Raw genomic sequence first — 55,494 nt, 5'->3', positions numbered from 1 at the left:
CTGCGGTCAACTTAGCTTCCGCGACGAGAGGGACTTTGGCGAGGCTTCGCTGCCGTCGAAGGGGAGCCTGTCTGCATTGGGTCAAAAGCAGCGGTCGCCCAATCGGTCAGGCGGTGCCCGACTGTACGGTCTATTCTCAGCGGCCGCAGAAGCAGCACCGACGTTAACCCTGTCGGCAAATGATTCGCCGTAGGTCGGCAATCGCCGACAAGTTGCCTTATTGGCGCGGAGAATTTTCAGCGGCACTAACTTAGGTTAGAGGCGCTTTATGCTGAAAATGGCGTTGTTGGGCCTCCTCATCCTGTTGAGCGCAGGCGTGCTGTCGGCAATGGAGCTGAGCGCTCCACCGCGTCGCGCCGTCGCGATCGCCCCGCCGCTTGCCGAGCAGAGCGCTAGCGTCTCTGCGTCACATGACGCGTTGCCCAAGGCCGATCGCCTCGAGGTTGCCGCTGTGAGCAGCGCGATGCCGACACAGGACGCTCCGGTCGAGAACCCCGTTGCTCCGCGAGACATCCAAGTCGGTTCGACCGCACCGGAACCAATCGTCCGTCATCGGCGCGATACGAAGAAGATCGCGACCGCTGAACGTCCCAGGCCGAAACCAAAGGCAATTGTTGCCAAGCGAACTGCCAATGCGCAGCGTGCAAAGGCCGCCAGCGAGACCGAGCCCTGTCGACTCAAGGCGTTCGGCGGCCTGCTCAAGGCATTGAATTTGACCGGTTGCGAAATCTGAGGCCGCTTCCGGGCACGGCGGATCAAAATCGAACGACCTGACGTCGTGGTGCGAACCCGGGCCTGCTTCCTCCTGGAGGCACTTACGGGCACACGCCCTGCCGCCACTTTTCCCTCGGCCAACGTCTCGCAAATTCTTCCGGTCATGCATACCTAGCCCTCATGAAAAAGATCGGCTTCCTCTCCTTCGGACACTGGACCCCCTCACCGCAATCGCAGACCCGCTCGGCCGCAGACACGCTGTTGCAATCGATCGAGCTTGCGGTCGCGGCCGAGCAGTTAGGGGCCGACGGCGCCTATTTCCGCGTGCATCATTTCGCGCGCCAGCTCGCCTCGCCGTTTCCGCTGCTCGCGGCGGTCGGCGCTAGAACCAGCACAATCGAGATCGGCACGGCCGTGATCGACATGCGCTACGAGAACCCCCTCTACATGGTGGAGGACGCCGGAAGCGCCGATCTCATCGCCGGCGGCCGGCTGCAGCTCGGCATCAGCCGCGGCTCGCCCGAGCAGGTGATCGACGGCTGGCGCTATTTTGGTTATCGCCCGGCCGAGGGCCAGAGCGATGCGGACATGGGCCGGCGCCATGCGGAGGTGTTTCTCGACCTGCTCCGGGGCGAAGGCTTTGCCGAGCCCAATCCGCAGCCGATGTTTCCCAATCCGCCGGGCCTCTTGCGCATCGAGCCGCACGCGCAAGGCCTGCGCGAGCGGATCTGGTGGGGCGCCGGCTCCAACGCCACCGCGGTGTGGGCGGCAAAGCTCGGCATGAATCTGCAGAGCTCGACGCTGAAGAACGACGAGACCGGCGAAGCCTTCCACGTGCAGCAGGCCGCGCAGATCCGTAGCTTTCGCGCCGCCTGGAAGGAGGCCGGCCACGCCCGTGCCCCCCGCGTCTCCGTCAGCCGCAGCATCTTTGCGCTGATGGACGATCGCGACCGCGCCTATTTCGGCCGGGAGCGCGAAGGCGAGGACCAGATCGGCTTAATCGACCCGCAGACCCGGGCGATCTTCGGCCGGAGTTATGCCGCCGAGCCGGATGTGCTGATCGAGCAGCTGCGCCGGGACGAGGCGATTGCGGAGGCTGATACACTGCTGCTGACGATCCCGAACCAGTTAGGGGTCGATTACTGCGCGCATGCGATCGAGGCGATCCTGAAGCACGTCGCGCCGGCGCTGGGGTGGCGGTGAGCGAGTGGTCCACCTTGGCGCCACATTGACCTGGATTCCGAGCGCTAAAGCGCGACGCCATCAGGATGAAGCGTCACCGCGCTTTAGGTCGTTGTTTAAGCATGATTTTTTCGGAAAGCCGCTGCGCACTTTCCCGGATCATGCTTTAGGCAAATAGCTCCCGGTCTCTCCTGCTGATCGGATCGTCCCAATCCTTCTGCCACCACGGCTTCTCTGAAGCCTTTTTGGGCGGCAACTGAAGCTCGAGCACCTTTTTGCTCTTGCCCTTTGCGTCCTCGCGGGCGGAGCGGAAACGATAGTGATCGTAGATGCGCAATGCTTCAATCATGTAGCTGGTCGCGACCGTGCGATCCTTGATCAGCAACAGGTTCTCGCCATTGTCAGTATCGGCGGGCTCAGAGAAATTGTATGAGCCCAGATAAACGCGTGCATCGTCGGTATCGAAATCGAGCACGACGAATTTGTGATGCATCCGAGTACCCCGGTGCTGACCGTCGCTGCCGGCAAGTCCTGACGGTTCCGTACTGAACGGAGCCGGCACATTGCCGGTCAGCGCAGACGAACGAACGACGCGCTTCTTGTTGTCGGCCGTCAATACGGTGACGCCCAAATTCCCTTCCTTCACGCGCGCATCGGCGATGCCAAGCGCGAACACCGTCTTGCTCTTGATGGCGCGACCCAGGGCAGGACCGATCGGTCCATTTTTCATCTGACCCAGGAACGCCAAAGAAAAAAGAACACTGGATTTCGCCTTGGCTATGTCCTTGCCCACCACGGCCAGGAGCCCGTTCTCTTCGGTATGCGGCGAAAAAGCGACCTTTCCGCCGAGTCCGCTCACTCCCAGATCGCGCCAACCCGTCGCCACCTCGGAGTCGCGAAAATCGCCGGCGGCTTCCGCCGAAAAATAGCTATCGAAAACCTTGAAGTAATCGTCGACGGCATTCTTGCTGTTGACAATGACCGCATTGTTCGACTGCACGTAGAACCCGCGCCAGCTCATGTTCGTGGAGCCGTACACGACCTTATGCACACCCTTGCCGGAAACCGCGATGGATTTATGGTGCTGCAGGTTCGCCATATGTTGGCGCTTGACGTTGTCAGCCCCGGCCGATTTGCGTAAGCGCTTCTCAGCGACGCTCTCGGGCGAATCCTTGGCTTTGTGCCCGCCGCCCTTGGCCGTCGAATCGTCGATGATGACCTTCAGCCTTTTTCCGAGCTTTTCGAGACGGGTCAGGATTTCGGGCATGTTGAAGTCATAAGCGATGACGCGAACATTGGCCTTGGCGGCGATCGCCTCATCCAGCACGTCGAGGATCGACGCACGCGCTTCGAAGCCCATCCATTTGTAGGCGTCCTCGGCCTTCTTGTTCGTGGGCTTGAAGGTCAAACCATCCTTCGCATCATCTGGAATGAGGCTGCCGAGCTTGCGGTCGGGCGCGAACTTCTCAACAAAGGATTGCGAGGACACATAACCGCGCGTGAAAGCAACATTCAGCTTGCCCGGTAATGTCTCGCGCATCAGGGCGATCGAGGCTTCCTGCGGTTCGCCTCGACTGAGCGTTCCCAGCTTGTCCATGAACATGGGTGTCACGCGATAGAGAAATTGTCCGTCCTTGTCGGCGTGCCAGGGGAAATGCACCCAGCGGAATTTTTGAATCGGCGCAATCGTACTCGGGAGCATCGGGTCGCTCGGCTTCTTGCGCTGACCCGGAAAGCCGATGCGGTTGGGCACCGGCCAAAACCGATCTTGCTTCGGCTCCTTGTACTCGATTGCAAAGCCGACAATATCGCGCGGTGGCTTGCCCTGCCGCCAATTCATCGCGAGCAGCAACATCCCGTCGCCGCGATGAATCTTCAGGGTGAATGGCGCGTTCGCATTGGTGCCCGTAACCTGATAGGAATTCTTCATTCTGCCCCCCGCCCTGAAGTTTGGGGCAAATCCTATCAACACAATTTTTGATTGCAAGCGCGTGATGCTTGGCGCATGAGGGCTGCACCGGCCGGGCCAATGCGATGCTACCCTTGTCTTCCTGACAGCGAGCTTCCCGCCATCCACCAGGTTGCGTGATGAATCAGCATCTGTCCCTCGTCGGTCTCGTGGTCGCTGACTATGATGAAGCGATTGCCTTCTTCACGCGCGCTCTGAATTTCGAGCTTTGCGAGGACACGCCGCTCGGTGGCGGCAAGCGCTGGGTGGTGGTGCGGCCGCGGGGCAATTTTGGCTCCGGCTTGCTCCTGGCGCGGGCGGACGGTCCGGCGCAGATGGAACGCATCGGCGACCAGACCGGCGGGCGCGTCTTCCTGTTCCTGGAGACGGATGATTTCGAGCGCGATCATGCGCGCATGATCGCCGCCGGCGTGCGCTTCGTCGAGGCGCCACGGCATGAGGCCTATGGCGTGGTGGCGGTTTTCGAGGATCTCTATGGCAACCGCTGGGACCTGATCCAATCAGCCAAGCGCAGCTGACACACGAGCGACCGCGCCCCGCCTGGCCTTACCCCGTCTTCGTCCCCGTGATCACCGCCAGTGCCTCGACGAGGCGATCGAGATCGGCCTCGTCGGTAAAGAGCGCCGGCGTCACGCGAATGCACTGGCCCCTGGCGACGCCGGCCCGGCGCACCGTCATGACCTTGTGGCTGTCCCGCAGCTTTACCACGATGGCCTCGTTGTCGGCCTTGCTGGTCTTGCCGGCGAGACGGAAGGACGTGATCGCGCCGTACGAGCCGATCTCGTCCGGCGTCAGGATCTCGATGTCCTTGAATCCGCGGGCGCGGCTCACCCAATAGTCGCGCAAATGGCGCAAGCGGGCCTGCTTTGCCGCGGCGCCGATCTGCTGATGCAACGCCACGGCCGTCGGCACCGTCAGCACCGTGGCGAAATTGACCGTGCCGGTGTGAACCCGCGAGCGGATATCGGCCTCGGCAAAATCCTCATCCCCCATGTCACGGTCGATGGCGGCGAGGCGGTCCTTCCTGATGTAGAGAAAGCCCACGCCGAGCGGCGCGCCGATCCATTTGTGCAGATTGAAGCCGACGAAATCGGCCTCGAGCTCACCGACCCGGAAGTCGATCTGCCCCCAGGAATGCGCGGCGTCGACGATGGTGTCGATGCCCTTGGCCTTGGCCATGCGGGCAATCTCGGCGATCGGCATGACGAAGCCGGTGCGGTGGCTGACATGGGTCAGGAGCAGAAGTCGCGTCTTCGGGTTCGCCTCGATGGCGCGGGCATAGGCGTCGAGCACCGCCTGGCGGGTGGCGGGCTCCGGCACGTCGAACTTGACCACGTCGACGCCGCGACGCCCCTTCAGCGCGTTCATCGCATACTGCATCGAATCATAATCGAGATCGGCATAGAGCACGGCATCGCCGGGCTTCAGCCGGTTGTAGCCGCCGATGAGGAGCTGCAGCGCTTCGGTCGCACCGCGGGTGAGCGCGATCTCCTCGGTCGCCGCGCCGACCGCCTCCGCCACCTTGGCGCGCACCGCCTCGAAATCCGCACCCGCGCGCTGCCGCGCGTAGTAGGTGTTCTGAAAGTTGATCATGTCGGACTGGCGGATGAACTCGCGCCGCACAGGCTCGGCCATGATGCCCCAATAGCCGTTCTCGAAATTGACGACATCGGGCGTCACGGCGTAGAGCCCCTTCACCGCCGCCCAATAGGCCTTGTCGGCGGCGATCGCGGCGGCCGAACCGGCCGGCTGAGCCGGCAGGCCCTCGGCCGCCATCGCCGGCGCAGCCATCGGCGCCATGGCTACGGCGGCGAGGCCCTTCAGGATCGACCGGCGGTCGGACGAAATGGTCTTGATCAGATGCATATATCAGCCTCCACGATGCGCGGCGAAAGGAGCAGCGATCAGTAGAGCGCGAATGACAAGGCGATGACAGTTCGATGATGCCGGCCCCTGCTTCGCTGCGGCGAGCGGGCTAAGCGCGTGGCTGGTGCCGTTTGCGAAGGGACGGTCGGCGTGCCGCCGGGCTACGTCACCGGCTGATAGTGCTTGAGAGACTCGACTGCCGTGTCCTCGCGGGCGACGGCCTGCATTCTCACATGGCTGCCGATGACGAGGCCCGTGAGCGAGAGCATGAGCCCGAGCGCGAGTGGCGCGAACAAGGCCTCTTCCTGGAACAATCCGTTGAGCAGCACGACCATGACGCCGAAGCCGGCGAGACCCTGCGTCAGATAGCCCGATGAGGCGTAGAGGCGCCATGCCTTAAGCGCCATCGCGAAATAGAAGGCCAGCAGCACGAAGGCGCCAACGCCCATCTGGTACAAGAGCACGCCGATCGCGCTCTCGACGGCGCCATCGATCGTTCCGGCCGCCTGTGCGGCACTCCAGTCGATGGAGAAATAGCTCTCCGACAAATTGCCACCAATGCCGAGGCCCCGGCCGAAAGGTCTCTGCACGAAGCCGTCCAGACCACCCATCAGTCCGATGACGTGATAGTCGCCGATCTGCAGCCCGAGGCGGATCGCCAGAACCGCGAAGGCGGCCATGCCGAGGAAGCCGAGCAACAACGTCACCACGGCGCCGATCAGACGGGTCGCGATCCAGGCCGCGACCACGAAGATCACCACGATGAGCGCGCCCTTCACGCTGCAAAAGATCAGCAGCGGCAATGCTGCGAGGGCCAGCAGCGGTCGTCCCACCGAGAACAGGAACAGGGCGAGAAACCCGACGCCGTAAGCGAAGCTGATCGGGTGCATGTTCGGACCGTTGATGCGCAGCATCTTCGACAGGCCGAACCCTTCGAGCAGCGGTGTATTCAGGAAGTCGAAGCTGAAGCGGTCCTTGAGGTCGACGGGCACGTTGCCGGTGGCCCGCATCTGGGCTTCCCAGACACCCGAATGGGTCGCCTTGAGCTCGTCGAACCCCCAGAACGTATAGCTGTTGGTGATGGCCAGCCAGAGATCGCGGAAGACGAGCTCGACATAGCCGCACAGCAGAAGGATGACCGCGAGCATCACCAGGAACGGCGTGATGCGCACCTCATAGGTCGCGGCCGTCAGAAGCGAGAGCTGGAACAGGAACAGCGGCAGCACGATATTGCGCAGATAGACCGCCGCCGGCTGTCCGTCCTGGATGAAGCCGATCGCGAAATACAGCGACACCACGGCGAGGGTGACGACACCCCAGCGCATGATCTGGTTCACCTCGGCCGATTGATTCCTCTGGCCCAGCACGTAAAGGCCGAACGTCGCCAGCCACATCACGGAGCAGACGAGGAAATTGTAGCCCTTGATGAAGTCGAGATCGGACGGCAGCGGGACCAGCGGCGACAGGATCGAGACGAACAGGTTCTGGAAGAACAGGACGAAGATCGCGATGGCCGGCGCATAGGTCGGGACCGCCAGCACGATGGCGATGCCGATGAGGACCTCGACCACGATGGCCAGGGCCGGATAGGCCAAATGCAGGACCGGAGCAAAGCCGATCGCTGCCACGGCGATGCAGAGGGTCGGAACCAGCTCGCGCCAGGCCGGCGGCGATGGCTCGGCCGGCACGGTCTGAACCTGGGTCAAGTCCCCGGCACCCATCAATCGTCCTTTGGCAGCGCGCGTCGAGCACGATAGCGAGGCGATGTGTAAGGATTCGTTAATGATAGCGAACCCGTGCGATGTCAGCGCCGGGCGGGCCGGGGCGCGCCGCCGAGCAGCGCCCGCATCACGTCGGGATCAGGCCTGCCGGTGGTGCGGTCGACGAGGCCAAAGCCTTGCGCCAGCTCCCAATGCGTCCAGCCCCAGCAATGCTCCCTGGCATAAGCGGTGACGTCCGCCAGCCAGCGCAACCGGCTTTGCCTGGGCGCGCCGGCTTTCAGCACGCCGAATTCGTTGACGATGATCGGCCGCTTGAACTGCTGCTGCCATGCGAGCGCCGGCGCGAGCCAGCGATCGGCCGCCGGCTTGTCCTTGGCGGCGGCGATTGCAGTGTCGAGCATGCCGAGCGCCTTGGTCGCGCCCCTCGCCTGCAGATCCTGGCGCAGCCCCTGCACTTTGGGATCGCCGGCGTTGATCGGATAAGGCAGATCGATGATGTCGTGCAGCGGATCCTGCGCATCCCAGTGACCCTGATGGGTGAACACCATGGGATCATAGAAGTGGATGGCATAGACGATGTCGGGATCATCCATCGGACGAAACCGCGGCAACGAGTCCGCGCGCTGCCAGTTGACGGGGCCGACAATGAGGGTCGTGGCGGGAAGCAATTTGCGGACGAAGCCGGCGAGCGTCTCGACCTGCCTTTGCCATGTGTCGGCATCGATATCGGGCTCGTTGAGCAGCTCGGCGAAGACGCGATCGGCCGAATAGGAGCGAATGACTCCCGCGAGGCTGCCCCAGGCGTCCTGCATCTCACGCAGCGCCGCGTCCTGATCTTCCTTGTGCAGGCGATTGAAGCGCTCGCCAGGATGAAGATCGACGGAGATGGAATAGCCGAGCGCGGTGAGCTGCTTCAGCGCCTTGTCGAGCACACGCAGCGTCTCGTCGCGCTCGGCCTTTGCAGCGAAACGAGGCATCACGCGCTCGGCCGGCACCGGCAGCCGGACGTGAGTCATTCCAGCGCGGCGCAGTTGCTGCAGCAACTCGCGGCTTGGCACCTCGCCGTTGATCCAGCCGTCGGCATTGAAGCCACGCGACAGTGCGGCGAGCCTCGCCGGCGCCACGGTCTGCGGCACGGGCACGCAAGTGTCGGCGAAGGCCGGCGCTCCGAACGAGATCGACAGCAGCATCGCAGCAGTCAGCCAACGACGGCGCGCCGCTTTCATCGTCAAACCGCAAGGCCCAATGCGCCGCCCTCGGGGTGCGGCGCCGTCGAGCCCGCAGGCGCGTGATTGATGACCAGCCCCGTCGGCACGGTCTCATACCTCGACAGCGCGGCGGTCACCCGGCGCATCGCCGCCGAACCGAGCTCGCCGGCGCGCGTCACCAGGACGATCAGGTCCGCATGCGCCGCCAGCGCGATGGCGTCGGGCTGCAGGGCGAGATTGCCGGCATGGACGATGATCAGATCGAACTCCGAACGAATATCGTCCTCGGGCCTCGCATCGGCCTTTCGGCCGGCACTGAGGAGCTCGTCGATCGACTGGAGTCCTGCCGTGGTCGAGCCGTCGTTCCATTCGGTCACCGGCGGCTGGTGACCTGCGAATTCGCCCTGCAGCCGGATCAAGACGCTCATCATGCCCCGGTTCACGGCGGCGCGATTGAGCGAGCGCGCAACGGTGTTGCCGCCGGCGCTCTTGCCGACCGACAGCACGAGGGCGACCTTGCAACCACGCACCGGCACGCGATCGATCCGCTCGAGCAGAGGCCGCAGATAGGCGCCGAGATCGAGCTCCACTGAGGCAGCGATCGGTCTTTGCCAGACGGTGTTGGTGTTGGTCCCGGCTCCGGACGAAAGATCGGGGATGCGGGCCCAGACAGGAAGGCGCGGAATCGCCTCGGGCCGGGGCGCGGCGGCGGCGGGCTGCTGGACTTGCGGCTGGAGCGGCTGCTGGACTTGCCCGCCTTGCGTATCCTGCGCCGCCGCGCGCACGGCAGCCTCGGCAGGCGCAGGCCCGCCCGACATGCTTGTCATCGCCGCAGTGGCGGCGGTCGATGTCAGCAGCGAGCCGATCGCCAGCGCCGCCAGCAGCAAAGCGAGCGGCGGACGGGTCGAGCGCAGCGGCGGAATGGCGGGCGAAGCGATCTTGGTCTGGGAGTTTTGCAGCTGACGCTGCTCGTTGGTCGTCTTGAACCGCGACAGGAACTGCTCGTAAATGTTCCTGTTGGCATCGGCGTCCCGTTGCAGCTCCTGCAGCTTCACCAGCGCCTGGCCGTCGACCAGCATCTGCGTCTCGACCGCCTTGAGCTGCTTCTCCAGCGCGTTCTGCTGCTCCAGCTGAGCCTCATATTCGGACTTTGCCGTGTCGATGTTCTTTTTCCGCTCGACCTCGATCTGCCGGTTGATATCGGCCAGCTGGCTGTAGGAGATCGCGAGGTCGGGATGGCGGTCGCCGTACACCGCCTTCTTCTGCGCAATCTGGTCGTTCAGGGTCGAGCGCTGCGCACGCAGCATGCTCAACAGGTCCTGCTTCACGGGACCTTCGACGTTGGCCTTGAGATCGCGTTGCACCTGCTCGTAGCGCGCCTTGGCTTCCTCGGTGCGAAGACGAGCGGCGGAGACCTGCTGATTGAGATCGGTCACCCGCAATTGCTGCGTGGTCGAATCCTTGCCGGCATTGAGGATCTTGTGCTCGAGCCTGAAGGCGGCGACGGCGTCTTCCGATGCGCGCAGCCGCTCGTTCAACGTGTTCAGCCGGTTCTTGAGCCAGTCGGCCGCCTCGTCCGTGGCCTCGGTGCGGACGCGGCCCTGGCTGGCAACGAACGCCTCGGCGATGGCGTTGGCGTAGTAAGCGGCCCGCTCGGGGCGGTTCGAGGTGAAGGAAATCGCAATGACGTAGGTGAGCCCGCGCCGCGTGATCTCGAGGCGGTTGCGGAATTTCTCGAGCAGGCGCGTCATGTCGGTATGACCGCCCGCGATATCATCGTCATCGGCGATCTTGAGCTGCTCGATCAGGGGGCGGAGAAAGCCGTCCGATTTGGCGATCTCGATCTGGCTCTGAAGCGCCGCGGCGTCCTGGCCGATGCCCGGCAGCACCTCCTGATCCGAGGTCACGCGCAGCTCCCGGGGATCGAGCACGACCAGGGCGGTCGCGGCGTACCGGACCGGCAGAATCATCAGAACGACGACGCCGAGGGCGAACAGCGCCAGGGCCAGCGTCAGAATGCGCCGGCCGTTCTCGCGCAGGAAAGACAGCACTCCGGTGACGGTCAGCGATCCCTTGATCAGCGCCGGCGCGGCGCCGTCAGGTTTCATCCGCGCAGCCCGCGGCGCTTCCCACGAAGCCGCAGGCTCCGTCGGGGCGATGCTTCGCGGAGTTGCGCGGCTACCGAACGCCATGGGCTCGACTCGAAATCAACTGACAGTCACAGTTCAGAGGCTTTCGACACCGTAAATATCCATGGTTAACCGCCGGTTACGGCCGGCGCGCGAAGCCGGTCATGGCAAAACCTGAGAACAGGCCCGTTCAGGCGGAAAAGAACGGCTTGGATGGTCTGCGTCCCGGACCTGCCGCACTGGCGGCCAGCGGCGCCCTCGGCGTGGCCGGCCGCGCGCGCTCGACATCGCCAAGCAGGCAGGACCGCAAGGTTTCGATCTCCGGACAATCGGCAGTGCCCAGCGGCCCGATCAGGAAGCCGCTCTCCAGGGGCTCGCATTTGTAGCCGGGACAGCGTTGCACCCTGTCCGCGATCACGACGTCGACCTTGCCTTCGAGCAGCTCGTGCAGCCCTGCCGGCTGACTGATGCGAATGGCGAGCTGGGGCTGGGCCCGACGGAACTGCGCCAGGCGCGCCCGCAGCGCATCGACGGCAAAACTGGCGTGGAGCCCGATATGCAGCAGGCTCGTGACGCCCTCGGGCTTGAGCTCGGCGGTGGCCTCGGCAAGGCAACGAAAGGCGTCACGGACCCGCGCCAGATAGGTTTCGCCGGCAGAGGTCAGAATGATCTGCCGTGTCCGTCGCTCGAACAGCTGCACCCCCAGCCGTTCCTCCAGCAGGCGGACTTGCTGGCTGACCGCACCGGCCGTGACGTGCAGCTCGTGAGCGGCCTGCTTGAAGCTGAGATGGCGGGCGGCGGCCTCGAAGGCGCGCAGGGCATTGAGTGGCGGCAGCAGATACGTCATGGCCGGCTCCGGGCGATGCGGGAAGGCCGGGAGGATGCATGAGTTTCGCTCGCTCGACAAAAGAGAAATCCTGCTTTGTCGCCGCTGACGGCGAGCGATACCCCAGGGCCGATCTCCATGCAGCCCCAGGAAACCCGCCGCAGTGCCCGACATGCCGTCGATCGAAAATTCGTATTCCTGGATTCGCCTCACCTCGCCCTCAGCGCATTGGGCTGCGTTGGCATGTGGTCGCTGATCGTGGCATTGCCGGCGTTGCAGGCCGATTTCAATGCGCCTCGCGCGGAGGCGACCCTGCCCTACACGCTCGCCATCATCGGCTTCATGATCGGTGGCATCATCGTCGGCCGCTTGGCGGATCGCTTCGGCATCCTGCCGCCACTGGCCGGCGGCACAATCCTGATGAGCCTCGGCTATGTCCTGACCGCCTTTGCCCCTAACCTGTCCGTGTTCGCGACGATCTCAGGCGTCACGATCGGGCTCGGCGGCGCGGCGAGCTTCGCGCCCCTGGTGGCCGACGCATCGCTGTGGTTCGACAGGCACCGGGGCCTTGCGATTTCCCTGGCCACGGCCGGCGGCTCTCTTGCCGGCGTGATCTGGCCACCCATCGTCCAGCATGCCATCGCCGCGCATGGTTGGCGGCAGACCCATATCGGCATCGGCCTGTTCTGCCTCGCAACGATGCTGCCGCTTTGTCTCGTTCTGCGGCGGCGACCGGTATTCCACAAGGTTGCGCACCAAGCGGCGAGCTGCGGCAACACGATGCAGGCCATCGGCCTGTCTCCGGGCGTCACCCAGGGCCTGCTGGCCCTGGCCGGCATGTGCTGCTGCGTTGCCATGTCGATGCCGCAGGTCCATTTGGTCGCCTATTGCGGCGACCTCGGCTACGGCTCCGCGCGCGGCGCCGAAATGCTGGCGGTGATGCTCGGCTTTGGTGTGGCGAGCCGTCTGATCTTCGGCTGGGTGTTGAACCTCATCGGCGGCCTGCCGACCTTGCTGCTGGGCTCGGCGATGCAGGCCATGGCACTCGCGCTCTATCTGCCGTTCAACGGGCTGGTCTCGCTCTACGTCGTGTCCGCCATTTTCGGCCTGGCGCAGGGCGGCATCGTGCCGAGTTATGCGGTGATCATCCGTGAGCTGTTCCCGGCAAGGGAGGCCGGCTTTCGCGTCAGCCTCGCCATCTCGGTCACGCTCGCCGGCATGGCGCTGGGGGCCTGGATGGCCGGCGCGATCTACGACTGGACCGGCTCCTACGCTTCGGCGCTGGTCAATGGCATCGCCTGGAATATCGTGAACATGGCGATCACAGCCTGGCTGCTGCAGCGCCAGCGTCGATGTGCTGTCGGCGCCTTCGCCGCGGCCTAGCTGATGTTCAGCAGGATCCGCCCCGATGTGCCGCTGCGCATCAAATCCAGTGCGTCGTTGACGTCGTCGAGCGCGAACTCGTGGGTCACGATCCCGCGGTAGCTCACCTTGCCGGCGTCGCTCAGGCGAACGAGACGCGGGATATCGCGCGCCGGCTGGCATTGCCCGCCTTCCGAGCCCTTCAGCACCTTCTCGAAGTGCAGCGGCAGCGTGTAGATCTCGGCCTTCTCGCGGGGAACGCCGACGAGGATGCAACGGCCTTTCTTCGCCGTGATCTCGTAGGCGAGCTCGATCAGATTCTTGACGCCGGTGGTCTCGACGACCTTGTCGGGTCCCTCAGTGCCGGTGATGGAGCGAACCTCGGCAGCGACATCCTTGACCGCTTCGGAATTGATGGTGTGGGTGGCGCCGAAATCCTTCGCCATCGCCAGCTTGTTGTCGAGGCGGTCGATCGCAATGACAGGATAGGCGCCGACCATCGCGGCGAATTGCACGATGTTCAACCCGACGCCGCCGACGCCGAACACGACGACGGCCTCGCCGATGGCGATTTGCGCATCGTTGTTGACGACGCCGAGCGCGGTCGTCACCGCGCAGCCGAGCAGCGGCGCGCTGGTGCGGTCGATCGAGGCTGGAACGGGCGTGACACGATTCTCCGACACCACGGCATATTCATTGAAGGTGGTGACCCAGCCGGCATTGAGGCGCTTGCCGCGCCAGGAATAGGCCGGCGTGTTGGCCTGGATGCCCTTGCCGGGCCGCCAATGCATGACGACAGTGTCGCCCTGCTTGCAGGAGACGACGCCGGGTCCGGTTTCGATGATCGTTGCCAGCGCTTCGTGCCCCAGAAGATGCGGCAGGAACTTGTCGACGCCCTTGACGGCGTCGATCTCGTTGATCTGCGCACCACAGATGCTGGACGTATGCACATGCGCGAGCACCTGGCCGTGTTCGAGCCTATCAGGCAAGGTGAACTCGTCGACGATCAGCGGCTTGCCGGATTCGACGAGAATGGCCGCCTTGGCAGTCTTGATATCCATGAGGCGCGCCCGATCACTCGAAATAGATGAATTCGTAATCGCCGGTGTAACCGAGCTTGCCGTAGAGCCAGATCCATTCTGACGTGTGCAGGATGGACTCCGCCGTCAGCGCCCAGCATTCGAGATTGTGCAACTCGGCGACGTTCCGGTAGCCCTCGACCATGACGTATTTGTTCTTGCCGACCCGCTCGACCTCCTTGAGCGCCGCTTCGAGCTCATAGAGCCGGAGATTGTGCAGCGTGCCGAGCGAGATGACGAGATCGAAACTGTCGCCGCCATAGGGATAGATGTCCTGGGCACGGTAATTGAAGAGGTACGGCTTCACCTGCTCGTGCGCGTTGTCGAGGCCGTGCTTGGAAATATCGAAGCCGACGACCTTCAGGCCCGGCAGGATCTTTTGCATCTCGTACAGCAGGAACCCTTTGCCGCAGCCGACGTCGAGCACGCTGGAGCCGTCCTTCAGGCCATAGGTCTCGATCAGCGCCTTGGCGACCGGCGCCCAGCGCCCCTCGATGAAGCGATAGCCGCCATAGCCGAAGCGGCGGTCGCCATCCCAATAGTCGGCCTCGTATTCCCGCGCTTTCAGCGAGCAGCCGATCTTGTCGTCGTTCATGCGGCCCATGTAGTCGCGCTTGGTCGCCGTATGCAGCGGCGTCACGATATTCAGTAGTCGTCCCATTGAGCCCTCAGATTCCAGCACGCGCTGCGATTGTCACGACCGGCTGGAAGCCCTGAGTCGCAACTTGCGAGTCGTTCTAGCATTGGTCGTCGGGATCATCATTGCTTCAGATCAATGATGGGGAATTCCGAGACGGGAGCGTCAGCAGCCGGCACAGGTTCCGCCGCCGGCAGCGACAGGGAGGCGCATGGAACGGGACTGCGAAGCACGGCGTTTCGCCCGGAAGGAGTCCTCCATGCCGACCAAGCCGACCATCGCTCGCATCTGGCGCGGTCGCACCCGCCGCGATCTCGCCAATGCCTACCAAGCCTATCTGCAGTCCGAGGGCATTCCGCCGCTGCTCAAGACCGCGCTCGGTGTGCAGCAATTGCGCGAGGACCGCGACGAGGAGACGTGGTTCACGACCATTTCCTATTGGGCGGACATCAAGGCCATGACGGCCTTCACCAAGGGTGAGCCGACCAAGGTCCATCATCTCGCGCGCGACGCGGAATTCCTGATCGAGCTGCCGGAGCGCATCGAGATCCACCGCATCCTGATCGACGAACAGGGGCTGCGGTGAAAGCCTGATCTGTCAAAACTGAAGCTCATATCACCGTCGAATTATGGCCGTTGCAGCGATTCGATCGCTCGCGACTGTGCGGTTTAGCCGCAATGTTGCTGGCGAAATGAATCACTATAGTCAGAACGTCATGGCATATGTCGTCGACATAGATGCGCGCACCGCGCGCTTCGGTCTTCACGCCGGCCGCCTCCAAGCAGGCGGTTAGCCGGACGGTGCTTGCACCGTCCGGGCTCTTTTCCAGCTTTCGTGACCTCGCCCTGAGAGGTCGTCCTGAAGCAGAAGGAGTGTGCCGTGCTGCCTCTTCCAAAAATCGCGCTCGCCGCATCGGACTATCCGCGACTTGAACAGCTTGCCCGCCTTGCCGCCCAAAAAGGCGATTTGGACGGGATATTTCTCATCAGTGAGATCAACCGCGCTGACATCGTACCGAACGATTGGGACGATCTCCGTTCGCGGGTGACCGTTGGATCATGGGTCACCTATTGCACGAATTGGGGCGTTCCGCGTCGCGTCGTGCAATTGGTCTGGCCCGAGGAGTGTGGGTCGGATCCCGCCCGCATTTCGGTTCTGACACCTTTGGGGGCAGCCTTGATCGGCCTGCAGGTCGGCGACCAAATGCCATACATCCTCGCCGGCTGCCTGAACGTCGTCAGGGTTCAGAACGTGACCCAATCAAGCCCCAACGTCGTCCCGCTCTTCCGGGCTCATCGGCGCAAGCCGCTCGATGACGATCCCGGACCAACCGCAGCATAGGAGACATCAAATGCACAACTTCGAAACCGAGATTCGGCGAGACCAGCCGGCGTTGCCGCCGATCAAGATCACTGAAGACGAATCGCGGCGTCTCAGCTCGTTGGCGAATTCGACCATGGATCTGTTCCCTCGTGTCGCCCAGTTTCTGGCGCGCGAACTGGAGCGCGCGTCGGTCGCCGCAGAGAACGATTTGCGCGGCGTGGTCAGGATGGGCTCCAAAGTAACCTATCGCGATGACGGGACAGGTGCGAGCCGGGAGATCGTGCTGGTCTATCCGCACGAGGCGAACATCGAACTCAACCGGGTCTCGATCCTGACGCCCGTTGGAGCGGCCCTGATTGGCCTCTCGGTGGGACAGCGGATCGAGTTCGAGACGCCGGACAAGCGCACCAGGGGGCTGACCGTTCTCGTCGTCTCCGAATGAGGGCTGTCATCCGACCGAGCAGAACACTCTAGCGAGGACAGATAGCGGAGCGTGCTTGCGCAATGTTCCGGCAATGCGCAGGCGCCCTCCTGCTGTCCTATTGCACCTCGATGTTGGCGTCCTTGACCAGCTTGCGCCAGCGTTCCTCCTCCTGCCCGACATAGCGATCGAGCTGTTCCGGAGCGCCGCCGACCATGATGAGGCCTTCGTTGGCCTCCAGCTTCTTGAATGCGCCGGACTGAACCGCCTTTGCGATTGCCTGATTGAGACGCGCAATCACCGGCGCGGGCGTCTTGGCCGGAGCGTACAATCCGTACCAGGATTCGGCGGCATAGCCGGGCACCCCGGCCTCGGCGACAGCAGGCAATTGCGGAAATGCCGCCGAACGTTCGGCGGACGTGACAGCCAGCGCCCGGAGCTGGCCTGCAGCCACCAGCGAGGCCGCGCTTGCCACGGTGGTGAACATCACGTCGATCTGGCCGCCCAAGAGATCGCTGATCGCGGGTGCCGCACCCTTGTAGGGCACCGCCGTCATCTTGACCTTGGCCATCGCACTGAACAGCTCGCCGGCGAGATGGGCCGAGGTGCCGGTGCCGAATGTCCCGAAATTGAGCTTGCCCGGATTGGCCTTGGCTTCTGCGATCAAATCGGAGATCGAGTTGATCTTGGAGGCCGGGTTGACGACGACGATATTGAAGGATCGCGCGATCAGCGAGACCGCCGCGAAATCCTTGTGCGGATCGAACGGCAGCTTTTTGTACAGGCTCGGATTGACCGCGTGCGCGAAGGTCGCCATCAGGAGCGAATAGCCGTCGGGCTCGCTGGTCGCCACCGTCTGGGTCCCGATGATGGTCCCGGCGCCCGGCTTGTTCTCGATGATGACGGACTTGCCGAGATCCGTCTGGATCTCCTGCGCCGTCGTTCGCGCCATGATGTCGGTCCCGCCGCCGGCTGCGAAGGGCACAACGATCTTGATGATCTTGTCGGGATATTCGGCGCGCGCCGGCGTCAGTCCGAGCCCCGAGACGACAGCACAGGCGAGAATGGCAAGACCTCGCCAGCGCCGCACGGCGAAATCTTTCCTGCGCGCGCCGTCGTGATTGATGATTCCGCCACTGGCCATCTGGAGCTCCATCCGATTTTGTTCAGACATTGAGAACAACCAATCCGTCTGCCGCCTTCACGCCCCGGCCCGCCGGCAGCACGAAGACCGGATTGATTTCGGCCTCGACGAGGCGATCACCGAGCTGCGCAACCATGCGCGAGAAAGCGACGACCGCTTCTGTGAGCGCTTCGACATCGCATTTCGGCCGGCCCCGAAAACCGTCCAGCAACGGCCAGGTGACGAGATCACGCACCATCGCGAGGGCCTCGGCCTGGCCGAGGCTGCCGTCCGGTGGCAGCAGGCGCATCGTCGTGTCCTTGAACAGTTCGGCCGCGACGCCGCCCATTCCGAGGAGGATAGCCGTTCCCAAGGGATCGCGATGCATTCCGAGAATGATCTCGACGCCATCGGAAACCATCTCCTGAACCAGGAATTGGTCGGGCCGCGTCCCGACCCTGGTCTCGACCTCGTCTGCCATCGCCGTCAGGCGGCCACTGATCGTCTCGGCAGTCAGGTTGACCGCGACGCCGCCGACATCGCTCTTGTGCGCGATCTCGCGAGAGAGAATTTTGAGCACGACCCGGCCGCCGAAGTCTCGTGCGGCCTGTTCCGCTTCGCTCGCCGTTGCGACCACTTTCTCTGCCACGACCGGAACACCAAAGCGGGCGAACAACGCCTTGGCTTGAGCCTCATCCAGCGATCCCGCCGGGAAGTCGCTGACATCGGCCGCCGTCAGGGGCAAGGTGGGTCTCTGGACCTGCTCCGGCTTTACGGCGCGCAAGAGCCCATCGAGCGCAGCGGCGCAGCTTTCGGCGGACGTGTAGGCCGGGACGCCTCGGCGGGTGAGGACGGAAACCACCTCGGGCGCGTAGGGGCTCACATAGGCAATAACGGGCTTGTCGCTCAGCGGCAGGCAGTCGTGGATGGCATCGGCCATCAGGCTCGGCGATCCCACGGCCGACGAGCCGGCAATGACGACCAGCGCATCGTAGGAGGGACTTGCGAGCAGGATGCGGATGGCGGCGCGCAGCAGATCCGGCTGCAGGCCGGCGAGGGTCACATCGATCGGGTTGCGATCGAGGTTGGCTTGCGGTCCCGACTGCAGCGCGCGCAATTGCCCGGCCGTCTCAGCATCGGGGGCGGGTGTCACAAAGCCGGCGACGCCGAGACTGTCTGATACGATCGTGCCGGCGCCGCCGGTCGAGGTGAGAATCGCAACACGCCGGCCGGACAGCTTCCGTCCCGCACCAAGGGCTGCGGGAATATCGAGCAGGTCTTCGAACGTTTTGGCGCGGATCACGCCGACTTGCCTGAACAAGGCGTCATACATGCGATCGGAGCCGGCCAGCGCGCCGGTGTGCGAGACCGCCGCCTGTGCGCCCGCTTCCGATCGACCGATCTTGAAGGCGACAATGGGTTTGCCGGCGCGGCGCGCTTTCAAAACCGACTCGCGAAAGCGAGCCGGATTGCGGATCGCCTCGACATAGAGCGCGATGACCTTGGTTGCGCTGTCGTCGGCGAGAAAATCGATGAAATCGGCGAGGTCGAGATCGGCCTCGTTGCTGGTCGACACCAGCTTGGACAGACCGACCCCGCGCGCCGCGGCGCGCGACAGCAAGGCGCCGAGAATGCCCCCGCTTTGCGAGATCAATCCGATGGACCCCGCCGGGAAGTCATCCATCGCCAGCGCGCCCGACGCCGACAGCACGATATTGTCGGTGAGATTGACGAGGCCGATCGTGTTCGGCCCGAGGATCCGCATGGAGCCGGCGGCCTGCATGAGCTGCTTCTGCCGCTCGGCGCCTTCCGCCCCTGTTTCAGTGAAGCCACTGGCAAGGACGATCGCCGCGGCGGCGCCCCGCTCGGACAATTCGCGCACCGCGACGTGCGCGCGCTCGGCACCGAGCAGGACAAGGCCGACGTCAGGCACATCGGGCAGCGAGGCGATGTCGGGGTAGCAAGTCAGACCGCCGATGCTCGCGACTTTCGGATTGACGGGATAGATCGCGCCCGCAAAGCCATGCTTCCGGAGATAGGACACCGGCCGCCCCGACGTCTTGCTCGGGTCCGCTGAAGCGCCGATGATGGCGACGCTGCGGGGCCGGATCAGGCGTTCGATCGCATCCATGGCTCAATCCTTCGACGCGGATTGCGCAAGGAATGCGGTCACCGCATCCCGATGCTCCGCGCTGGTGTAGCAGATGGCCTGCGCCTGGCTGCCGAGACTGAAGATGTCGTTGGCGGAATGCTCGAACGTCTCGTTCAGGATCTTCTTGCCCAACGCCAGCGCGGTGGGAGAGCCTTGAGCCAGTTCGGCCGCCCAGACCTGCGCGGCCGGCAGGAGCTCGCTCGAGGCCACCTTGCGATCGACGATGCCGAGCGCGAGCGCTTCGTCGGCCTCGACGACGCGTCCGGTGAAGATCAGCTCCTTGGCCGTGGGAAGCCCGACCCGGCGCGGCAGGAAATACAGGCCGCCGCCGTCGGGGATCAAACCGCGCTTGATGTAGGACCAGGTGAATTTCGATCGCTCCGTTGCCATGACGAAGTCGCAGGCCAGCGCGGTGTCCGCGCCGAGACCCGCCGCGGCGCCGTTGACGGCGGCGATCGTCGGTTTCGGCAGGCCCAGCAGCAGCGACTGCACGTGATGCACGCCCTGCTGACGGCTCCATCCGTTGAATGCGACTTCGCCCTGCGGCGCCTCGAGCCGGCGCTTCATTCCGCTGATGTCGCCGCCGGCACAAAACGCACTGCCGCGCCCCGTCAGCACCAGAGCCTTGATCGCTTTGTCCCGAGCCACGGTTTCGAGCGCAGCAACGAACTCCGAGCGCATGTCGTCGCTCATGGCGTTGCGCCGGTCCGGCCGGTTGAATGCAATCGTCGCGACACCCGCCGCGACCGAAAATTCGATGAGCTGATAGGACATGACAAGCTCCTTGGTTCGAGTCGGATCGATCACCGCGACGCATTGCGGATGTCGGTTGCCGATTTCGGCGGTGCCGTTTCCTCGTTGAGCCCCAGCACGGCCGGGCATTCTTCTTCCCGGTGCTGATAGCGGCTTGCGCCTGCCGGAACATCCCCCTAATTCCACTTAGTGGAAACGCTGGACGGAGGCTGGATGTGGCGCAGGCGCGCAGATATGCGGGCGGGGTGGACGGCAACCGCTCACTCGAACGGGGCATCGAGATCCTCCGGTCATTCCGGCCCGGCGTCGACACGCTTGGCAATGGCGAGATTGCGGAGCGAACAGGACTGCCGCGATCGACGGTCAGCCGGCTGACGCGAACGCTGGTCAATTCCGGGATGCTCGACGAAGTCCGCGCGATGCGGACCTACCGGCTTGCCGCGTCCGTCATCAGCATCGGTCACGCGATGCGGACGGGATCACCGGTGCTCAACGCGATCGGACCGATGATGCGGGCCGAATCGGCCAAGCGCCGGCTCAACGTGGGCCTCGCGACGGCGGATCGAGCCATGATGGTTTACCTGGAGTCGATCCGCTACAGCCCCCGAGCGGCACTGCGGAACGTCGTCGCGGGTCAGCAGGTCCCGATGGAGTTGACGTCGCTCGGGCGCGCTTATCTGGCCGGCGTTGCCGAGGCCGAGCGCGAGCGATTGCTGAAGCAGTTCAAGCGGCGCAGCGCGGCGGCCACGAAGGCGCTGCTTGCGGACGTCAGGACATCGATACGCGCGGTCGAACGCAACGGTTATTGCGCAGTGTCGTGGCAACCCGGCGTTCTCGCCGTTGCCACGCCCATCGTGCTGGCCGGGCTTCCGGTCTACGCCCTCAACATGAGCCTGCAAAATGTCGAGCGGTCCGTTGCGCTGGCCAGCGAACTCGGCGCGTACCTCAACGCGTTTGCGGCAAAGTGCAAGGAGGTGCTGGGTTGAGGAGATCACACGCCCATGGCATAATATGCCATAGGTTGCCTGGCTTTGAGCAACAGGGAAATGCCGATGCCCACCCGAAACGTCGTGCTGACTGAGCGTCAGGAAGAGCTCCTTGAGACCCTCGTCAAGTCTGGCCGCGACCAGAATGCCAGTGAGGTGCTGCGCGACGGGTTGCGGCTCGTGGAGCAACGCGAGGCGGAGGATGCAGGCAAGCTGAAAGCCCTGCGGGCCGCGGCGCGCGCCGGTGTCGGGGCATTGGACCAGGGAGACTTCAAGGAATTCGGAAGTATCGAGGACCTGCAAACCTATTTGAACGATCTCTCGGAGAAGATCATCTCCCGAACCGCCGAATAGAGCCGTCATGGCCGGGCGGAGATGGCGCGTTCGTCTCGGTGCAGCCGCAGAGGTCGATTTCGCCAACATCCTCAGGTGGACCACAGAGAATTTTGGCGCGCGACAATCTCGAAGCTATCGCGACACCCTTGTTCAGGCGATGGGCGAGCTTGCCGACGTCCCAATGTTGCGGGCTCCAGGCCGCGGGACGAGATCATGGCAGACCTTCGCACGCTTCACGTGGCGCGGCACGGCCGTCGCGGAAGCCATTTCCTGATGTATCGGGCCGCGGCGGACAGCACGATCGAAATCGTGCGCATCCTTCACGACAGAATGGACTTTCGGCGCCACGTTCCACCCGCCAGCGACGAAGGCACAGAGTAGGCTCGCGGCATTTCAGAGAGCGCTCTCGAGGCCTCTGGATACGCCAGCATGCTCTGGCGTGGAATTGCGCCGCTACAATTTCCCATAGACCCGCCCGGCGACCGCCTTCAAGCGCTCGACCGAGCCGGATTCCGGATGCGGCTTGACCGGGGCAAACACGATCGAAGCCTGCCTGCCGTTCTTCCAGACATAGATGGTGACGGCGTTGCCGTTGCCCTTGGTGCAGGAATGCTCACCGAACGCCTCGCTGCCAAGCTCGGGGATCGCCGCGTGCTTGCAGGGACCTGCGCGCTTCATCATGCCGATGGCGGTGTCGCGCGAGGTCGCGATCACCGCGACGATCATGGTGTTGGCGTCGCGATCGAACATCATGCAGCTGCCCGCGCCGGTGCGCTGGACCGTCAGCGTGCTCTTGTCGAGAAAGCCGTCGGCATCCGCGGCCGTGAGCCACTCGCAATTGCCGAACCGCTCGCTGCTCTTGCTCACGCTGGCGATGGCCACGCGCGCGGCTTCGGTGACCGGCCCGAGCAGCGCGTCGTCGGCACGCCGGCCGACCGGATAGACGGTGATCTGCAGAATGTAATCGCCGGACAAGGCGACGACCGAGGCCTCCTGGCGCTCTGCGCCGGCCGCGCTCGTTCCGCCCTGGCCTTCGTCGCCGATCCCCGCGACTGCGTTAAGCGGCATGCGCTCGCCAAGCGTCTTGACGAAGGTCGCGTACAATTCCCTGGCGCGGTCCTTGTCCGGGTTGCGGAACACGGAGAGCATCATCGTGTCGCCGCGCCCGGCCTGGTAGATGCAGCCACGGCCGTCCTGATTTGAAATCAGCGACCATTTGAGCGCCGGCATCGCGGCGGCGAGATCCTTGGCGCTGATGAACGGGCAGGTTTCGGCCGCGCGCGCGGGAAGCGCGGGGACGGCTGCGATTGCAAGGAACAGAACGAGGCAGGAGCACAGGCGATCGATGGTACGCATGGGACGTACTTACTATCGAAAGGGCGCGTCCGGAACAATTCGAACGTCCGCCCCTCAGATCCGTCGTTTGATGCTCTATCCAGCCGAGCCAAGGACGGCCCGCGCGGGATCAGCGCAGGGCCATCGCTACTGCCCGTTATATTCGGCCCAGCAGTCCGCCGTTTCATAGACACGGACCGCCGACAGCTGTCGAAGGCTCGGCTTCAACCGGTCCCAGATCCAGATCGCGATATTCTCGGCGGTCGGGTTCTCGAGGCCTTTGACCTCGTTCAGGCAGTGGTGATCCAGCGCGCCCAGGATGTCGGCGAAGCTTTTTTCGATGTCGAAGAAATCCGCGACGAAGCCGGTATGCGGGTCGACCGGCCCGTCCAACTGGACCTCGACCCGATAGGAATGACCATGCAACCGGCGGCATCGATGGGTCTCGGGCACGTTCGGCAGCCGATGCGCCGCCTCGAACTTGAACGCCTGCGATATCTTCATTCCGCTCCTCACACGGCGTCGCCATCCGGTCTCGGGCCCGTCTGGCGACCAGATGCTGCTAGGTCCTGACCTTTCGGCGAAGAATGGCGCGCCCGGAACGAGGTGGCACATTCACGAAGAACGCCTTGTAATCACGGTGGTTTTAGCCGTCCTGCCGAACTCTTTGATACCACTTAGGCGTACCAGCGCCAAGGCGTTTTGCAGTTCCTAACTCGCTTTGGATAACGCGATGGCAAACGCGGCCATTGCTGCGCCTGAGCATAGGACCGCAATCAACGCCCTCAAGTATCGCAGCCTGTATTGCTGGCCGGAGGCAGAAAGCTCATCAGGGAAAAGAATGGCATTCAACCGCCAGACCTTTACAATCCATCGGCGCGGACCATCAGGAGCGACGTTCAGGGCCGCACGGATGCCGAAATAGCTTCCGGCGGCGGCGGAGGCGATGGTCGCGAAGAATGCAATGACTGTGCCGATGGCAAGTAGGTTGCGAACCATGGCGCTTTAGGCTCGGTGAGACAGGTTTACAACTTCATCGAATACCATCTGTGAGTTCGTCATGGGTACCAACGAGGCCTCAGTTGCCCGGCGCACCGGGACCCAAACGGGCCGAAAGATGGACATAGACCGCGCTGCGCAATTTTTCTTTCCCTTTTTCTTTGTGTTGACCACCGTGCTCGCGGTTCTCTGCGCCTTCGTTTGGTTTCTTTCACCGCTGGGGTTTGGTTTCGCGGAGCGACCTACCAATCCGCTGACTTGGAAAGTTGCCTCGACCATCTATTCCGTGTCGTATTTTGGGGGAATACCGGCACTACTGATCGGGCAGGCGGTTTCCGCAATCTTGGCCGTCTTCGGACGAACACGCGCCGCCTACCTTGTACCGCTGCTGTCCATTGCTTCGTTCCTGCTGGGTGCAGGTATCGTATCATACTTGCTCAAAACGCCGTAGCGACGGACCACATGTAGCTCATCACGGAGAACGAGCGCTTGGGGTTGGAAATGACACTGCGTCTGATGGTCACTCTGAGATTTGTCGGGGCATGGGCGGCTGCTTTGCTGCTGCTTCTTCTGCTTGGGAGCATCTTTGGACGTCTTGACGAAGCCCTATGGCTAACAAAGATGCTGGCAGTGTTTTCCCTGCCGCTGGTTGGATTGGCATCAGCGGTGTGCTTCTTGTTTCCCCGGTGGGTTGCAGGTCGGCCCTATCTCGCGACGCTTGTTGCGCTCATCGTGACCCCGGCCTTCGGGCTTATGATCGCTGGACGAGGGGGGCTTCTATTATCTCTGCTGGTATCAATCCCGGCAGCAGCAGTTTTCCTCGCTTCCTTGTATGGACGGCCTTTCGGCCTATCCGCGCACGCCGCGACCCTTCGTAAGCAGCACGAAGCCCTGAGCCTGACGAGGAGACGTTGAGGGCGGCGCTGGGTTCGACCAGCTTCGGGCTCTCAATGGGCTCACCACGGTGTCGCGCTTGAACCGCCTCCAATGCGCGGACCTCCGCCCTCATGACCGCGAGTGCCAGCTTGCGAAAGTCGGGACAATGGGGGTCGAGGTTGATGCGGAAGACCTGAAGCAGCTCGTTCACCTCATAGCGGATGAAATCGACCTTGCCGCGTGCCAAGGCTTCTTTGAGGGCGGGAAGCACGGTCGAGGTGTCCTCCTCGATTTTGTGCATCATCCGGTCGGAGAGACCGGAAGTCGTCTGCGGGACCTCAAATGGAGTAGCGAACTCAACACCGGCTTCGGTGAGCTGACGGTGAACGTCCGCAAACACCTCATCGGACCCGATGCCCTCCTCGCGCAGCTCTTCGTCTACGCCCAGCTCGTGGGCATAGAAATAGTCGCTAATGGTCTTGATTTCGGCTTCGGTCAGGAAGGTGCGAACGGGCTGTTCGACAAGCAGAGCCTCGGCCTGCGCAAGGATGCGGTCGAACTCCATCATGACCGGCTTCGCGAGCACCTTGGCGCGCTTCTCGTCCTTCGTCCGCAATGAACGCTTGAGCCACGGCTGGCGCGCTTTGGTGGAGCCCTGAACTCTCGCGACCGCTTCTTCCAAGCGCTTCGGCACCTTCTGGCGCACGCACCAAACACTGTGCTCGTTCTTTATCAGACCCATTCCCACAACACGCGCCATGATCCCACCGCTTGATACCAGTGCGGCAGGACGAAGCTGTTGATTTGGCTAAATCTTCTCGGAAAACAAGTGCTTCGCGAGATGGTGGCGCGCCACGGCCGATGAAGATGGGCACTATTGCTTCGCTATTCCCCTATGATGCCGCAATCCGCCACGCGCTCCAATCGGCAAAACAGCGACGGCCTGCGATCCTGCGCTACGCCTCGCGGGCGCTATTCCCCGATTTCGCCGGGTGTCCGGTCATCCCTTGACAGCGGCCGTTTCGATCAATGCCCCGATCGACGTGATATGCGAGAAGCAGATATCGAGGATTTGGCTTTAGACCACGGTTGCAATTTTCGGGAAAAGGCGATTGAGCGCATCTTTGTCAACGCCATCTGCGCCTTGCCACCAGATGACTGGATAGTTCCAGTCATTGGTGTGATCGGGAGGCCGGTCTCTAAGCTCATTTGACGTAAATGCTTGCAAAAAACCGCAGCGGCCTGCCGGTTTGAGAACACCGCAATACCCAAGAATTTCGATGAGCACGCGCCGCTCCGAGCCGTTAGACTTGATCACCTTGCTGATGCGCTTCTCTAGCTCATTCGGCTTCGCCTTCGGAGGCAGGCCAGACACTATTTCGACGATTCGGGCGAGGATCGAATAGTCCTCCTGTGTCGGTGCAGCCAAACTGGCTTTCTCGAATTGCGTTAGGTCGAACCAGCAATACAGTGGATCTAGATGACGAACGCCGCCCCATTTCCATCTCTCGAAACTCAGGACGTTGAGGTCTTCCTGCTCTGCGGCGGAATGGCCGTAACGGCCACAGAGGCGACAATGCAGCCGGCCGCTCGGCATTTGACCGCGGGCCTGTTCGACAAGTCGATGATCCGGGAAGTGTGCGGCGAAGGAGTAGCTGCCGAGCGCTGAGCGCAACTCAAGCCGACGTGTGCTGAGGCTGGCCAGAAAGGCGTCTGTTACCTGTTCTAGGCTTACGCGGTTACGAATAGTGAGCAGCCGTGCGACGATGTCGTCGTGGGTTACCGCAACGGGATCGAACATGTAACCAGCCTGCCGAGCGCACTCGAAATCGGCGGGTTCGATCGCTTTGTCTCGCTTCCAACCCTTTGGCGACCAATGGGTGTCAAGAAGTATTTGAAGGGCCTTCTTATCACGCGACATGAGCCGCCTCCTACGCCTCCAGAACACAATTGCCCTATCCGTAATGGCACTGCTGGGCAATGACTACGTTCACCGCGTTGCGGAGACAAAAGATGAAACTCCGTTGGCCCGCTCAAGGGCATTCGCGTGACATTTCCACGTCCGCCTTCTCGTCCGCCGTCGACGATGCCCGACATTACCAACCGGGTGCCGCGCGCCTGTCTTGACGGGACGCAGAGCGCGACCGATTAGGACGGCTAGATAAAAGCGACGGTGTCGCTCCGGGCCGTGGGGGGTCGTAAGTGTTTGTCTGCACATTGTTTTGGATGGCACTGCAGCGGCACCATATGAGACGGCCTGGTGCCGCTCGACCCGAGAAAGCAATCAAAATCAACATTCCGAGCGCCATCGTTCGCAGCATAGCGTCTAGTCGCGCATGCTCGGCATGGATGTCCGCCATGATCGCATGGGAGACTGCTGCCGGACCAACGGAACGCCGTCAAGGCCCGCGCCTCGCGCGACCGGCTCCGCCGGCTTGCGGCCTTGACTGCGCCCCGCTGGCCCGGCTCTTTGCTGCCATCCGATCAAGGCTTGCTGTGTGCGATTACGCTCACGCGGCAGACGGAGCGCAAGGTCGGAGCACCACAGCGTGATGTGGCGCGCACTTCGGTTGTTCAGTGGATCGACCAGGCTTGCCACAATCGCGCCATGGCTCGCTCTCAAGAATCGCAGCGGCGCGTGTCGACCAACGCGCAATGCGACGATCTCTACGACTATGCAGTGGCGCCCGCTCGTCCTAGCCCGCGACGAGCGAAGCGCACTTCTGTGACATGGACGGTGACGGATGACTGGCCGGAAGACGTGCCGGTTACTGAAGCCGAGATCGCCGTCTTCGAGGCTTGGTTCGGCGAACTGTTCGACGAGCTACTTGGAGACTGCTGAAGGGGACATCACCATGGCTGTAACAGTTCGGGCGGCGCTCTACTTGCGGGTCTCAACGGGACGGCAGGCCGACAGCGATCTCTCCATTCCGGACCAGCGTCGTCAGGCGAAGGGTTATTGCGCGTCGCGCGGCTGGGAGATCGTCGCCGACTATGTCGAGCCAGGTGCGTCCGCGACCGACGATCGGCGGCCGGAGTTCCAGCGCATGATCGACGCCGCGACGGTCAAGCCGCCGGCGTTCGACGTGATCCTGGTGCACAGCTTCAGTCGCTTCTTCCGCGATCAGTTCCAGCTTGAGTTTTATGTCCGTCGGCTTGCCAAGAACGGCGTGCGGCTGGTGTCGATCACGCAGGAGCTCGGCGACGATCCGATGAGCAACATGATCCGCCAGATCATGGCGCTGTTCGACGAATATCAGTCGAAGGAGAACGCCAAGCACACGTTGCGAGCCATGAAGGAGAACGCACGGCAAGGCTTCTGGAATGGCGCGCTGCCGCCGATCGGATACCGCGTTGTGGAAGCCGCCGAGCAGCGCGGCCACCGCACCAAAAAGACGCTGGAGATCGATCCCATCCAGGCCGAGACCGTGCGGCTGATCTATCGCCTGGCGCGCGAGGGAAACGGCTCTTCGGGGTCAATGGGCGTCAAATCGATTGCTAAACACCTGAACGAATCCGGCATCCGAACCCGCGACGGCGGACGCTGGGGCGTTGATGCCGTGCACAAGGTACTGACGCGAACGACATTCATCGGCCGCCATCGCTTCAACACCAAATATTGGAAAACGCGCGAGCGAAAGCCAGAGGCCGAGGTGGTCGAGATGGCTGTACCGCCGATCATCGACGCTGCCGAGTTCGAGGCCGTCCAGGCGTTGCTCAAAACGCGCAGCCCCGCACTGACCGCGCCGCGCGTCGTCAGCGGCCCGACACTCCTTACCGGCATCTGCTTTTGCGCCGCCTGCGGTGGGGCGATGACACTGAGGACCGGGAAGAGTGGAAGGTACAGGTACTACACTTGCTGCACCAAGGCCCGGCAGGGTGAGACGGGCTGCAAAGGTCGCACCATCCCGATGGAAAAGCTCGACAGCGTGGTGGCCGAGCACATCGAGCAGCGCCTTTTGCAGCCCAAACGTCTCGAGGAAGTTCTATCGGCTATCCTTAATCGCCGGAAAGCTCGCGCCGAGCGCCGAACGACGCATATTGCCGAATTGCGAAAGCGTGCGGCCGAGGCGGAAGCCAAGCTCAAGCGGCTGTACGACGCGATCGAAAACGGGATCGCTGACGTCTCCGATCCGCTGCTCAAGGAGCGCGTGACCGAGCTGAAGGGCATCCGGGATCAGGCCCGTGCTGACGCAGAGCGGGCCGAGGGCGCGCTTGATCGGGCTGGGCCAAGCATCACACCCCAAGCACTCAAGACCTTCGCCAGCCAGGCCCGCAGGCGGATGCGAACTGAGGCGGGCGGTTACCGCCGCGACCATCTGCGCGCCCTGGCCCAGCGGGTCGACGTGGACGCGAAAGAGGTTCGCATCATGGGATCGAAAAGCGTACTCCTGCGCACCCTTGTCGCTGCTTCGAGCGCAAAATCGGCAGGTTTTGGAGTGCCCAGTCTTGTACCGAAATGGCGCGCCCGGAACGATTCGAACGTCCGACCCTCAGATTCGTAGTCTGATGCTCTATCCAGCTGAGCTACGGGCGCGTTTTTCGCAAACAGCGCGGGCTTGGCCCGCAGGCAGCCCCCGGCAAAGCCGGAGGGGGTGCGAAAGAGCGCTCTGACTAACCGCTCTTGCCCCGATTGGCAAGGTCCGGGATGGGGAGATTTTGCAGGGAAATGACGGTTTGGATGTCATTCCGGGGCGATGCGCAGCGTCGAACCCGAAATCTTGCGCCAAAGCTCGGGAGGGTTCTCGCTACGCGAGCCCCGGAATGACGGGAGATTATAGGCCTCTGGCCGACTAGGCCCTCTGCCGCTCGTTGCGGATGGAGAGGAGCTCGACGGGGCGGTCGGGAATGACGATGCGGAAAGTGGCGCCGATGGTGCCTTCGACCAGGTGGATATCGCCGCCATGGGCGCGGACCAGCTCGGCGGCGATGGCGAGGCCAAGGCCGCTGCCGCCGGGGCGGCCGGAGGTCTGGAACGCCTCGAACAGGTGCTCCCGGGTCTTCGGGGGGACACCGGGGCCGGTATCGGAAACCTCGAGAATTGCGACCGCGCCCTCGCGTTTTCCCGTGATCCGGATCTGCTGCACCCCGCCCTCGCCGGAGGCGTGACTTTCCAGCGCCTGGGCGGCGTTGCGGACGAGGTTGAGCAGCACCCGGAACAGCTGATCGGGATCGGCATCGACCGCAAGCCCGCGATCGATCGCGGCGACCCAGGCGATCGAGGCGTCGGAGGCGAGGCCCGCGGTCTCGCGCACCTCCAGCACGACAGGCTCGATCAGGATCATGCGCCGGTCCGGTGCGGCCTCCTGGGCGCGGCCGTAGGACAGCGTCGACTGGCAGAAGGCGATGGCGCGCTCAAGCGAGCGCACCAGCTTTGGCGCAAAGCGCTGCACCCGCGGATCCGGCACGCTGGCGAGCTGGTCCGACAGCAGCTGGGCCGAGGCCAGAAGATTGCGCAGATCGTGGTTGATCTTGGACACGGCGAGGCCAAGGGCGGCGAGCCGGCTCTTCTGATGCAGCATCGACATCAAATCGCGCTGCATGTCCGACAATTCGCGCTCGGCGACCCCGATCTCGTCGCTGCGCTGGCTCGGCACGATGATCCCCGCTGAGCTTTCGGGGTTCTCGTGGAAGCCGACGAGGCTCGCGGTCAGCCGCCGCATCGGGCGCACGAAGAGATAATGAAGCGCGAGATAGACGAGGCCCGCGGTCAGCGCCGCGATGATCAGCGCGACCACCACGACGTTGCGGGAGAACCGGTACATCTGCTGCCGCAGCGGCAGCTCGTCGGTGACGATCTCGATGAACTGGGCATTGCCGACGCCGGGCCCGACGATGCGGATGGCCTGATTGCCGGTCTCCAGCATCATCCGGAACGAGCCGGTGATCGCCTCCCATGCCGTCATATCGCGCAGGTCGATGTCATGCTCGATGGCGGCCGGAATGTTGTCGCTGGCGAGCAGCCGGCGCTGCTGGCCCATCTTGATGGCGACGGCGCGGGCATTGATGCTCTTCAGGATCTGCCGCGACAGCGAATCAGGAACCATGCCGAGCGGCGCCGCATCGAGCACCAGCGCCGCGGTGTTGGCGGCGGCGACGCGGTCGTTCAGCCGATTGACCCAGAAGTTGGCGATGGCGGGCACATAGAGCAGGCTGGCCGCGATCATCACCAGGGGAACGGTGAGCAACAACAGCTTGCCGGACAGCCCGAGGCCGCGCGTCCCACGGGGGCGCATCGCCGGCTGGTCCGGCTGATCCTGATCCTGGATCGGCTGGAGGTCTGTCGCTGCCACGAAAGTCGCCCTCGCTGCCTTTGGCCGGTAAAGGATTGGCGGCATGAAGATGCGACCCGACCCCGGTCCGGTCAAATTACGGATCGCTAATCTGCCGAGGTGGGATGTAAGCGCTGATATCGCGAGTCGCCACCTCAAGGGTTAAAAACCCCGCACAAACAGCGATATTCACCGGAATCGTGCGCTTGTGCGGCGTTGACGAAAAGAAGGCACTCCCTTATAAGCCGCGCAAATTGTCCGCGATGACCCGGTGCGACACCGGGAGCGGCTCTCTTGGGGCCGGAAACGGCTCGTTTTGGGCCGCATCTTCCGGACTTTACCATCAATTCTACAGGCAAATTGCCCGGTCAGCGGAGAAAAACCCGTGAAGCGGACTTATCAACCCAGCAAACTGGTGCGCAAGCGCCGTCACGGCTTCCGTGCTCGTCTCGCCACTGCCGGCGGCCGCAAGGTTCTCGCCGCCCGCCGCGCCCGCGGCCGCAAGCGTCTGAGCGCCTGAGCCGGACCCCCTTTTCCGGGATTTCATCATGGATCGGCTGAGGCAGCGGGCGGATTTCCTCGCCGTTGCCAATGGCGCGCGGGTGAACAGTCCCGCGTTCGTCCTGCAAAGCCGCCCCCGCGATGACGGCGGCCCGATCCGGATTGGCTTCACCGTTACCAAAAAGAACGGCAACGCCCCCGCGCGCAATCGTATCCGGCGCCGGCTTCGCGAATTGGTGAAGCGGCTCGATCCGGTGTCGATGCAGCCCCATCATGATTATGTCCTGGTCGGACGAAGCGGCGCGCTCTCGCGCGACTTCGCCACCATGCTCGACGATCTGCGCATGGCGTTCACGAAGCCGGCGCGGCATACGGCCAAGGGACCTGCGAAGGGACGCAGCCCGAGGACTGACCGTACCGGGCCCCGCCCCGCTCCTGCTGCCAGCCGCAAACCGGATTGATGACGAGACCCCAGAGATGACCGACAATCGCAATACCATCCTCGCCGTCATTCTGTCGGGCCTCGTCCTGATCGCCTGGCAATATTTCTACAATGTTCCGCAGATGGAGAAGCAGCGCGCCCAGCAGCAGACGCAGGCCGAGCTCCAGAAGACCACGCCGCAGCCGTCGGCCTCCGCGACGCCGGGCGCGGCGCCGCAGCAGCCGGGCAACGCCGCTCAGCCGGCAACGCCGGGCGCGAACCAGCAGGCCCAGCCCGTGGTGGCGCGCGAGGCCGCCATTGCAGCCAGCCCGCGCGTGAAGATCGACACGCCGCGGATTGCCGGCAGCATCGCGCTGAAGGGCGGCCGCATCGACGACATCGCGCTGGTGCAATTCCGCGAAACGGTCGATCCGAAATCGCCGCCGATCATCCTCTATTCGCCCTCGGGCACCGCGGAGCCCTATTACGCCGAATTCGGCTGGGTGGCGGCAACGGGCGTGACGGCGAAGATGCCTGATGCCCAGACCGTCTGGCAGCAGGACGGCAGCGGCAGCCTGACGCCGACGACGCCGGTGGTGCTGAAATGGGAGAATGGCGATGGCCTCACCTTCCGCCGCACCATCGCAGTCGACGACCATTATCTCTTCACCATCAAGGACGAGGTGAGCAATGTCGGCAATGCGCCGGTTACGCTCTATCCGTTCGCGCTGATCTCGCGCCACGGTGCGCCGCAGGTCTCCGGCTACTACATCCTGCATGAAGGCCTGATCGGCTATCTCGGCGACCAGGGCCTGCAGGAATATGCCTACAAGAAGATCGACGAAAGCAAGAAGGTGGACTTCAAGGTCACCAACGGCTGGCTCGGCATCACTGACAAGTACTGGGCCTCGGCGCTGCTGCCCGATACCAATGCCCAGTTGCAGGCGCGCTTCTCGTCGAACCCATCCGGCAACGTCCACACCTACCAGACCGACTACCTGCTCGACCCCGTCACCGTCGCGATCGGCGGCACTGCGACCGCGAACGCGCGGCTGTTCGCCGGCGCCAAGGAAGCCGGCGTGGTCGGCGTATTCCCGTTCGCCGGCCTCGGCGGCTACAACAAGGAGCTGGGGCTGAACCATTTCGATCTCTTGATCGACTGGGGCTGGTTCTACTTCATCACCAAGCCGATGTTCCTCGGCCTCGACTTCTTCTACCGCTTCTTCGGCAATTTCGGCATCTCGATCCTGCTCGTGACCGTGATCGTGAAGCTGCTGTTCTTCCCGCTGGCGAACAAGTCCTACGCCTCGATGGCGAAGATGAAGTCGGTTCAACCGCAGCTTCAGGCGCTCAAGGAGCGCTACCCCGACGACAAGGTGAAGCAGCAGCAGGAGATGATGGAGATCTACCGCAAGGAGAAGATCAATCCGGTCGCCGGCTGTCTTCCCGTGCTGATCCAGATCCCCGTGTTCTTCTCGCTCTACAAGGTGCTGTTCGTCACCATCGAGATGCGGCACGCGCCGTTCTACGGCTGGATCAAGGACCTCTCGGCGCCGGATCCGACCAACCTCTTCAACCTGTTCGGGCTGATCCCGTTCGATCCGACCACGATCCCGGTGTTCGGCCATTACCTCGCGCTCGGCATCTGGCCGATCATCATGGGCATCACGATGTGGTTCCAGATGAAGCTGAACCCGACGCCGCCGGATCCGACGCAGCAGATCATCTTCAACTGGATGCCGCTGATCTTCACCTTCATGCTGGCGGGCTTCCCGGCGGGCCTCGTGATCTACTGGGCCTGGAACAACCTGCTCTCGGTGATCCAGCAGAGCTACATCATGCGCCGCAACGGGGTGAAGGTGGAGCTTTTCGACAATCTCAAGGCGACGTTCGCGAAGAAGGCGACGTAAGTCTCACACTCTGTCATTCCGGGATGGTGCGAAGCACCAGACCCGGAATCTCGAGATTCTCAAGTGCGCAATAGCGCACCAGAGCTCGATGCTTCGCATCGCCCCGGAATGACAGGAAGCAAAGAGCTTCGCATGACCGACGACAAAGATGCGAAGCTGATCGAGGCCGGGCGGAAGCTGTTCGCACGCGACTGGCAGTTCATCTGGGCCTCGCCCTCGATCCAGACGCTGCCGCCGATGGCGGGGCTGGAAGTCGCCTTTGCCGGGCGCTCCAATGTCGGCAAGTCGAGCCTGATCAACGCGCTGACGGGGCGCAACGCGCTGGCGCGCACCTCGCATACGCCGGGACGCACCCAGGAGCTGATCTTCTTCGAGGTGCCCGGCAAGACCGACCTGCGCCTGGTCGACATGCCCGGCTACGGCTATGCCAAAGCGCCCAAGAGCCAGGTCGCGTCCTGGACCGAGCTGATCCACAAATTCCTGCTGGGACGCGCCTCGCTTGCGCGCGTCTACGTGCTGATCGACGCGCGGCATGGCCTCAAGGAGGTCGACCTCGAGGTCCTCAAGACGCTCGACCGCTCGGCGGTCAGCTACCAGATCGTGCTGACCAAGGCCGACCAGGTGAAGGCCTCCGAGCTGCAATCGCGCATCGCCGAGAGCGAGGCGGCGCTGGCCAAGCATCCGGCCGCCTTCCCGAACGTGCTCGCGACCTCGTCACGCAGCTCGACCGGCATGGAGAGCTTGCGCGCCGCGATGGCCAAGCTGCTGGAAGAGCGGGCCTCGTGATGGTGGCGCAGCGCCTGCTGATCGGGCTTGCCGGCTTGATGGGCGCCGCCGGCGTCGCGCTGGCCGCCGCCTCGGCGCATGGCGGCGATGCGAGCCGGCTGGCCTCGGCCAGCGCGATGCTGCTGTTTCATGCAACTGCCATACTTGCAGCTGTCGCCTTGCTCGCGCGCGGCCTTCTGCACGGCGGAATTGGCCTGATCGGCGCATTCGGCTTCGTGATCGGCGCCATGCTGTTCGCGGGCGACCTCACCTTGCGGCAATTTGCCGGACACTCACTGTTTCCGATGGCGGCGCCGACGGGCGGGACGGTGATGATTTTGGGCTGGCTGGCGGTGAGTGCGGCGGCGGTGGCGGCGAGGAAGTGATACGCCTTCTTACCCTCCCCTGGAGGGGGAGGGTCGCCAGGCATGCAGCGAAGCGAAATGCGTAGCGGGGTGGGGTGACAGTCTCTCCATAGAAGTAGTGCCCGTGTGGAGAGATCACCCCACCCCGCTCGCGCTACGCGCGATCGACCCTCCCCCTCCAGGGGAGGGTAAGAACGAACACCACACTTTGCGCCACGCCCGCCAATCGGATAGAACGCAGGCCGCTCCAGTCCCGCCAGCGAGATCCGCGACATGACCGACATCTCCCCGCTCGACCAGGCCCGCATCCTGTCGGAAGCGCTGCCGCATATGCAGCAGTATGACGAGGAAACCATCGTCATCAAATATGGCGGCCATGCCATGGGCGACGAGGAGACCGCGAAGAATTTTGCCCGCGACATCGTGCTGCTGGAGCAGACCGCGATCAATCCGGTGGTGGTGCATGGCGGCGGGCCGCAGATCGCGACCATGCTCAAGCGTCTCGGCATCGTCTCGGAATTCGCCGCCGGCCTGCGCATCACCGATGCGGCGACCATCGAGATCGTCGAGATGGTGCTCGCCGGCTCCGTCAACAAGCAGATCGTCGGCTACATCAACGAGGCCGGCGGCAAGGCCGTGGGGCTGTCCGGCAAGGACGGCAACATGGTGAAGGCGTCGAAGACGACGCGCACCATCATCGATCCGGGCTCGAACATCGAGAAGGCAATCGATCTCGGCTTCGTCGGCGACCCCGAGAAGGTCGACCTCACGCTGCTCAACCAGCTGATCGGCTACGAGCTGATCCCGGTGCTGGCGCCGCTCGCAACCTCGAAGGAAGGCCAGACGCTGAACATCAATGCCGACACTTTTGCCGGTGCGGTTGCCGGCGCGCTGAAGGCCAAGCGGCTGTTGCTGCTCACCGACGTGCCCGGCGTGCTCGACAAGTCGAAGAAGCTGATCCCGCAATTGTCGGTGAAGGATGCCCGCAAGCTGATCGCCGACGGCACCATTTCCGGCGGCATGATCCCGAAGGTCGAGACCTGCATCTATGCGCTCGAGCAGGGCGTCGAGGGCGTCGTCATCATCGACGGCAAGATGCAGCACGCCGTGCTGCTCGAGCTCTTCACCAACCAGGGCACGGGAACACTGATCCACAAGTGAGAGACGAGCGGACAAAGAAAACCGTCATGGCCGGGCTTGTCCCGGCCATCCACGATCTTTCGATCCGCGCCAAGAACGTGGATGGCCGGGACAAGCCCGGCCATGACGAGCGGAGAGAGCGGAGAAATCGCCGCTCGCCCCTGACCCGCTTCCTGATGGCGTTGCCGGCGGCGGCCGTCTCGTTCCTGTTCTCCTCGGTGCCGGCCTTCGCCGATCTGAAGATCTGCAACCGCATGTCCTACGTCGTCGAGGCCGCGATCGGCATCGACGACAAGGCGGCGACCGCGACGCGCGGCTGGTTCAGGGTCGATCCCGCCACCTGCCGCGTGGTCGTGCAGGGCACGCTGACCGCCGACCGCATCCTGCTCAATGCCCGCGCGCTCGGTGTCTATGGCGCCTCCCCGATCCCGCAGAACGGCAGCGACATGCTCTGTGTCGCGCAGGACAATTTCGTCATTGCTGCGGCCCGGCAATGCCGCACTGGCCAGATCCAGGCCGCGTTTACGCAAGTCACCCCGACGCAAAGCGCGGACGGCAACCTCATTGCCTATCTCGCCGAGGATTCCGAATATGACGACGAGCAGGCCCGCCTCGCCGGCATCCAGCGGCTGTTGGTCATTGCGGGCTACGTCGCCGCGCCGATCGACGGCGTCGACGGGCCGAAGACGCAGGCAGCCCTGGCCGCGTTCCTGAAGAGCCGCGGATTGTCCTCGGACATCGTGGGCTCGCAAAACTTCTTCAAGACCATGGTCGATGCGGTGCAGACGCCGTCCGCGACCGGCCTCACCTGGTGCAACGATACGCCGCACAAGGTGATGGCGGCGATCGCGACCGACGACGGCAAGTCCGTGACCAGCCGCGGCTGGTATCGCATCGATCCCAAGACGTGCCTGCATCCTGACGTGTCCGGCCAGCCGAAGCAGATCTTCAGCTTCGCGGAGGCCGTCGGCGCCGACAACCGCGCCGTCAAGCTGAAGGACCGGCCGCTGAACTGGGGCGGCGACAGGCAGCTCTGCACACGCGAGACCAAGTTCGAGACCGTTGAGCAGACCGATTGCGGCGCGCGCGGTTTCGGGGCGACGGGATTTGGCGCGGTGGACATGTCGAGCGGCGGCAAGACGCTCCGCTTTGCGGTGCCGTGATGGTGTTGCTGTGATGGTCGCGGCGCCACAAACTCCGCTGTCGTCCCTGCGAATGCAGGGACCCATAACCACAGGGAGTGGTTGTGGCGCGAAGCTGGTCACCCCGAATCTTCGCCAAACCACTCCCTGTGGTGATGGGTCCCGGATCGCGCTTCGCTTGTCCGGGACGACGAGCTGAGAATGTTGATATGAACCAACCCCGCACCTTTGCCCATGTCGACACCTGGGTATTCGACCTCGACAACACGCTGTATCCGCATCACGTCAATCTGTGGCAGCAGGTCGATGTGCGGATCACCGAGTTCGTGTCGAGCTGGCTGCAGGTGACGCCGACGGAAGCGCGAAAACTGCAGAAGGATTATTACCTGCGTTTCGGCACCACGATGCGCGGCATGATGACCCTGCATGGCGTGTCCGCCGACGACTATCTCGCCTACGTCCACAAGATCGACCATTCGCCACTGGAGCCGAACCCTGCGCTCGGCGAGGCCATCGCAAAATTAACGGGGCGCAAGCTGATCCTGACCAATGGCTCGGTCGACCATGTCGATGCGGTGCTGGCGCGTCTCGGCCTGGCAACGCATTTCGACGGCGTGTTCGACATCATCGCCGCCCAGTTCGAGCCGAAGCCGGCGGCGCAGACCTATCAGAAATTCCTCGCCGACCACGCGGTCGATCCGACCCGCGCCGCCATGTTCGAGGACCTCGCCCGCAACCTCACCGTACCGCACCAGCTCGGCATGACCACCGTGCTGGTGGTGCCGGACGGAACGAAGGAGGTGGTGCGGGAGGATTGGGAACTGGAAGGCCGGGATGCTGCCCATGTCGACCACGTCACGGATGATCTGACGGGGTTTTTAGCGGGGTTGTCGCCCAAATAACCGCTGTCGTCCCGGGCTCGCTTCGCGCCCCGGGACGACAGCGGAGTATGCCTTGACTCTCCCCCGCCAAATCCCGAAAAAGCGCTCCAATTCACACGAAACCACGCCTTCCCCCAGAGGAAATCCCGATGTCTCTTGCAGCCCTCGAATCCACCATCAACAGTGCCTTCGACGCGCGTGACGGCATCTCGACGTCGACCAGGGGTGAGGTGCGCGAAGCCGTGGACCAGGCGCTGGAGACCCTGGACAGGGGTGAGGCACGCGTTGCCGAGCGCGGGGCCGACGGCAAGTGGAAGGTCAATCAATGGCTGAAGAAGGCGGTGCTGCTGTCGTTCCGCCTCAACGACATGGACGTCATTCCCGGCGGCCCCGGCCAGGCGAGCTGGTGGGACAAGGTGCCCTCGAAGTTCGAAGGTTGGGGCCCGAACCGCTTTCGCGACGCCGGTTTTCGCGCGGTGCCTGGCGCCGTCGTCCGCCGCTCGGCCTTCATCGCCAAGAACGTCGTGCTGATGCCGTCCTTCGTCAATCTCGGCGCCTATGTCGATGAGAGCACCATGGTCGACACCTGGGCCACGGTCGGCTCCTGCGCCCAGATCGGCAAGCGCGTGCACATCTCCGGCGGCGCCGGCATCGGCGGCGTGCTCGAGCCGCTCCAGGCCGAGCCCGTGATCATCGAGGACGATTGCTTCATCGGCGCGCGCTCCGAGGTCGCCGAGGGCGTGATCGTGCGCAAGGGCGCGGTGCTGGCGATGGGCGTGTTCCTGGGCGCCTCGACCAAGATCGTGGACCGCGAGACCGGCGAGGTCTTCATCGGCGAAGTGCCCGAATATTCGGTGGTGGTGCCCGGCGCGCTGCCCGGCAAGCCGATGAAGAACGGCCAGATCGGCCCGAGCACCGCCTGCGCCGTCATCGTCAAGCGCGTCGACGAGCGCACGCGCTCCAAGACCAGCATCAACGAGCTGCTGCGGGATTGAGCTAGAGCGACGATCCCAGACCCATCCCCGTCACCCTGAGGTGGCCGCTCCTTCAGCGGCCCTCGAAGGGCGACGGCCCGGCTGGCGGCGACATCGCGGGCCGTTCATCCTTCGAGGCTCCCGGCGCGATGCTTTGCATCGCGCCACTCGCACCTCAGGATGACGGGTTCGAACCCCCTCTCCCTCCATCGCGACCAATCTTCGGGCGGCTCCTCCCGCCCGGAGCCGTTCGCATGGACTGGACCTGGTATCTGTTCCGCTTCGACGGTCGCATCAACCGCGCGCTGCTGTGGCAGGCGCTGCTGATCGTCGCGCTGCTGGCGGGCTTGCTGGAGATTGCCGGTCAAGTCATCGGAATCGTCGGAGGGACGAGGTCCACCCTAAAGCTCGGAATTGAGCTCGATTTCGACTTCGGACTCGACGGCCTCTTCAAGCTTATCGACCCCCGCGTCTCCCACGCGCTGGCATCAGCTGATCTCGCGGGCTCGATCCTCAAGGCGTCCGGCATGGCGCTGTTCTTCTGGATCTATCTCGCGACGGCGATCAAGCGACTCCATGACCGCGACAAGAGCGGCTGGTGGATCGTTCCGTTCTTCTTCCTGCCCGGCCTGTTCAGCCAGTTCGCCGACCTGCTGCCCAAATCAAGCTGGATATTTTCGCTCAACCTGACTGCCGCACTGCTATGGTTGTGGGGCCTCGTCGAAATGTTCTGCCGGTCCGGCACTGCGGGCCACAACCGCTTCGGCCCCGATCCGCTCGGCGACTTTGACGATGGCTCCGCATCCGCCGCTCCCCCTGCGAAAAGCTGGGACCAGAGCCGCGAGATCGAAATTGTCCCGCCCCGCGCTAGCCCACCCGGCGGCATGCATGTTAAGCGGGGCGCATGACCGATGCTCTGTCCATTGCCCGCGATCTGATCCGCTGCCCCTCGGTAACCCCTGAAGATGCCGGTGCGCTCCGGGTGCTCGAAAAAGCCCTCACCGCCGCCGGCTTCACTTGCCACCGCGTGACCTTCAGCGAGGAAGGCACTGCCGACGTCGACAATCTCTATGCGCGGATCGGCACTGAAGGCCCGCACATCACCTTTGCCGGCCACACCGACGTGGTACCAGCAGGTGACGAGAGCGCCTGGAGCGTCGGTGCGTTCTCCGGTGAGGTAAGGGACGGCGTCCTGCACGGCCGCGGCGCGGTCGACATGAAGGGCGGCATCGCCTGCTCGGTCGCGGCTGTCCTGGAGCATCTCGCCGCCAATGGCGGCCAGCCGCGCAGCGACGGAAAGGGCTCAATCTCGTTCCTGATTACGGGCGACGAGGAAGACGTCTCCATCAACGGCACCATCAAGCTGTTGAAATGGACGGCCGAGCGCGGCGAAAAATTCGACCATTGCGTGCTGGGCGAGCCCTCCAATGTCGAGACGCTCGGCGACACCATCAAGGTCGGCCGCCGCGGCTCGCAATCCGGCACGCTGTACGTGGATGGCGTGCAGGGCCATGTCGCCTATCCGCACCGCGCCTCCAATCCGGTGCCTGACATCGCCAGGCTGATCGTGGCGATCTCCGACGAGCCGCTCGACCATGGCAGCGCGCAATTCCAGGCCTCCAATCTCGAGTTCACCTCGGTCGATGTCGGGAACAAAGCTAACAACGTGATCCCCGGCGAGGCCCGCGCCAAGTTCAATATCCGCTACAACGACAACCACACCCAGGCCTCCTTGCGCGAGCTGGTCGAGACGCGGCTGACAAAAGCCTGCGGCAACCGCATCAAGGCCCGCATCGTCTGGGAGCCCTCGAACTCCAACGTGTTCGTCACCAAGCCCGGCCCGTTCACCGATCTCGCGGTGTCCGCGATCGAGGAGGTGACGAGGCGGAAGCCCGAGCTGTCGACGTCAGGCGGCACGTCGGACGCGCGCTTCATCTCGAGCTATTGCCCGGTGATCGAATTCGGGCTGGTCGGCCAGACCATGCATCAGGTCGATGAACGGGTGCCGGTTAAGGATCTGGAGAAGCTGACGCAGGTCTATCGCGGGATTTTGACGCGGTATTTTGCTTAATACTCCGCTGTCATCGCCCGGCCAGTGCGCAATTGCGCACTAGGACCGGGCGATCCAGTATTCCAGAGACGATAGTGATCGAACCGAAAGGCCGCGGCGTACTGGATGCCCCGGTCAAGCCGGGGCATGACAGCGAGGGTGTGGAGAGAGCGCGCAGTCTCTGCGCTCTCACACCTCTAATAATCCACCTTCATCAGATACAGCCCATCCGGCGGGGCGACGATGCCGCAGGCGGCGCGGTTGCGCGCCTCCAGCGCTGCGGAGAGATCGTCGGCGGTCCAGCGGCCCTCGCCGACCCAGACCAGCGAGCCCACCATCGAGCGCACCTGGCTGTGCAGGAACGAGCGCGCCGAGGTGACAATGGTGATGTCGCGGCCGTCACGCAGCACGTCGAGCTGGTCGAGCGTCTTCTCCGGCGATTTGGCCTGGCACTCGGTGTCGCGGAACGTGGTGAAATCGTGCTTGCCGAGCAGGCGCTGTGCCGCCGCATGCATCGCGTCGGCATCGAGCCGGCGCGGCACGCGCCAGGCGTGGCCGATGTCGAGCGCGAGATTGGCGCGGGTGTTGACGATGCGGTAGCGGTAGTGGCGCTTCACCGCCGAGAAGCGCGCTTCGAAGGTGTCAGGCACGATCTCCGCCTCCAGCACCGCGATCGGATGCGGGCGCAGATGCGCGTTGAGCCCGTCGCGAAACCGGCCCGGCGGAAACTGCTTGTCGATGTCGACATGCGCGACCTGGCCACGCGCGTGCACGCCGGCATCGGTGCGGCCGGCGCCGTGCACCCGCAAATCCGCGCCGGTCATCGCCTTCACGGCCGCCTCCAGCGCGCCCTGCACCGAGGGCAGCGTGTCCTGGATCTGCCAGCCGAAAAACGGCGCGCCGTCATATTCGATGGTGAGCTTGTAGCGGGGCATCGCTGATTAGTTGAACCTCGCTCCCGCCTTCAACGGCACGCCGCGCAGGAAGTCCGCGGCCTGCATCCGGCCCTTGCCCTCGCGCTGGAGCTCGATGATGCGGATGGCGCCCTCGCCGCAGGCGATGGTGAGCTTGTCATCGAGCACTTCGCCCGGCGCGCCCGACCCCTTTGCCAATTCACACCGCAGGATCTTGACGCGCGCATTCTCGCTGACGCCGGCAAGCTCGGCCCATGCGCCGGGAAACGGCGACAGGCCGTGGATGTGGCGCAGCACCGCGCGCGCCGGCCCCGTCCAGTCGATCCGCGCCTCGGCCTTGTCGATCTTGGCGGCGTAGGTGACGCCGTCCTCGCTCTGCTTCTTGAGCTGGAGCCCATCGCGGGCGAGTGCGGCCATCGCGCGCACCATGAGATCGGCGCCGAGGCGGGAGAGACGATCGTGCAAATCGAGTGCAGTCATATTGTCGGTGATCGCGAGCCGCTCGGCCATGGCGACATCGCCGGTGTCGAGGCCGACATCCATCCTCATCACCATCGCGCCGCTCTCGGCATCATCAGCCATGATCGCACGGTTGATCGGCGCTGCGCCGCGCCAGCGCGGCAGCAGCGAGGCGTGCAGATTGTAGCAGCCGAGTTTTGGCGCATCGAGGATCGCCTGCGGCAGGATCATGCCGTAGGCGACGACCACGGCGGCATCGGCGTCGAACGCGCTGAACTCGTCGAGCGCTTCCTGGGTCTTCAGCGTCTTCGGCGTCAGCACGGGAATGCCGAGCTTTCGCGCAGCTTCTTCGACCGGGGTCGGCTGCAATTGCAGGCCGCGCCGCCCGCCGGGCTTCGGCGCGCGGGTGTAGACGGCGACGATCTTATGGCCGTGCGCGACCAGCTCGAGCAGCGTCGGCACGGAGAAATCGGGCGTGCCCATGAAGATCAGGCGGAGGGGCATGACAAGGACTCGATGCGTTCCCTCCCCACAAGGGGGGAGGGCTAGGGAGAGGGGTGCCACACGACGCGCTCTTTCGGGACAAGCGTTCGCGGCACGCACTCGATTCAGATGACGGATAGACTTCCGCCTGGGCTACCCCTCTCCCCCGCCCTCCCCCCTTGTGGGGAGGGAGCACAGGGGAATGCGGGCAGCACCAAAACTCACTCCGCGCGCTTGGCGGCTTTCTCGAACTTCTTCATGACGCGGTCGCGCTTGAGCTTCGACAGATAGTCGACGAACAGGACACCGTTGAGGTGGTCGATCTCGTGCTGGATGCAGGTGGCATAGAGGCCTTCGGCGTCCTCCTCGTGCACCTTGCCGTCGAGATCGGTGAAGCGGACGCGCACCTTCGCAGGGCGCTCGACCTCCTCGTAATATTCGGGGATCGAGAGGCAGCCTTCCTCGTAGACCGACAGCTCCTCGGACGAGGCGATGATCTCGGGATTGATGAAGACGCGCGGAAGCGGCGTGGTCTCGCCGTTCTCGTCGCGCTTGGCGAGGTCCATGGTGATCAGCCGCAGCGGCTGCGCGATCTGGATCGCGGCGAGGCCAATGCCGGGCGCGTCGTACATGGTCTCGAACATGTCGTCGGCAAGCTTGCGGATCTCCGAGGTGACCTTCTCGATCGGCTTGGAGACCAGACGCAGCTGCCTGTCGGGCAGGATGATGATTTCTCTGAGGGCCATGGCCGCGATTTAAGCCCCGCGCCGGGTGCGGTCAATGCGGCCGGGAACCCCGTTAACTCTCCGCTAACCATAAAACTTCGCTTTTCATTAACCATGAAAATTAGGGGACCATTAACCGTCAACGTTCCCTCTTCGTTCGCTGGAGCCAGCGAATCGGCTAGAAGGGCGGCATGAACGAGATCATTTTCATGTTGGGCGACTGGCCGGTGCGCACGATCGATGCGCTGATCGGCTTCGGCGCGCTCGTCCTCATCCTCCTGGTGGTCATCGCCGTCGTGATCGCCCGCTCGGGCCGACGCGGCGCGGAACTCGCGATGGCGCACGCGATCCGGGCCGACGAGCTCGAGGAGCGCCTCAGCGAGGTGCTGCGCGCCCAGAGCGAATCCTCAGGGCGGGTCGACGCCATGACCCAGGCGCTGGCGGGACGCCAGGCCGAGATGGCGCGCGCGGTCAACGAGCGGCTGGATTCGGTGACCCATCGCGTCGGCCAGTCGATGGAACATTCGACCCGCAACACCATGGAGAGCCTGCGCGCACTGCACGAGCGGCTCGGCATCATCGACAGCGCCCACAAGAACCTCACCGATCTCACCACCCAGGTCACGACCCTGCGCGACGTGCTCGCCAACAAGCAGTCGCGCGGCGCCTTCGGCCAGGCGCGGATGGAGGCGATCGTCCAGGACGGTCTGCCGAAGGGCGCCTACGAGTTCCAGTTCACGCTCTCGACGGGAAAGCGGCCGGACTGCGTCGTGTTCCTGCCCGACCAGCGCCCGCTCTGCATCGACGCGAAATTTCCGCTGGAGGCGATGACGGCGCTGCACGACGCCCGCACCGACGAGGAGCGGCGCGTCGCCACGCAGCGGCTGCGCGGCGACGTGATGAAGCATGTCAGCGACATCGCGGAAAAATATCTCGTCACCGGCGAGACCCAGGAGATGGCGCTGATGTTCGTGCCGTCGGAATCGGTCTACGCCGAGATCCACGACGGTTTCGACGACGTGATCCAGAAGGCCTATCGCGCCCGCGTGGTGCTGGTGTCGCCCTCGCTCTTGATGCTCGCGATCCAGGTGATGCAGCAGATCATGAAGGACGCGCGCATGCGCGATGCCGCCGACCAGATTCAGACTGAAGTGATCAAGCTCGGCGACGATCTGGGACGCCTCAGGGATCGCGTGGTCAAATTGCAGAAACACTTTTCCGATGCGAACGAGGACGTCCGCCAGATCCTGATCTCCGCCGACAAGATCGAGAAGCGTGCCGGAAGGATTGAGGAGCTCGATTTCAGCAAGAGCGATGCGGAAGGGCCGCGGCTGGTGGCGACGGGCGCAAGTGAGCTGTTCCCGCGGAAGCTCCAGGCGGGGGAGTGACATCTTCACCTCTCCCCGCTTGCAGGGCGAGGTCGGATCGCCTCGGCGATGCAAAGCATCGTCCGGTGCGATCCGGGTGAGGGGGTACGGGTCCCTCCGCGACTTCATCCGCGGAGAGAGGCCCCTCACCCCGCCCTCTCCCCGTAAGAACGGGGAGAGGGAGACGAGGCATCACGGCCAGAATCTGCTAACACCGTCCCATGACCGCTCCCGACGCGACCTCCCCCGCCGCGACCTCCGCTCCCGCCGCCTCCTGGCGCGATAGCCTTGCCGTTTACCTGCAGCCGCGGGTGCTGATCGTGCTGTTTCTCGGCTTCTCTTCCGGCCTGCCGCTGGCGTTGTCGGGCTCGACGCTGCTGGTGTGGATGCGCGAGGCCGGGGTCGATCTGAAGACGATCGGGCTGTTCGCGCTGGTCGGCACGCCCTACACGCTGAAATTCTTGTGGGCCCCGCTGGTGGATGCGCTGCACGTGCCGCTGTTCACCCGGGCGTTCGGGCGGCGGCGCGGCTGGCTGGTGTTTTCGCAACTACTGCTGATCGTCGCGATCCTGCTGCTGGCGATGACCGACCCGGCCAGCTCGCCGTTCTACGTCGCGCTGGGCGCGCTGCTGGTGGCGACGACGTCGTCGACGCAGGACATCGTGGTCGACGCCTTCCGCGTCGAGAGCCTGCCGGAGAGCGAGCAGGCCGCCGGCATGGCGGCTTACGTTGCGGCCTACCGCATCGGAATGCTGGTCTCGACCGCGGGCGCGCTGTTCATCGTCTCGGGCTTCGAAGGCACCGGCATAGCCCGCACCTCGGCGTGGATGTGGGGCTACGTGGTGATGGCCGCGATGGTGCTGATCGGCACGATCACCGCGCTGGTGGCGACCGAGCCGGCGCAATCCGCACAGGCGGAAGCTGCGACACAAACCGAGACCGCATTTGCACGTGTGTTGAGCGCGGCGATCGGCGCGTTCTCCGAATTCCTGTCGCGCAAGGACGCACTCGCCGCGCTCGCCTTCGTCGTGCTGTTCAAGTTCACCGATGCCTTCTCGGGCACGATGACGGCGCCGTTCGTGATCGACCTCGGCTTCACCCGCAACGATTATGCGGCGATCGTGAAGGGCGTCGGCCTCGCCGCCACCCTGATCGGCGGGTTTGCCGGCGGCTTCGTCGCGCGGCGTTATTCGCTCGCGACCAGCCTCTGGATCGGCGGCGTGGTGCAGGCGCTGGCCAATTTGTCCTTTGCCTGGCTCGCAATGGTCGGCACCAATCAATGGGCGCTGGCACTCGCGATCTGCGCCGAGAACTTCACCAGCGCGATCGGCACCGTGATCTTCGTCGCCTACCTCTCCGCGCTGTGCCAGAACCCGCTGCACACGGCGACGCAATATGCGCTGCTCACCGCGCTCGCGGCGGTGGGGCGGACCTATCTGTCGTCGAGTGCGGGCTATGTCGCGGAGACGACGGGCTGGCCGCTGTTCTTCGTGATCTGCGTGCTGGTGGCGATTCCGAGCCTGCTGCTGCTCGCCTGGTTGCAGAAGCGCGGGCATTTTGAGGCGCTGGGGCCAGTCAGGGTGTGATGGTCTCGTAGTTTGAAGGTCTCGTAGGGTGGGCAAAGGCGCGACGCGCCGTGCCCACCATCGCGCCAGGAATTCCAGAGAGGTGGTGGGCACGCTTCGCTTTGCCCACCCTACGGCATGTCGCCTCGCCGCCCCCTACTGCTTCTTGATCAGGCTCCACTTCGTGATCACGGCTTCGCTCATCTGGCCGGGATCGCTGGCGCAGGCGACTTCGTCGACCTTGACCGAGATTTCCTTGCCGACGAACGTCTTCAGCTGCGCCGCTTGCGCATCGCCGCTCGGAACGAGCTGGAAGGTCTCGGGCCCGGTCTCGAGATTGCACAACCCGTTCGGCGGCGGCAGGCGGCGCGGCTCGGACGTGATCTGGTAGGTCGCAACCCGCTTGCCGGCATTCTTGACGTCGCGCACTTTCAAGGCGTTCAACTCGCCGGACAACACCTCGCCGGCGTTGATCGGCTTGCCGGGCTTGGACGGCGGCGGCGCCCCGTCGTCCTGCTGCGCGGAGATGGCCGGGCCCGCCAGCAGCATCATCGTCGCGACCAAAGCCAAGCGTGTGGCGAAAAGTTTCGTCATGTCGTCCGTTCCGTAAAGTCTGGATGGCTAGAACAGGGTACGCTGCCGCATCGCGGCCGATAGCGTACCTTCATCGAGATAATCAAGCTCGCCACCGACAGGCACACCATGGGCCAGCCGGGTTACTTTTACGTTGGCGTCCTGAAGCAGGTCGGTGATGTAGTGCGCCGTGGTCTGGCCGTCTACCGTCGCATTCAGCGCCAGGATGATTTCATGCACCCGAGAATCATGTGCGCGCGCGACCAGCGCGTCGATGGTCAGATCCTGCGGGCCGACGCCGTCGAGCGGCGACAATGTCGCGCCCAGCACATGATAGCGACCCTGGGTCGCATTGGCGCGCTCCAGCGCCCAGAGATCGGCGACGTCGGCGACGACGACGATGATGGCGTCATCGCGCTTCGGATCGGTGCAGACAGTGCAGGGATTTTGCGTATCGATGTTGCCGCAGGTCTTGCAGACCTGGACCTTGTCGAGCGCGACCTGCATGGCCGAGGCCAGCGGCATCATCAGCGCTTCGCGCTTCTTGATCAGATGCAGCGCCGCGCGCCGCGCCGAGCGCGGACCGAGGCCCGGCAGCCGCGCGAGAAGCTGCACCAGCCGCTCGATTTCGGGACCTGCAACCGCGCCCATCTTATTGGCCGAACAACCCCGGCGGCAGGCCGAGACCGCCGGTCAGCGACTGCATCTTCTCCTGCATCGCGGTCTCCGCCTTGCGGCGGGCATCACTGAGCGCGGTCACGAGCAGATCTTCGAGCACTTCGCGCTCTTCCGGCTTCATCAGCGAGGGGTCGATCTTGATGCCCTTGACGTCCATCTTCGCGGTCATGCGCACGGCGACGAGGCCGCCGCCGGAAATGCCCTCGACTTCCACGTTGCCCAGCTGCTCCTGCATCTCCTGCATCTTGGATTGCAGCTGCGCCGCCTGCTTCATCATGCCGAGAAAATCAGCCATCGGTGCTCGTCCTTGGAAAAAGATGGGCTCAGAGATCGTCGCCGTCGGAACCGTCGGGCGGATCGTCACTGCCATAGTCAGCGTTTATATTGGCTTCCGGCGTCTCGGGGGCAAGCCTGCGGACCTCGACAACCTTCGCGCCGGGGAAACGCGACAGCACCTCCCGCACGCGCGGATCGGCCTCCGCGGTACGGGCATGCTCCTGCTTCGCCGCCTGGTTCACCGAGCGCAGCGTCGGCTGGCCCTGCTCGTTGGAGACGATCACCGTCCAGCGGCGGCCGGTCCACAGCTCGAATTTCCTCGCGAGCTCGGAGATCATGGTCTTGGAGGCGTTCGGCTCGAGCGCGACCTCCAGCCGGCCCTCCTCGAAACGGACGAGGCGCATGTCGCCTTCGAGCGCGCTCTTGGTCATGATGTCGCGCTTCTGCCCGGCCAGCGCGACGAGCTGGGTGAAACTCGTGATGCGCAACGCCGGCGCCGCGCCTTGCGGATCCGGCGCAGGTGCGGCCATCTGCGGCCGCGCACCACCACCGCCAAATGAAGGCGACGAGGTCGGCATGCGAACAGGCGCTGCGGAGGCCGTCGGCGCGGCCGGTACGCTGCGTGCAGCGCCGCCGCCGCTCGCGACCGGCGAGCCGCCGCCGTTCTGCTCCAGCATCCTGATCGCTTCGTCCGGCGTCGGCAGGTCGGCGACATAGGCGATGCGCACCAACACCATCTCGGCGGCCGCAGCCGGGCGCGTTGCGGCCTGCACCTCGGTGATGCCCTTGAGCAGCATCTGCCACATCCGCGACAGCACGCGCATCGAGATTTTCGAGGCGAACTCCTTGGCGCGAACCCGCTCGGTCTCGCCATAGGCGACGTTGTCGGCAATCGCCGGAATGACCTTCACGCGGGTGACGAAATTGACGAATTCGGCAAGGTCCGAGAGCACGACGATGGGATCGGCGCCGACGTCGTACTGGTCGCGGAACTCCTTGAAGGCGGCGGCGATATCGCCGCGCGCCAGCGAATCGAAGAGGTCGATGACGCGGGTGCGGTCGGCGAGCCCCAGCATCTGCCTGACCGCGTCGGCCTTCACCGTGCCTGCCGCATGGGCAATGGCTTGATCGAGCAGCGACAGCGAATCACGCACCGAGCCTTCGGCGGCGCGCGCGATGATGCCGAGCGCCTCCGGCTCGATCTCGACGCTTTCCTTCGCGGCGATATTGGCGAGGTGCTTCATCAGCACGTCGGCCTCGACGCGGCGCAGGTCGAAACGCTGGCAGCGCGACAGCACGGTGACGGGAACCTTGCGGATCTCGGTCGTCGCGAACACGAATTTGGCGTGCTCCGGCGGTTCCTCCAGCGTCTTCAGGAAGGCGTTGAACGCCGCCGTCGACAGCATGTGGACTTCGTCGATGATGTAGACCTTGTAGCGCGCGCTGGCCGGCGCGTAGCGCACGCTGTCATTGATCTGGCGGACGTCGTCAACGCCTGTGTGCGAGGCCGCGTCCATTTCCAGCACGTCCATGTGCCGGCTTTCCATGATCGCCTGGCAATGCACGCCCAGGGTCGGCATGTGGATGGTCGGGCCCTTCACCGAACCATCCGGCATCTCGTAGTTGAGTGCACGGGCCAGGATGCGCGCAGTGGTGGTCTTGCCGACGCCGCGGACGCCGGTGAGGATCCAGGCCTGCGGAATTCGCCCGGTCTCGAACGCATTGGAGACGGTGCGGACCACCGCTTCCTGGCCGATCAGATCGTCGAAACTGGAGGGACGGTATTTGCGCGCCAGCACCCGGTAGGGCGCGTTGCCCGGGCCGGCGCTGTCGGGGTTGGGAGGGGCGCCAGCGTCGGTCATCGGTCGATCCGCAATGAAATGTCTCTTGGCCGGCTTTTGCGGAAAGGAGCGCGCTGGCGGCTGGTGCCGCCGGCGCTGATTCGCTCGAAAAACAGGTAGGAGACTGACGAGCGACCCGATCCGGACCTCGTTAGGGCTGCTTCCTTCCGGACCTGACCCGGTTGGCGAGTGGCTCGTCCACCGCCAATCTCCCGGTCCCTATTTGGGGCCAAAAGGGGCGGAAAGCAAGCGGCGATCGCCCTTGATCGACGGTGCCTGCCCAGCATCCGGGCAATTCCCGATCTGCCCAGCCGATAGGCTGTGCTTTCACTGAAAGTGCGACCTTGGTATGAACCTGCCGGAACCTGTCCCAACCAGAAAAGCGATTGATCCCAATGGTTACACGTCGTGATGTTGCATCGATTGTCGGACTTGGCGCGATGACCGCGGCCGCGCTGGCTTCGCCCGCCGTGGCCCAGACCGCCGATCCGAACGAATCGACCTTCGCCCGGATCCGCCGGACCAAGAAGATGCGGATCGGCGCGGTCGGCGGCGGCGCTCCCTATTACATGAAGGATCTCTCCAGCGGTCAGTGGAAGGGCTTCTACATCGACATCGCCAAGGGGCTCGCCGACGATATGGAGGCCGAGCTCGAGATCACCGAGACCACCTGGGGCAATTCGGTGCTCGATCTGCAGGCCAACAAGATCGACATCTTCTTCGGCCTCAACCCGACCCCGAAGCGCGCGCTGGTGGTCGACTTCTCGGTGCCGGTGTTCAACAACGCCTTCGCCATCCTCTGCAAGAAGGACTTCAAGCCGAAGAGCTGGGCCGAGCTGAACTCACCCGACATCAAGATCGCGGTCGACCAGGGCTCCTCGCACGATCAGGTCGTCAGCCGCCTGACACCGAAGGCGCAGATCACGCGGCTGAAGACCGCGGACGACGCCACCGCCGCGCTGCAGACCGGCCGCGTCGACGCGCAGTGTCTGATCACCATGCTGTCCTTGACCGTGCTGAAGAAGAACCCCTCGCTCGGCCAGCTCGTGTTGCCGACGCCGATCTTCGCCACGACCTCGAATGCCGGCTTCCGCCGCGAGACCGACAAGACCTGGCGCGACTACGTCAACACCTGGATCGACTTCAACAAGGGCCTCGGCTTCATCCGCAACGCGATCATCACAAACATGGAGCTGGTGGGCGTGACCGAAGCGGACATTCCGCCGGGCGTTTCGCTGTAACAACCGGTAAGGTTAGGCTGGCTATCTCCGCGCACTCCGCTCTGCCCCCTCTCCCGCTTGCGGGGGAGGGTTGGGGTGGGGGTTTCTCCACAAAGAGACTCCCCCAAAGGAGAGAGCCCCCACCCGCCGCGCTCTGGCGCGCAAGTGCGCTGCCGAGCGCGTCGACCTCCCCCGCAAGCGGGAGGGTGCACCGAGAACGACGCGACACCGTTCCAAGCTTTTCGCCGGCTGAGTAAAAACACACATGTATCAGTGGGACTTCGGCATCCTCTGGAGCTATCGCTGGCTCTTTCTCAACGGGCTCGGCGTCACCGTCGGCTTCACCGTGGTCATCGTCGTGTGCGGCCTGCTGTTCGGCCTGTTCGGCGCGTTCGGCAGCCTGTCACGCTTCAAGCCCGTCCGCCTCCTCGCCCTCACCTTCATCGAGGCGTTTCGCTGCACGCCGATCCTGGTGCAGCTGATCTGGTTCTATTACGCGCTGCCGATCCTCGCCGGCGTCGAGATGACGCCGATCACGGCCTCGGCGCTGGCGCTCTCGCTCTATGGCGGCTCGTTCTATTCGGAAATCATCCGCGGCGGCATCATCTCGATCGACCGCGGGCAGTCCGAAGCCGGCGCCGCGCTGGGCATGACGCCGATCCAGACCATGCGGCGCATCGTGCTGCCGCAGGCCATCAAGCGCATGATCCCGGCGCTGATGAACCAGTCGATCATCCAGTTCAAGAATACCTCGCTGGTCTCGGTGCTGGCAGTGCCCGACCTCGTCTATCAGAGCCAGGTCGCCGCCCATGACAGCTACCGGCCGCTGGAGACCTACACCGCGGTCGCGGTCGCCTATGCGGCGATCCTGATTCCCCTCACCATCCTCGTCCGCCGCGGCGAGAAGCGATTGGCGGTCAGCGAATGAGCGAGACGCAAAAGATCGAGATCCGCAGCCTGCGCAAGAGCTTTGGCAGCAACGAGGTTTTGAAGAACATCAATCTCGACGTCGCCAAGGGCGGCGTGGTCGCGCTGATCGGGCCATCAGGCTCGGGCAAGTCGACGCTGCTCCGCTGCATCAACTTGCTGGTCGTGCCCGATGGCGGCAGCGTTCGTGTCGGCGACACGCGCTTTGCGTTCGGTGACGGTGCGAAGCTGCCCGACGTGAAGACGCTGGCAAAATTCCGCGCCACCACCGGCATGGTGTTCCAGCACTTCAATCTGTTCCCGCACATGACGACGCTTGAGAACGTGATGGAGGGACCGGTCACGGTGCGGCGCATGGCCAAGGCCGACGCCGAAAAGCTTGCGCGGACGCAGCTCGCCAAGGTGGGGCTTGCGGAGAAGGCCGACCAATATCCGGCGACGCTGTCCGGCGGACAGAAGCAGCGCGTCGCGATTGCGCGCGCGCTCGCGATGGAGCCTGACGTGATGCTGTTCGACGAGGCGACCTCGGCGCTCGATCCCGAACTGGTCGGTGAGGTGCTGAACGTGATCCAGCAACTGGCCTCCGAGGGCATGACCATGGTGATCGTGACGCATGAGATCGCCTTTGCCCGCGAGGTCGCCGACCGCCTCATCTTCATGCGCGACGGCGTCGTGGTCGAGGAAGGCCCGGCGCGGCAGGTGATCGACAACCCAAAGGAAGCCGCCACCCGCGCTTTCCTCAGCCATTTCCACCGCACCGGCGCGCTGCCGCCAGCCACAACGGCATCGTGATGTCCGATATCAACCGCGTCTATCTCGTCACCGGTGCCGCCAGCGGCATCGGCCGCGCCACCGCCAAACTGCTCGCCGCGCCGGGCGTAGGGCTTCTGCTCCACACGCGATCGAACGCAGAAGGTCTTCAAGCCACCGCGGCGGACATTGAAGCGAAAGGCGCCGTGGCAGCAAGTTGCCTTGGCGATCTCGCCGAGGAGAGCGCGGCCACCGACGCCATCGCCGCCGCGAAGGCCGCCTTCGGCCGGCTCGACGGATTGATCCTGGTCGGCGGCCATGCCCGCCGCGGCAGCGCGATCGGCACGCCGGCGGATCAATTCCGGCAGGCGATGGACGAGTCTGCGCTGGCCTTCACGCGTCTGGTTGATGCCGCGCTCCCACTGCTGCGCGCGGGGCATGATGCACGGATCGTCGCCGTGTCCTCCTTCGTTGCGCACGCGATCCGGCCCGAATTCGCGCCGTTCGCGGCAACGGCCGCAAGCCGTTCCGCGCTGGAAGCGCTGGTGCGACTGACCGCGATCGAGCTCGCCAGCGACGGCATCACCGTCAACGCGGTGTCGCCCGGCCTCATCGTCAAGGACAAGCCGAGCGAGAGCCGGCTATCGCCCGAGCAGATCGCCGCGACCGAAGCGCTGATCCCGATGCGCCGCCGCGGGCGACCGCAAGAGGTCGCCGAGATCATCGCCTTCCTGGCATCCCCAAAAGCATCCTACGTCACCGGCCAGGTCTGGCACGTCAATGGAGGCCTGACATGAGCGAAGCAACCGTCGAACGTCTCAGGCTGTTCCTGATCGAGAGCCCGATCAAGATGGCGCGCCTGCAGGGCGTCGGCAACGTCAAGGGCACGGTGAAGCGCGTGCTGATCGAGCTCACCGCGAGCGACGGCGTGGTCGGCTGGGGCGAGGCGGCGCCGTGGGAAGTGTTCACGGGAACGCCGGAAGCCGCGTTCGCCGCGCTCGATATCTACTTGCGTCCCATCGTCCTCGAAAAGCCGGTGCGCCGCGTTCGTGCGCTGATGGCCGAGCTCGACCGCGCGCTGGTCGGCCATGCCGAAGCCAAGGTCGCCATCGAGATGGCGCTGCTCGACATCGTCGGCAAATCGTCAGGGCTCTCGGTCGCCGACCTCCTCGGCGGCCGCGTGCGCGACACCATTCCCCTCTCCTTCTCCATCGCCGATCCGGATTTCGCCGCCGATCTCGAGCGCATGCGAAAGATGGTTCCGGACGGCAATGTCATCTACAAGGTCAAGACCGGCGTGAAGCCGCATCGCGAGGATCTCGACCATCTCGAAGCGATCCGAAAGGAGTTCGGCGACAAGGTCGATCTGCGCGTCGACTACAACCAGGCTCTCGCGCCGTTCGGCGCCATCAAGATTTTGCGCGACGTCGAAGAGTTCGCGCCGACCTTCATCGAGCAGCCGGTGCCGCGCAAATATCTCGACGTGATGGCCCAGCTCACCGCGGCGCTGGAAACGCCCGTGCTTGCCGACGAAAGCTGCTTCGACCGCCGCGACATGATGGAAGTGGTGCGCCGCGAGGCCGCCGACGCCGTTTCGATCAAGCTGATGAAGGCCGGCGGCCTGTTCGAGGCGCAGGCGATCATGGCCATCGCCGACATCGCCGGCCTGCCCGGCTATGGCGGCACGCTGTGGGAAGGCGGCATTGGCCTAGCCGCCGGCACGCAGCTGATTGCGGCGACGCCTGGCATTTCGCTCGGCTGCGAATTCTACATGCCCCATCATGTGCTGACCGAGGACGTGCTGGAGGAGCGCGTCGCCAACCGCGCCGGCCATGTCGTGGTGCCCGACGGCCCCGGCCTCGGCATTCGCGTCAGCGAGGCCTCGATCCGCGCCAATGCAAGGGTGCTGGCGGAGGTGTGAGCCTGCGGTCGCAGCTACAAACTCCGCTGTCGTCCCGGCGAACGCCGGGACCCGTACCGCGTGATCTAACGATGAACACAGGTCGTTGTACCGCGGAACGACGCTTCAAACGACGACCGTGTATGCAGCAAGAGCGGGGCGCCATCCTTCCCCTCGCCAACTCCCTATCGTATGGTCGGGCCCAACACGCCCGTCCCCGTCGGGCCATCCGGAAACGCATATGCCCGAACCCGCCTGGACGCTGCACTCCCGCCTGAAAGAGGACACTATCGACATCGGCGATCTGCCGCTGTCGAAGGTGCTGGTCATCAAGGACGCGCATTATCCCTGGCTGCTGCTGGTGCCGCGGCGCGCTGACGCGGTCGAGATCATCGAT

56 protein-coding genes, 1 tRNA gene, 1 other RNA gene and 1 pseudogene (1 of these 59 only partly in view) are annotated in these 55,494 nt (G+C 64.2%); 32 read left to right on the top strand and 27 right to left on the bottom strand.

Going from position 1 to position 55,494, the window contains the following annotated elements:
- Positions 1-268: 268 nt before the first annotated feature.
- The gene (locus GGD62_RS24735) at positions 269-733 is read left to right on the top strand and encodes a hypothetical protein (RefSeq protein ID WP_183235602.1); all 465 of its coding nucleotides are present in this window, start codon (positions 269-271) and stop codon (positions 731-733) included.
- Between the two features lie 161 nt (positions 734-894).
- Complete coding sequence (locus tag GGD62_RS24730) at positions 895-1,917, top strand: LLM class flavin-dependent oxidoreductase (protein WP_183710667.1); 1,023 nt, start codon at positions 895-897, stop codon at positions 1,915-1,917.
- Positions 1,918-2,062: 145 nt separating this feature from the next.
- On the opposite strand, the gene GGD62_RS24725 is transcribed toward GGD62_RS24730, so the two are convergent.
- Complete coding sequence (locus GGD62_RS24725; RefSeq protein ID WP_183710666.1) at positions 2,063-3,826, bottom strand: phospholipase D-like domain-containing protein; 1,764 nt, start codon at positions 3,824-3,826, stop codon at positions 2,063-2,065.
- 158 nt (positions 3,827-3,984) lie between these two features.
- Between GGD62_RS24725 and GGD62_RS24720 the strand changes: the two genes are divergently transcribed.
- The gene (locus tag GGD62_RS24720) at positions 3,985-4,383 is read left to right on the top strand and encodes a VOC family protein (protein ID WP_183710664.1); all 399 of its coding nucleotides are present in this window, start codon (positions 3,985-3,987) and stop codon (positions 4,381-4,383) included.
- A gap of 28 nt (positions 4,384-4,411) precedes the next feature.
- Here the strand turns inward: GGD62_RS24720 and GGD62_RS24715 are convergent, their stop codons facing one another.
- From GGD62_RS24715 to GGD62_RS41550, 5 genes are all read right to left on the bottom strand, one after another.
- Complete coding sequence (locus GGD62_RS24715) at positions 4,412-5,731, bottom strand: aminotransferase class V-fold PLP-dependent enzyme (RefSeq protein WP_183710662.1); 1,320 nt, start codon at positions 5,729-5,731, stop codon at positions 4,412-4,414.
- Between the two features lie 161 nt (positions 5,732-5,892).
- Positions 5,893-7,437, bottom strand: coding sequence for a hypothetical protein (locus GGD62_RS24710; RefSeq protein WP_246800278.1), 1,545 nt, complete (start codon positions 7,435-7,437; stop codon positions 5,893-5,895).
- Positions 7,438-7,535: 98 nt separating this feature from the next.
- Positions 7,536-8,678 carry a glycoside hydrolase family 5 protein gene (locus GGD62_RS24705; protein ID WP_183710657.1) on the bottom strand — a complete coding sequence of 381 codons (1,143 nt, stop codon included), beginning with the start codon at positions 8,676-8,678 and terminating at the stop codon, positions 7,536-7,538.
- Positions 8,679-8,680: 2 nt separating this feature from the next.
- The gene (locus tag GGD62_RS24700; protein WP_183710655.1) at positions 8,681-10,852 is read right to left on the bottom strand and encodes an exopolysaccharide transport family protein; all 2,172 of its coding nucleotides are present in this window, start codon (positions 10,850-10,852) and stop codon (positions 8,681-8,683) included.
- 127 nt (positions 10,853-10,979) lie between these two features.
- Positions 10,980-11,636, bottom strand: a complete 657-nt coding sequence (locus GGD62_RS41550; protein WP_018321181.1) for a LysR family transcriptional regulator — start codon at positions 11,634-11,636, stop codon at positions 10,980-10,982.
- A gap of 222 nt (positions 11,637-11,858) precedes the next feature.
- On the opposite strand from GGD62_RS41550, the gene GGD62_RS24690 reads away from it, so the two are divergent.
- Positions 11,859-12,998 (top strand): MFS transporter, encoded by a 1,140-nt coding sequence (locus tag GGD62_RS24690; RefSeq protein WP_312014290.1) that lies wholly within the window; start codon positions 11,859-11,861, stop codon positions 12,996-12,998.
- Here GGD62_RS24690 and GGD62_RS24685 read toward each other — a convergent pair.
- Together GGD62_RS24685 and GGD62_RS24680 are read right to left on the bottom strand one after the other, a co-directional pair.
- Complete coding sequence (locus GGD62_RS24685; protein WP_018321179.1) at positions 12,995-14,038, bottom strand: zinc-binding dehydrogenase; 1,044 nt, start codon at positions 14,036-14,038, stop codon at positions 12,995-12,997. The genes GGD62_RS24690 and GGD62_RS24685 overlap by 4 nt on opposite strands.
- A 13-nt stretch (positions 14,039-14,051) precedes the next feature.
- A complete protein-coding gene (locus GGD62_RS24680; protein ID WP_312014289.1) occupies positions 14,052-14,738 on the bottom strand; it encodes a class I SAM-dependent methyltransferase in 687 nt (228 codons plus the stop codon).
- 214 nt (positions 14,739-14,952) lie between these two features.
- Here GGD62_RS24680 and GGD62_RS24675 point away from each other — a divergent pair, with 214 nt between their 5' ends.
- The 3 genes from GGD62_RS24675 to rnk all read left to right on the top strand — a co-directional run bounded on the left by GGD62_RS24675 (position 14,953) and on the right by rnk (position 16,459).
- A complete protein-coding gene (locus GGD62_RS24675; RefSeq protein ID WP_183710650.1) occupies positions 14,953-15,279 on the top strand; it encodes a hypothetical protein in 327 nt (108 codons plus the stop codon).
- A gap of 294 nt (positions 15,280-15,573) precedes the next feature.
- Complete coding sequence (locus tag GGD62_RS24670) at positions 15,574-16,035, top strand: GreA/GreB family elongation factor (protein ID WP_312014288.1); 462 nt, start codon at positions 15,574-15,576, stop codon at positions 16,033-16,035.
- A 10-nt stretch (positions 16,036-16,045) separates the two neighbouring features.
- The gene (rnk, locus tag GGD62_RS24665; protein ID WP_183710649.1) at positions 16,046-16,459 is read left to right on the top strand and encodes a nucleoside diphosphate kinase regulator; all 414 of its coding nucleotides are present in this window, start codon (positions 16,046-16,048) and stop codon (positions 16,457-16,459) included.
- A gap of 97 nt (positions 16,460-16,556) precedes the next feature.
- On the opposite strand, the gene GGD62_RS24660 is transcribed toward rnk, so the two are convergent.
- The 3 genes from GGD62_RS24660 to GGD62_RS24650 are packed head-to-tail and all read right to left on the bottom strand — an operon-like array spanning position 16,557 to position 20,487.
- A complete protein-coding gene (locus tag GGD62_RS24660; RefSeq protein WP_183710648.1) occupies positions 16,557-17,582 on the bottom strand; it encodes a tripartite tricarboxylate transporter substrate binding protein in 1,026 nt (341 codons plus the stop codon).
- 22 nt (positions 17,583-17,604) lie between these two features.
- On the bottom strand, positions 17,605-19,692 hold the full coding sequence (locus tag GGD62_RS24655) for an acetate--CoA ligase family protein (protein WP_183710647.1): 2,088 nt from the start codon (positions 19,690-19,692) through the stop codon (positions 17,605-17,607).
- A 3-nt stretch (positions 19,693-19,695) separates the two neighbouring features.
- Positions 19,696-20,487: an enoyl-CoA hydratase/isomerase family protein gene (locus GGD62_RS24650; protein WP_183710646.1), complete on the bottom strand. Its 792-nt coding sequence runs from the start codon at positions 20,485-20,487 to the stop codon at positions 19,696-19,698.
- Positions 20,488-20,681: 194 nt separating this feature from the next.
- Here GGD62_RS24650 and GGD62_RS24645 point away from each other — a divergent pair, with 194 nt between their 5' ends.
- The 3 genes from GGD62_RS24645 to GGD62_RS41885 all read left to right on the top strand — a co-directional run bounded on the left by GGD62_RS24645 (position 20,682) and on the right by GGD62_RS41885 (position 22,169).
- Positions 20,682-21,452: an IclR family transcriptional regulator gene (locus GGD62_RS24645; protein WP_183710644.1), complete on the top strand. Its 771-nt coding sequence runs from the start codon at positions 20,682-20,684 to the stop codon at positions 21,450-21,452.
- A gap of 66 nt (positions 21,453-21,518) precedes the next feature.
- Entirely contained in the window at positions 21,519-21,806 is a 288-nt protein-coding gene (locus tag GGD62_RS24640; protein WP_183710642.1) for a type II toxin-antitoxin system ParD family antitoxin, read from the top strand.
- Between the two features lie 195 nt (positions 21,807-22,001).
- Complete coding sequence (locus tag GGD62_RS41885) at positions 22,002-22,169, top strand: hypothetical protein (protein WP_409333964.1); 168 nt, start codon at positions 22,002-22,004, stop codon at positions 22,167-22,169.
- A 72-nt stretch (positions 22,170-22,241) separates the two neighbouring features.
- Here the strand turns inward: GGD62_RS41885 and GGD62_RS24630 are convergent, their stop codons facing one another.
- From GGD62_RS24630 to GGD62_RS24620, 3 genes are all read right to left on the bottom strand, one after another.
- Entirely contained in the window at positions 22,242-23,144 is a 903-nt protein-coding gene (locus GGD62_RS24630; protein WP_183710640.1) for a hypothetical protein, read from the bottom strand.
- A 126-nt stretch (positions 23,145-23,270) separates the two neighbouring features.
- Positions 23,271-23,627: a 6-carboxytetrahydropterin synthase QueD gene (queD, locus tag GGD62_RS24625; RefSeq protein WP_018321167.1), complete on the bottom strand. Its 357-nt coding sequence runs from the start codon at positions 23,625-23,627 to the stop codon at positions 23,271-23,273.
- Positions 23,628-23,834: 207 nt separating this feature from the next.
- The gene (locus tag GGD62_RS24620; RefSeq protein WP_183710639.1) at positions 23,835-24,122 is read right to left on the bottom strand and encodes a hypothetical protein; all 288 of its coding nucleotides are present in this window, start codon (positions 24,120-24,122) and stop codon (positions 23,835-23,837) included.
- A 61-nt stretch (positions 24,123-24,183) separates the two neighbouring features.
- Here GGD62_RS24620 and GGD62_RS24615 point away from each other — a divergent pair, with 61 nt between their 5' ends.
- Positions 24,184-24,573: a hypothetical protein gene (locus tag GGD62_RS24615; RefSeq protein ID WP_183710638.1), complete on the top strand. Its 390-nt coding sequence runs from the start codon at positions 24,184-24,186 to the stop codon at positions 24,571-24,573.
- A gap of 300 nt (positions 24,574-24,873) precedes the next feature.
- Here GGD62_RS24615 and GGD62_RS24610 read toward each other — a convergent pair whose 3' ends face one another.
- Together GGD62_RS24610 and GGD62_RS24605 are read right to left on the bottom strand one after the other, a co-directional pair.
- Positions 24,874-25,758: a DUF6538 domain-containing protein gene (locus GGD62_RS24610; RefSeq protein WP_183710637.1), complete on the bottom strand. Its 885-nt coding sequence runs from the start codon at positions 25,756-25,758 to the stop codon at positions 24,874-24,876.
- A 318-nt stretch (positions 25,759-26,076) separates the two neighbouring features.
- Positions 26,077-26,919 carry a hypothetical protein gene (locus tag GGD62_RS24605; RefSeq protein WP_183234601.1) on the bottom strand — a complete coding sequence of 281 codons (843 nt, stop codon included), beginning with the start codon at positions 26,917-26,919 and terminating at the stop codon, positions 26,077-26,079.
- A gap of 522 nt (positions 26,920-27,441) precedes the next feature.
- Here GGD62_RS24605 and GGD62_RS24600 point away from each other — a divergent pair.
- Both GGD62_RS24600 and GGD62_RS41700 read left to right on the top strand, forming a co-directional pair.
- Complete coding sequence (locus GGD62_RS24600; protein ID WP_179732270.1) at positions 27,442-27,840, top strand: hypothetical protein; 399 nt, start codon at positions 27,442-27,444, stop codon at positions 27,838-27,840.
- Positions 27,743-28,885, top strand: a pseudogene (locus GGD62_RS41700) (recombinase family protein); the annotation flags it as partial. The gene GGD62_RS24600 and the pseudogene GGD62_RS41700, both read left to right, overlap by 98 nt.
- Positions 28,886-28,984: 99 nt before the next feature.
- Here GGD62_RS41700 and GGD62_RS41695 read toward each other — a convergent pair.
- From GGD62_RS41695 to GGD62_RS24585, 3 genes are all read right to left on the bottom strand, one after another.
- Entirely contained in the window at positions 28,985-29,317 is a 333-nt protein-coding gene (locus GGD62_RS41695; protein ID WP_312014287.1) for a hypothetical protein, read from the bottom strand.
- A gap of 141 nt (positions 29,318-29,458) precedes the next feature.
- Positions 29,459-29,535, bottom strand: a tRNA-Arg gene (locus tag GGD62_RS24590).
- 256 nt (positions 29,536-29,791) lie between these two features.
- Positions 29,792-31,291, bottom strand: a complete 1,500-nt coding sequence (locus GGD62_RS24585) for a HAMP domain-containing sensor histidine kinase (RefSeq protein WP_092251795.1) — start codon at positions 31,289-31,291, stop codon at positions 29,792-29,794.
- Between the two features lie 364 nt (positions 31,292-31,655).
- Here GGD62_RS24585 and rpmH point away from each other — a divergent pair, with 364 nt between their 5' ends.
- The 11 genes from rpmH (at position 31,656) to dapE (ending at position 41,440) form a co-directional block, all read left to right on the top strand.
- On the top strand, positions 31,656-31,790 hold the full coding sequence (gene rpmH, locus GGD62_RS24580; RefSeq protein WP_008542748.1) for a 50S ribosomal protein L34: 135 nt from the start codon (positions 31,656-31,658) through the stop codon (positions 31,788-31,790).
- 28 nt (positions 31,791-31,818) lie between these two features.
- On the top strand, positions 31,819-32,232 hold the full coding sequence (gene rnpA, locus GGD62_RS24575; RefSeq protein WP_018321165.1) for a ribonuclease P protein component: 414 nt from the start codon (positions 31,819-31,821) through the stop codon (positions 32,230-32,232).
- A 16-nt stretch (positions 32,233-32,248) separates the two neighbouring features.
- Entirely contained in the window at positions 32,249-34,102 is a 1,854-nt protein-coding gene (gene yidC, locus GGD62_RS24570; protein ID WP_018321164.1) for a membrane protein insertase YidC, read from the top strand.
- Positions 34,103-34,234: 132 nt separating this feature from the next.
- Positions 34,235-34,888 (top strand): ribosome biogenesis GTP-binding protein YihA/YsxC, encoded by a 654-nt coding sequence (yihA, locus tag GGD62_RS24565; RefSeq protein ID WP_183235615.1) that lies wholly within the window; start codon positions 34,235-34,237, stop codon positions 34,886-34,888.
- Positions 34,888-35,253, top strand: a complete 366-nt coding sequence (locus GGD62_RS24560; protein ID WP_177236889.1) for a DUF423 domain-containing protein — start codon at positions 34,888-34,890, stop codon at positions 35,251-35,253. Before yihA ends, GGD62_RS24560 begins: the two co-directional genes overlap by 1 nt.
- 252 nt (positions 35,254-35,505) lie before the next feature.
- Positions 35,506-36,393 (top strand): acetylglutamate kinase, encoded by an 888-nt coding sequence (argB, locus tag GGD62_RS24555; RefSeq protein WP_018320775.1) that lies wholly within the window; start codon positions 35,506-35,508, stop codon positions 36,391-36,393.
- A 155-nt stretch (positions 36,394-36,548) separates the two neighbouring features.
- Positions 36,549-37,535 (top strand): DUF1036 domain-containing protein, encoded by a 987-nt coding sequence (locus GGD62_RS24550; RefSeq protein WP_183710790.1) that lies wholly within the window; start codon positions 36,549-36,551, stop codon positions 37,533-37,535.
- 188 nt (positions 37,536-37,723) lie between these two features.
- On the top strand, positions 37,724-38,416 hold the full coding sequence (locus GGD62_RS24545; RefSeq protein WP_092251787.1) for a pyrimidine 5'-nucleotidase: 693 nt from the start codon (positions 37,724-37,726) through the stop codon (positions 38,414-38,416).
- 128 nt (positions 38,417-38,544) lie between these two features.
- The gene (dapD, locus tag GGD62_RS24540; RefSeq protein WP_018320778.1) at positions 38,545-39,390 is read left to right on the top strand and encodes a 2,3,4,5-tetrahydropyridine-2,6-dicarboxylate N-succinyltransferase; all 846 of its coding nucleotides are present in this window, start codon (positions 38,545-38,547) and stop codon (positions 39,388-39,390) included.
- Positions 39,391-39,518: 128 nt separating this feature from the next.
- Positions 39,519-40,277 carry a DUF805 domain-containing protein gene (locus GGD62_RS24535; RefSeq protein WP_312014286.1) on the top strand — a complete coding sequence of 253 codons (759 nt, stop codon included), beginning with the start codon at positions 39,519-39,521 and terminating at the stop codon, positions 40,275-40,277.
- The gene (gene dapE / locus GGD62_RS24530; RefSeq protein WP_183710636.1) at positions 40,274-41,440 is read left to right on the top strand and encodes a succinyl-diaminopimelate desuccinylase; all 1,167 of its coding nucleotides are present in this window, start codon (positions 40,274-40,276) and stop codon (positions 41,438-41,440) included. Before GGD62_RS24535 ends, dapE begins: the two co-directional genes overlap by 4 nt.
- 176 nt (positions 41,441-41,616) lie before the next feature.
- On the opposite strand, the gene truA is transcribed toward dapE, so the two are convergent.
- The 3 genes from truA to def form a co-directional block, all read right to left on the bottom strand.
- The gene (truA, locus tag GGD62_RS24525; RefSeq protein WP_183710635.1) at positions 41,617-42,354 is read right to left on the bottom strand and encodes a tRNA pseudouridine(38-40) synthase TruA; all 738 of its coding nucleotides are present in this window, start codon (positions 42,352-42,354) and stop codon (positions 41,617-41,619) included.
- Between the two features lie 6 nt (positions 42,355-42,360).
- On the bottom strand, positions 42,361-43,296 hold the full coding sequence (gene fmt, locus GGD62_RS24520; RefSeq protein WP_183710634.1) for a methionyl-tRNA formyltransferase: 936 nt from the start codon (positions 43,294-43,296) through the stop codon (positions 42,361-42,363).
- A 200-nt stretch (positions 43,297-43,496) separates the two neighbouring features.
- Complete coding sequence (gene def / locus GGD62_RS24515; RefSeq protein ID WP_092251777.1) at positions 43,497-44,021, bottom strand: peptide deformylase; 525 nt, start codon at positions 44,019-44,021, stop codon at positions 43,497-43,499.
- 170 nt (positions 44,022-44,191) lie between these two features.
- On the opposite strand from def, the gene GGD62_RS24510 reads away from it, so the two are divergent.
- A complete protein-coding gene (locus tag GGD62_RS24510; RefSeq protein ID WP_092251775.1) occupies positions 44,192-45,388 on the top strand; it encodes a DNA recombination protein RmuC in 1,197 nt (398 codons plus the stop codon).
- 200 nt (positions 45,389-45,588) lie between these two features.
- Positions 45,589-46,953, top strand: coding sequence for an AmpG family muropeptide MFS transporter (locus tag GGD62_RS24505; RefSeq protein ID WP_183710633.1), 1,365 nt, complete (start codon positions 45,589-45,591; stop codon positions 46,951-46,953).
- Between the two features lie 135 nt (positions 46,954-47,088).
- On the opposite strand, the gene GGD62_RS24500 is transcribed toward GGD62_RS24505, so the two are convergent.
- The 5 genes from GGD62_RS24500 to ffs form a co-directional block, all read right to left on the bottom strand.
- Positions 47,089-47,526: a hypothetical protein gene (locus GGD62_RS24500; RefSeq protein WP_183710632.1), complete on the bottom strand. Its 438-nt coding sequence runs from the start codon at positions 47,524-47,526 to the stop codon at positions 47,089-47,091.
- A 27-nt stretch (positions 47,527-47,553) separates the two neighbouring features.
- Positions 47,554-48,156: a recombination mediator RecR gene (gene recR, locus GGD62_RS24495; RefSeq protein ID WP_018320788.1), complete on the bottom strand. Its 603-nt coding sequence runs from the start codon at positions 48,154-48,156 to the stop codon at positions 47,554-47,556.
- A 1-nt stretch (position 48,157) separates the two neighbouring features.
- Complete coding sequence (locus GGD62_RS24490) at positions 48,158-48,478, bottom strand: YbaB/EbfC family nucleoid-associated protein (RefSeq protein WP_018320789.1); 321 nt, start codon at positions 48,476-48,478, stop codon at positions 48,158-48,160.
- A 28-nt stretch (positions 48,479-48,506) separates the two neighbouring features.
- The gene (locus GGD62_RS24485) at positions 48,507-50,321 is read right to left on the bottom strand and encodes a DNA polymerase III subunit gamma/tau (RefSeq protein WP_018320790.1); all 1,815 of its coding nucleotides are present in this window, start codon (positions 50,319-50,321) and stop codon (positions 48,507-48,509) included.
- Positions 50,322-50,416: 95 nt separating this feature from the next.
- An RNA gene (ffs, locus tag GGD62_RS24480) (signal recognition particle sRNA small type) lies at positions 50,417-50,513 on the bottom strand.
- 182 nt (positions 50,514-50,695) lie between these two features.
- Here ffs and GGD62_RS24475 point away from each other — a divergent pair.
- The 6 genes from GGD62_RS24475 to GGD62_RS24450 form a co-directional block, all read left to right on the top strand.
- Positions 50,696-51,541, top strand: a complete 846-nt coding sequence (locus tag GGD62_RS24475) for a transporter substrate-binding domain-containing protein (RefSeq protein ID WP_028140845.1) — start codon at positions 50,696-50,698, stop codon at positions 51,539-51,541.
- 244 nt (positions 51,542-51,785) lie between these two features.
- Positions 51,786-52,448: an amino acid ABC transporter permease gene (locus GGD62_RS24470; protein WP_179738199.1), complete on the top strand. Its 663-nt coding sequence runs from the start codon at positions 51,786-51,788 to the stop codon at positions 52,446-52,448.
- Entirely contained in the window at positions 52,445-53,239 is a 795-nt protein-coding gene (locus GGD62_RS24465) for an amino acid ABC transporter ATP-binding protein (protein ID WP_018320793.1), read from the top strand. Before GGD62_RS24470 ends, GGD62_RS24465 begins: the two co-directional genes overlap by 4 nt.
- Positions 53,239-53,994, top strand: coding sequence for an SDR family NAD(P)-dependent oxidoreductase (locus GGD62_RS24460; RefSeq protein ID WP_183710630.1), 756 nt, complete (start codon positions 53,239-53,241; stop codon positions 53,992-53,994). Before GGD62_RS24465 ends, GGD62_RS24460 begins: the two co-directional genes overlap by 1 nt.
- Positions 53,991-55,118, top strand: coding sequence for a muconate cycloisomerase family protein (locus tag GGD62_RS24455; RefSeq protein ID WP_179738192.1), 1,128 nt, complete (start codon positions 53,991-53,993; stop codon positions 55,116-55,118). The genes GGD62_RS24460 and GGD62_RS24455 overlap by 4 nt, the downstream gene beginning before the upstream one ends.
- 220 nt (positions 55,119-55,338) lie before the next feature.
- Positions 55,339-55,494, top strand: partial view of an HIT domain-containing protein gene (locus GGD62_RS24450; RefSeq protein ID WP_183710628.1) — the start only. It continues 264 nt past the right edge of the window; the window shows 156 of its 420 coding nt (coding positions 1-156); the start codon lies at positions 55,339-55,341; its stop codon lies off the right edge, out of view.

This window comes from Bradyrhizobium sp. ERR14 (genome assembly GCF_014198235.1).
Taxonomy (GTDB): domain Bacteria; phylum Pseudomonadota; class Alphaproteobacteria; order Rhizobiales; family Xanthobacteraceae; genus Bradyrhizobium.
This window is presented reverse-complemented; position numbering and strand designations above follow the sequence as displayed.

Excerpts from the sequence above, each read along its gene's own strand:
- GGD62_RS24550 (WP_183710790.1), top strand. The coding sequence starts at position 36,549 with ATGGCGTTGCCGGCGGCGGCCGTCTCGTTCCTGTTCTCCTCGGTGCCG.
- recR (WP_018320788.1), bottom strand. The coding sequence starts at position 48,156 with ATGGGCGCGGTTGCAGGTCCCGAAATCGAGCGGCTGGTGCAGCTTCTC.
- GGD62_RS24475 (WP_028140845.1), top strand. The coding sequence starts at position 50,696 with ATGGTTACACGTCGTGATGTTGCATCGATTGTCGGACTTGGCGCGATG.
- GGD62_RS24460 (WP_183710630.1), top strand. The coding sequence starts at position 53,239 with ATGTCCGATATCAACCGCGTCTATCTCGTCACCGGTGCCGCCAGCGGC.
- dapE (WP_183710636.1), top strand. The coding sequence starts at position 40,274 with ATGACCGATGCTCTGTCCATTGCCCGCGATCTGATCCGCTGCCCCTCG.
- GGD62_RS24655 (WP_183710647.1), bottom strand. The coding sequence starts at position 19,692 with ATGGATGCGATCGAACGCCTGATCCGGCCCCGCAGCGTCGCCATCATC.
- GGD62_RS24535 (WP_312014286.1), top strand. The coding sequence starts at position 39,519 with ATGCTTTGCATCGCGCCACTCGCACCTCAGGATGACGGGTTCGAACCC.
- GGD62_RS24545 (WP_092251787.1), top strand. The coding sequence starts at position 37,724 with ATGAACCAACCCCGCACCTTTGCCCATGTCGACACCTGGGTATTCGAC.
- rnk (WP_183710649.1), top strand. The coding sequence starts at position 16,046 with ATGCACAACTTCGAAACCGAGATTCGGCGAGACCAGCCGGCGTTGCCG.
- GGD62_RS24685 (WP_018321179.1), bottom strand. The coding sequence starts at position 14,038 with ATGGATATCAAGACTGCCAAGGCGGCCATTCTCGTCGAATCCGGCAAG.
- GGD62_RS24465 (WP_018320793.1), top strand. The coding sequence starts at position 52,445 with ATGAGCGAGACGCAAAAGATCGAGATCCGCAGCCTGCGCAAGAGCTTT.
- GGD62_RS24490 (WP_018320789.1), bottom strand. The coding sequence starts at position 48,478 with ATGGCTGATTTTCTCGGCATGATGAAGCAGGCGGCGCAGCTGCAATCC.
- dapD (WP_018320778.1), top strand. The coding sequence starts at position 38,545 with ATGTCTCTTGCAGCCCTCGAATCCACCATCAACAGTGCCTTCGACGCG.
- GGD62_RS24605 (WP_183234601.1), bottom strand. The coding sequence starts at position 26,919 with ATGTCGCGTGATAAGAAGGCCCTTCAAATACTTCTTGACACCCATTGG.
- GGD62_RS24715 (WP_183710662.1), bottom strand. The coding sequence starts at position 5,731 with ATGCATCTGATCAAGACCATTTCGTCCGACCGCCGGTCGATCCTGAAG.
- GGD62_RS24560 (WP_177236889.1), top strand. The coding sequence starts at position 34,888 with ATGGTGGCGCAGCGCCTGCTGATCGGGCTTGCCGGCTTGATGGGCGCC.
- GGD62_RS24730 (WP_183710667.1), top strand. The coding sequence starts at position 895 with ATGAAAAAGATCGGCTTCCTCTCCTTCGGACACTGGACCCCCTCACCG.
- GGD62_RS24700 (WP_183710655.1), bottom strand. The coding sequence starts at position 10,852 with ATGGCGTTCGGTAGCCGCGCAACTCCGCGAAGCATCGCCCCGACGGAG.
- GGD62_RS24615 (WP_183710638.1), top strand. The coding sequence starts at position 24,184 with ATGGGTACCAACGAGGCCTCAGTTGCCCGGCGCACCGGGACCCAAACG.
- GGD62_RS24690 (WP_312014290.1), top strand. The coding sequence starts at position 11,859 with ATGTGGTCGCTGATCGTGGCATTGCCGGCGTTGCAGGCCGATTTCAAT.
- GGD62_RS24510 (WP_092251775.1), top strand. The coding sequence starts at position 44,192 with ATGAACGAGATCATTTTCATGTTGGGCGACTGGCCGGTGCGCACGATC.
- GGD62_RS24640 (WP_183710642.1), top strand. The coding sequence starts at position 21,519 with ATGCCCACCCGAAACGTCGTGCTGACTGAGCGTCAGGAAGAGCTCCTT.
- GGD62_RS41885 (WP_409333964.1), top strand. The coding sequence starts at position 22,002 with ATGGCAGACCTTCGCACGCTTCACGTGGCGCGGCACGGCCGTCGCGGA.
- GGD62_RS24470 (WP_179738199.1), top strand. The coding sequence starts at position 51,786 with ATGTATCAGTGGGACTTCGGCATCCTCTGGAGCTATCGCTGGCTCTTT.
- GGD62_RS24455 (WP_179738192.1), top strand. The coding sequence starts at position 53,991 with ATGAGCGAAGCAACCGTCGAACGTCTCAGGCTGTTCCTGATCGAGAGC.
- GGD62_RS24720 (WP_183710664.1), top strand. The coding sequence starts at position 3,985 with ATGAATCAGCATCTGTCCCTCGTCGGTCTCGTGGTCGCTGACTATGAT.
- GGD62_RS24500 (WP_183710632.1), bottom strand. The coding sequence starts at position 47,526 with ATGACGAAACTTTTCGCCACACGCTTGGCTTTGGTCGCGACGATGATG.
- GGD62_RS24630 (WP_183710640.1), bottom strand. The coding sequence starts at position 23,144 with ATGCGTACCATCGATCGCCTGTGCTCCTGCCTCGTTCTGTTCCTTGCA.
- GGD62_RS24705 (WP_183710657.1), bottom strand. The coding sequence starts at position 8,678 with ATGAAAGCGGCGCGCCGTCGTTGGCTGACTGCTGCGATGCTGCTGTCG.
- GGD62_RS24650 (WP_183710646.1), bottom strand. The coding sequence starts at position 20,487 with ATGTCCTATCAGCTCATCGAATTTTCGGTCGCGGCGGGTGTCGCGACG.
- queD (WP_018321167.1), bottom strand. The coding sequence starts at position 23,627 with ATGAAGATATCGCAGGCGTTCAAGTTCGAGGCGGCGCATCGGCTGCCG.
- GGD62_RS24505 (WP_183710633.1), top strand. The coding sequence starts at position 45,589 with ATGACCGCTCCCGACGCGACCTCCCCCGCCGCGACCTCCGCTCCCGCC.
- truA (WP_183710635.1), bottom strand. The coding sequence starts at position 42,354 with ATGCCCCGCTACAAGCTCACCATCGAATATGACGGCGCGCCGTTTTTC.
- def (WP_092251777.1), bottom strand. The coding sequence starts at position 44,021 with ATGGCCCTCAGAGAAATCATCATCCTGCCCGACAGGCAGCTGCGTCTG.
- fmt (WP_183710634.1), bottom strand. The coding sequence starts at position 43,296 with ATGCCCCTCCGCCTGATCTTCATGGGCACGCCCGATTTCTCCGTGCCG.
- argB (WP_018320775.1), top strand. The coding sequence starts at position 35,506 with ATGACCGACATCTCCCCGCTCGACCAGGCCCGCATCCTGTCGGAAGCG.
- GGD62_RS41550 (WP_018321181.1), bottom strand. The coding sequence starts at position 11,636 with ATGACGTATCTGCTGCCGCCACTCAATGCCCTGCGCGCCTTCGAGGCC.
- GGD62_RS24660 (WP_183710648.1), bottom strand. The coding sequence starts at position 17,582 with ATGGCCAGTGGCGGAATCATCAATCACGACGGCGCGCGCAGGAAAGAT.
- GGD62_RS24610 (WP_183710637.1), bottom strand. The coding sequence starts at position 25,758 with ATGGCGCGTGTTGTGGGAATGGGTCTGATAAAGAACGAGCACAGTGTT.
- GGD62_RS41695 (WP_312014287.1), bottom strand. The coding sequence starts at position 29,317 with ATGGTCGCGGCGGTAACCGCCCGCCTCAGTTCGCATCCGCCTGCGGGC.
- yihA (WP_183235615.1), top strand. The coding sequence starts at position 34,235 with ATGACCGACGACAAAGATGCGAAGCTGATCGAGGCCGGGCGGAAGCTG.
- rnpA (WP_018321165.1), top strand. The coding sequence starts at position 31,819 with ATGGATCGGCTGAGGCAGCGGGCGGATTTCCTCGCCGTTGCCAATGGC.
- GGD62_RS24485 (WP_018320790.1), bottom strand. The coding sequence starts at position 50,321 with ATGACCGACGCTGGCGCCCCTCCCAACCCCGACAGCGCCGGCCCGGGC.
- GGD62_RS24725 (WP_183710666.1), bottom strand. The coding sequence starts at position 3,826 with ATGAAGAATTCCTATCAGGTTACGGGCACCAATGCGAACGCGCCATTC.
- GGD62_RS24675 (WP_183710650.1), top strand. The coding sequence starts at position 14,953 with ATGCCGACCAAGCCGACCATCGCTCGCATCTGGCGCGGTCGCACCCGC.
- GGD62_RS24620 (WP_183710639.1), bottom strand. The coding sequence starts at position 24,122 with ATGGTTCGCAACCTACTTGCCATCGGCACAGTCATTGCATTCTTCGCG.
- yidC (WP_018321164.1), top strand. The coding sequence starts at position 32,249 with ATGACCGACAATCGCAATACCATCCTCGCCGTCATTCTGTCGGGCCTC.
- GGD62_RS24735 (WP_183235602.1), top strand. The coding sequence starts at position 269 with ATGCTGAAAATGGCGTTGTTGGGCCTCCTCATCCTGTTGAGCGCAGGC.